The 56,795-nt window shown below is 65.7% G+C and carries 49 protein-coding genes, 1 tRNA gene and 2 pseudogenes (1 of these 52 running past the window's edge); 17 read left to right on the plus strand and 35 right to left on the minus strand.

Annotation, left to right across the window (positions count from 1 at the left end; genetic code table 11):
- The 6 genes and pseudogenes from AC56KW_RS20905 to AC56KW_RS20930 form a co-directional block, all read left to right on the plus strand.
- Window positions 1-1,039: pseudogene (locus AC56KW_RS20905) on the plus strand (hypothetical protein); the annotation flags it as partial.
- Window positions 1,040-1,133: 94 nt separating this feature from the next.
- Window positions 1,134-1,535: a hypothetical protein gene (locus AC56KW_RS20910; protein WP_497172600.1), complete on the plus strand. Its 402-nt coding sequence runs from the start codon at window positions 1,134-1,136 to the stop codon at window positions 1,533-1,535.
- A 13-nt stretch (window positions 1,536-1,548) separates the two neighbouring features.
- Entirely contained in the window at window positions 1,549-2,223 is a 675-nt protein-coding gene (locus AC56KW_RS20915) for a C39 family peptidase (RefSeq protein WP_497172601.1), read from the plus strand.
- Window positions 2,224-2,237: 14 nt separating this feature from the next.
- Window positions 2,238-2,753, plus strand: a complete 516-nt coding sequence (locus AC56KW_RS20920; RefSeq protein ID WP_497172602.1) for a hypothetical protein — start codon at window positions 2,238-2,240, stop codon at window positions 2,751-2,753.
- A gap of 34 nt (window positions 2,754-2,787) precedes the next feature.
- Window positions 2,788-4,332, plus strand: coding sequence for a hypothetical protein (locus AC56KW_RS20925; RefSeq protein ID WP_497172603.1), 1,545 nt, complete (start codon window positions 2,788-2,790; stop codon window positions 4,330-4,332).
- Between the two features lie 192 nt (window positions 4,333-4,524).
- Entirely contained in the window at window positions 4,525-4,731 is a 207-nt protein-coding gene (locus AC56KW_RS20930) for a cold-shock protein (protein ID WP_109345346.1), read from the plus strand.
- Window positions 4,732-4,821: 90 nt separating this feature from the next.
- Here AC56KW_RS20930 and AC56KW_RS20935 read toward each other — a convergent pair whose 3' ends face one another.
- The 6 genes and pseudogenes from AC56KW_RS20935 to AC56KW_RS20960 all read right to left on the minus strand — a co-directional run bounded on the left by AC56KW_RS20935 (window position 4,822) and on the right by AC56KW_RS20960 (window position 11,451).
- A complete protein-coding gene (locus tag AC56KW_RS20935; protein WP_497172604.1) occupies window positions 4,822-5,262 on the minus strand; it encodes a gamma-butyrobetaine hydroxylase family protein in 441 nt (146 codons plus the stop codon).
- A 3-nt stretch (window positions 5,263-5,265) separates the two neighbouring features.
- The gene (locus AC56KW_RS20940; protein WP_497172605.1) at window positions 5,266-5,721 is read right to left on the minus strand and encodes an HIT family protein; all 456 of its coding nucleotides are present in this window, start codon (window positions 5,719-5,721) and stop codon (window positions 5,266-5,268) included.
- The gene (locus AC56KW_RS20945) at window positions 5,718-9,740 is read right to left on the minus strand and encodes a DUF3683 domain-containing protein (protein WP_497172606.1); all 4,023 of its coding nucleotides are present in this window, start codon (window positions 9,738-9,740) and stop codon (window positions 5,718-5,720) included. Before AC56KW_RS20945 ends, AC56KW_RS20940 begins: the two co-directional genes overlap by 4 nt.
- 198 nt (window positions 9,741-9,938) lie before the next feature.
- A complete protein-coding gene (locus AC56KW_RS20950) occupies window positions 9,939-10,532 on the minus strand; it encodes a flavin reductase family protein (RefSeq protein WP_497172607.1) in 594 nt (197 codons plus the stop codon).
- 62 nt (window positions 10,533-10,594) lie between these two features.
- Window positions 10,595-10,902, minus strand: a pseudogene (locus AC56KW_RS20955) (DUF1272 domain-containing protein).
- Window positions 10,903-10,947: 45 nt separating this feature from the next.
- Window positions 10,948-11,451, minus strand: a complete 504-nt coding sequence (locus AC56KW_RS20960) for a YqaA family protein (RefSeq protein WP_497172608.1) — start codon at window positions 11,449-11,451, stop codon at window positions 10,948-10,950.
- Between the two features lie 192 nt (window positions 11,452-11,643).
- Here AC56KW_RS20960 and ilvA point away from each other — a divergent pair, with 192 nt between their 5' ends.
- The 5 genes from ilvA to rapZ all read left to right on the plus strand — a co-directional run bounded on the left by ilvA (window position 11,644) and on the right by rapZ (window position 16,924).
- Window positions 11,644-13,182, plus strand: coding sequence for a threonine ammonia-lyase, biosynthetic (gene ilvA / locus AC56KW_RS20965; protein WP_497172609.1), 1,539 nt, complete (start codon window positions 11,644-11,646; stop codon window positions 13,180-13,182).
- Window positions 13,183-13,289: 107 nt separating this feature from the next.
- A complete protein-coding gene (gene queF / locus AC56KW_RS20970; protein ID WP_497172610.1) occupies window positions 13,290-14,126 on the plus strand; it encodes an NADPH-dependent 7-cyano-7-deazaguanine reductase QueF in 837 nt (278 codons plus the stop codon).
- A 365-nt stretch (window positions 14,127-14,491) separates the two neighbouring features.
- A complete protein-coding gene (locus AC56KW_RS20975) occupies window positions 14,492-14,974 on the plus strand; it encodes a PTS sugar transporter subunit IIA (protein WP_497172611.1) in 483 nt (160 codons plus the stop codon).
- 65 nt (window positions 14,975-15,039) lie between these two features.
- Window positions 15,040-15,975, plus strand: a complete 936-nt coding sequence (gene hprK, locus AC56KW_RS20980) for an HPr(Ser) kinase/phosphatase (protein WP_497172612.1) — start codon at window positions 15,040-15,042, stop codon at window positions 15,973-15,975.
- A gap of 70 nt (window positions 15,976-16,045) precedes the next feature.
- On the plus strand, window positions 16,046-16,924 hold the full coding sequence (rapZ, locus tag AC56KW_RS20985) for an RNase adapter RapZ (protein WP_497172613.1): 879 nt from the start codon (window positions 16,046-16,048) through the stop codon (window positions 16,922-16,924).
- Between the two features lie 26 nt (window positions 16,925-16,950).
- Here the strand turns inward: rapZ and AC56KW_RS20990 are convergent, their stop codons facing one another.
- The 9 genes from AC56KW_RS20990 to AC56KW_RS21030 form a co-directional block, all read right to left on the minus strand.
- Window positions 16,951-18,021 carry a DUF5694 domain-containing protein gene (locus AC56KW_RS20990; protein WP_497172614.1) on the minus strand — a complete coding sequence of 357 codons (1,071 nt, stop codon included), beginning with the start codon at window positions 18,019-18,021 and terminating at the stop codon, window positions 16,951-16,953.
- A gap of 84 nt (window positions 18,022-18,105) precedes the next feature.
- Entirely contained in the window at window positions 18,106-19,191 is a 1,086-nt protein-coding gene (locus tag AC56KW_RS20995; RefSeq protein WP_497172615.1) for an enoyl-CoA hydratase/isomerase family protein, read from the minus strand.
- Between the two features lie 123 nt (window positions 19,192-19,314).
- Window positions 19,315-19,674, minus strand: coding sequence for a ribosome hibernation-promoting factor, HPF/YfiA family (gene hpf, locus AC56KW_RS21000; protein WP_292030754.1), 360 nt, complete (start codon window positions 19,672-19,674; stop codon window positions 19,315-19,317).
- Window positions 19,675-19,748: 74 nt separating this feature from the next.
- Window positions 19,749-21,233 carry an RNA polymerase factor sigma-54 gene (locus AC56KW_RS21005; RefSeq protein ID WP_497172616.1) on the minus strand — a complete coding sequence of 495 codons (1,485 nt, stop codon included), beginning with the start codon at window positions 21,231-21,233 and terminating at the stop codon, window positions 19,749-19,751.
- An 11-nt stretch (window positions 21,234-21,244) separates the two neighbouring features.
- The gene (gene lptB / locus AC56KW_RS21010; RefSeq protein WP_497172689.1) at window positions 21,245-21,997 is read right to left on the minus strand and encodes an LPS export ABC transporter ATP-binding protein; all 753 of its coding nucleotides are present in this window, start codon (window positions 21,995-21,997) and stop codon (window positions 21,245-21,247) included.
- 11 nt (window positions 21,998-22,008) lie between these two features.
- Entirely contained in the window at window positions 22,009-22,557 is a 549-nt protein-coding gene (gene lptA, locus AC56KW_RS21015; RefSeq protein ID WP_497172617.1) for a lipopolysaccharide transport periplasmic protein LptA, read from the minus strand.
- A gap of 44 nt (window positions 22,558-22,601) precedes the next feature.
- Entirely contained in the window at window positions 22,602-23,207 is a 606-nt protein-coding gene (lptC, locus tag AC56KW_RS21020; protein ID WP_497172618.1) for an LPS export ABC transporter periplasmic protein LptC, read from the minus strand.
- Window positions 23,208-23,217: 10 nt separating this feature from the next.
- Window positions 23,218-23,772 carry a KdsC family phosphatase gene (locus AC56KW_RS21025; protein ID WP_497172619.1) on the minus strand — a complete coding sequence of 185 codons (555 nt, stop codon included), beginning with the start codon at window positions 23,770-23,772 and terminating at the stop codon, window positions 23,218-23,220.
- Window positions 23,772-24,770 (minus strand): KpsF/GutQ family sugar-phosphate isomerase, encoded by a 999-nt coding sequence (locus tag AC56KW_RS21030; protein WP_497172620.1) that lies wholly within the window; start codon window positions 24,768-24,770, stop codon window positions 23,772-23,774. The genes AC56KW_RS21025 and AC56KW_RS21030 overlap by 1 nt, the downstream gene beginning before the upstream one ends.
- Before the next feature lie 156 nt (window positions 24,771-24,926).
- Between AC56KW_RS21030 and AC56KW_RS21035 the strand changes: the two genes are divergently transcribed.
- A complete protein-coding gene (locus AC56KW_RS21035; RefSeq protein WP_497172621.1) occupies window positions 24,927-26,906 on the plus strand; it encodes a monovalent cation:proton antiporter family protein in 1,980 nt (659 codons plus the stop codon).
- A 21-nt stretch (window positions 26,907-26,927) separates the two neighbouring features.
- Here the strand turns inward: AC56KW_RS21035 and AC56KW_RS21040 are convergent, their stop codons facing one another.
- From AC56KW_RS21040 to AC56KW_RS21060, 5 genes are all read right to left on the minus strand, one after another.
- Window positions 26,928-28,013 (minus strand): GGDEF domain-containing protein, encoded by a 1,086-nt coding sequence (locus AC56KW_RS21040; RefSeq protein WP_497172622.1) that lies wholly within the window; start codon window positions 28,011-28,013, stop codon window positions 26,928-26,930.
- A 175-nt stretch (window positions 28,014-28,188) separates the two neighbouring features.
- Window positions 28,189-29,034 (minus strand): MOSC domain-containing protein, encoded by an 846-nt coding sequence (locus AC56KW_RS21045; protein ID WP_497172623.1) that lies wholly within the window; start codon window positions 29,032-29,034, stop codon window positions 28,189-28,191.
- A gap of 97 nt (window positions 29,035-29,131) precedes the next feature.
- Entirely contained in the window at window positions 29,132-32,230 is a 3,099-nt protein-coding gene (locus AC56KW_RS21050) for a DEAD/DEAH box helicase (RefSeq protein ID WP_497172624.1), read from the minus strand.
- Window positions 32,231-32,329: 99 nt separating this feature from the next.
- Window positions 32,330-33,421 carry a redox-regulated ATPase YchF gene (gene ychF, locus AC56KW_RS21055; protein ID WP_497172625.1) on the minus strand — a complete coding sequence of 364 codons (1,092 nt, stop codon included), beginning with the start codon at window positions 33,419-33,421 and terminating at the stop codon, window positions 32,330-32,332.
- Window positions 33,422-33,561: 140 nt separating this feature from the next.
- Window positions 33,562-34,647, minus strand: coding sequence for a patatin-like phospholipase family protein (locus tag AC56KW_RS21060; protein WP_497172626.1), 1,086 nt, complete (start codon window positions 34,645-34,647; stop codon window positions 33,562-33,564).
- Window positions 34,648-34,753: 106 nt separating this feature from the next.
- Between AC56KW_RS21060 and AC56KW_RS21065 the strand changes: the two genes are divergently transcribed.
- Window positions 34,754-36,637, plus strand: a complete 1,884-nt coding sequence (locus AC56KW_RS21065; protein WP_497172627.1) for a DUF3857 domain-containing transglutaminase family protein — start codon at window positions 34,754-34,756, stop codon at window positions 36,635-36,637.
- A 49-nt stretch (window positions 36,638-36,686) separates the two neighbouring features.
- Here the strand turns inward: AC56KW_RS21065 and pth are convergent, their stop codons facing one another.
- The 7 genes from pth to AC56KW_RS21100 form a co-directional block, all read right to left on the minus strand.
- Entirely contained in the window at window positions 36,687-37,271 is a 585-nt protein-coding gene (pth, locus tag AC56KW_RS21070; RefSeq protein WP_497172628.1) for an aminoacyl-tRNA hydrolase, read from the minus strand.
- Between the two features lie 160 nt (window positions 37,272-37,431).
- Window positions 37,432-38,019 carry a 50S ribosomal protein L25/general stress protein Ctc gene (locus tag AC56KW_RS21075; protein WP_497172629.1) on the minus strand — a complete coding sequence of 196 codons (588 nt, stop codon included), beginning with the start codon at window positions 38,017-38,019 and terminating at the stop codon, window positions 37,432-37,434.
- A gap of 322 nt (window positions 38,020-38,341) precedes the next feature.
- Complete coding sequence (locus AC56KW_RS21080) at window positions 38,342-39,292, minus strand: ribose-phosphate pyrophosphokinase (RefSeq protein WP_497172630.1); 951 nt, start codon at window positions 39,290-39,292, stop codon at window positions 38,342-38,344.
- A gap of 145 nt (window positions 39,293-39,437) precedes the next feature.
- A tRNA-Gln gene (locus AC56KW_RS21085) sits at window positions 39,438-39,514 on the minus strand.
- Between the two features lie 61 nt (window positions 39,515-39,575).
- Window positions 39,576-40,469: a 4-(cytidine 5'-diphospho)-2-C-methyl-D-erythritol kinase gene (ispE, locus tag AC56KW_RS21090; protein ID WP_497172631.1), complete on the minus strand. Its 894-nt coding sequence runs from the start codon at window positions 40,467-40,469 to the stop codon at window positions 39,576-39,578.
- A complete protein-coding gene (gene lolB, locus AC56KW_RS21095) occupies window positions 40,469-41,065 on the minus strand; it encodes a lipoprotein insertase outer membrane protein LolB (RefSeq protein ID WP_497172632.1) in 597 nt (198 codons plus the stop codon). Before lolB ends, ispE begins: the two co-directional genes overlap by 1 nt.
- A gap of 79 nt (window positions 41,066-41,144) precedes the next feature.
- A complete protein-coding gene (locus tag AC56KW_RS21100) occupies window positions 41,145-42,971 on the minus strand; it encodes a tetratricopeptide repeat protein (protein WP_497172633.1) in 1,827 nt (608 codons plus the stop codon).
- 120 nt (window positions 42,972-43,091) lie between these two features.
- On the opposite strand from AC56KW_RS21100, the gene mutM reads away from it, so the two are divergent.
- The 3 genes from mutM to mutY are packed head-to-tail and all read left to right on the plus strand — an operon-like array spanning window position 43,092 to window position 46,987.
- The gene (gene mutM, locus AC56KW_RS21105) at window positions 43,092-43,925 is read left to right on the plus strand and encodes a bifunctional DNA-formamidopyrimidine glycosylase/DNA-(apurinic or apyrimidinic site) lyase (protein ID WP_497172634.1); all 834 of its coding nucleotides are present in this window, start codon (window positions 43,092-43,094) and stop codon (window positions 43,923-43,925) included.
- A gap of 21 nt (window positions 43,926-43,946) precedes the next feature.
- On the plus strand, window positions 43,947-45,866 hold the full coding sequence (locus AC56KW_RS21110) for a dynamin family protein (protein WP_497172635.1): 1,920 nt from the start codon (window positions 43,947-43,949) through the stop codon (window positions 45,864-45,866).
- Window positions 45,863-46,987, plus strand: coding sequence for an A/G-specific adenine glycosylase (gene mutY / locus AC56KW_RS21115; protein WP_497172636.1), 1,125 nt, complete (start codon window positions 45,863-45,865; stop codon window positions 46,985-46,987). The genes AC56KW_RS21110 and mutY overlap by 4 nt, the downstream gene beginning before the upstream one ends.
- Before the next feature lie 194 nt (window positions 46,988-47,181).
- On the opposite strand, the gene AC56KW_RS21120 is transcribed toward mutY, so the two are convergent.
- Entirely contained in the window at window positions 47,182-47,628 is a 447-nt protein-coding gene (locus tag AC56KW_RS21120) for a cupin domain-containing protein (protein ID WP_497172637.1), read from the minus strand.
- A 64-nt stretch (window positions 47,629-47,692) separates the two neighbouring features.
- Between AC56KW_RS21120 and AC56KW_RS21125 the strand changes: the two genes are divergently transcribed.
- Window positions 47,693-48,286, plus strand: coding sequence for a TetR/AcrR family transcriptional regulator (locus tag AC56KW_RS21125; protein WP_497172638.1), 594 nt, complete (start codon window positions 47,693-47,695; stop codon window positions 48,284-48,286).
- Window positions 48,287-48,298: 12 nt separating this feature from the next.
- Here AC56KW_RS21125 and AC56KW_RS21130 read toward each other — a convergent pair whose 3' ends face one another.
- The 7 genes from AC56KW_RS21130 to AC56KW_RS21160 all read right to left on the minus strand — a co-directional run.
- Window positions 48,299-49,444 (minus strand): deoxyguanosinetriphosphate triphosphohydrolase, encoded by a 1,146-nt coding sequence (locus tag AC56KW_RS21130; RefSeq protein ID WP_497172639.1) that lies wholly within the window; start codon window positions 49,442-49,444, stop codon window positions 48,299-48,301.
- Window positions 49,445-49,454: 10 nt separating this feature from the next.
- The gene (aroKB, locus tag AC56KW_RS21135) at window positions 49,455-51,065 is read right to left on the minus strand and encodes a bifunctional shikimate kinase/3-dehydroquinate synthase AroKB (RefSeq protein WP_497172690.1); all 1,611 of its coding nucleotides are present in this window, start codon (window positions 51,063-51,065) and stop codon (window positions 49,455-49,457) included.
- Between the two features lie 141 nt (window positions 51,066-51,206).
- The gene (locus AC56KW_RS21140) at window positions 51,207-53,282 is read right to left on the minus strand and encodes an Ig-like domain-containing protein (RefSeq protein ID WP_497172640.1); all 2,076 of its coding nucleotides are present in this window, start codon (window positions 53,280-53,282) and stop codon (window positions 51,207-51,209) included.
- A 28-nt stretch (window positions 53,283-53,310) separates the two neighbouring features.
- Window positions 53,311-55,512, minus strand: a complete 2,202-nt coding sequence (locus AC56KW_RS21145) for a type IV pilus secretin PilQ (RefSeq protein WP_497172641.1) — start codon at window positions 55,510-55,512, stop codon at window positions 53,311-53,313.
- A gap of 12 nt (window positions 55,513-55,524) precedes the next feature.
- Window positions 55,525-56,073, minus strand: a complete 549-nt coding sequence (locus tag AC56KW_RS21150; protein WP_497172642.1) for a pilus assembly protein PilP — start codon at window positions 56,071-56,073, stop codon at window positions 55,525-55,527.
- The gene (locus AC56KW_RS21155; protein ID WP_497172643.1) at window positions 56,070-56,768 is read right to left on the minus strand and encodes a type IV pilus inner membrane component PilO; all 699 of its coding nucleotides are present in this window, start codon (window positions 56,766-56,768) and stop codon (window positions 56,070-56,072) included. The genes AC56KW_RS21150 and AC56KW_RS21155 overlap by 4 nt, the downstream gene beginning before the upstream one ends.
- Window positions 56,765-56,795 carry the final stretch of a PilN domain-containing protein gene (locus AC56KW_RS21160; protein ID WP_497172644.1) on the minus strand. The gene runs 611 nt beyond the window's last position, so 31 of the gene's 642 nt are visible here — the last part of the coding sequence; its start codon lies beyond the right edge, outside the window; it ends in the stop codon at window positions 56,765-56,767. The genes AC56KW_RS21155 and AC56KW_RS21160 overlap by 4 nt, the downstream gene beginning before the upstream one ends.

The following is a 56,795-nucleotide window of genomic DNA, read 5'->3' on the forward strand; positions in this document are numbered from 1 at the left end:
CGGCGGCGGCACTGGCGCTGGCGGCGCGGGCGGCGCTGGCGGCATGGGCGGCGGCGCAAGCGGCTCGGGCCAGGGCGCAGGCGGCGACGCCAGCGGCGGCGGCACGACCGCAGGCAATTCCAATGCCACGGCAGGCGCAGGCGGCGTTCCAGGCAGCGATGCCGGCGGCACTGGCGGTGCTGGCGGCATGGCCACCGGCGGCGGGCAAACCCAGACCGCGGGTACGGCAACCACCGGTACCAGCACCAACACCGCGGGCGACTCGACCGCCGGCGCAGGTGGCGCAGCTGGCGCCGGGTCCTCGAGCGGCGCCGGTGGCGCAGGTTCGAGCGCCTCGAACACCTCGGGTAGCGGCGCCGCTGGCGGCACCGCAACCGGCGGCACGGCTGGCGCAGGCGCCGGCCTGGCAGCGAATGGCGGCGCCGGCGCAACCGGCACCGGCGGTGCCGGCGGTTCGGGCGCGGCAGGCACTGCCGGCGCGGGCGGCTCGGGTGCGGCAGGCACCGGTGGCGCAGGCGGCGCAGGCCAGGGCGGCTCGGCTGGCGCAGGCGGCGAAGGTGGCGCTGGCGCTTCGGGCACGGCAACTGCCGGCACCGGCGGCGCAGGCGGCGCGGGTGCGGCTGGCGGCACCAGCGGCATGGCCCAGAACTCGGGCGGCGCTGGTGCTGAAGGCGGCGCTGGCGGCACCGGCACCGCGACCGGCGGCACGTCAACCTCGGGCGATGCGACGGCAGGCACCGGTGGCGCAGGTGGCGCAGGTGGCGACGGTAACACTGGCGGCGCGGGCGGCAGCGGTGGCGAAATGACCGCGGGCGCGGGCACCGGCGGCATCGGCGGCGCAGGCACCGGTGGCGCAGGCGGTACCAACAACGTGTCGGCTGGTAACTTCGACATGTCGAACTCGATGAGCAACATTGCCCAGTCGGCAGCGGGTATCTCGATCATCAGCCAGAACAACGGCTTCTCCTCGCTGATCCAGCAAAGCGTCAACGTTCAGTCGAACATGACCGTCGGCGGCGCCGACGCCGGCACCCGGTAAGCGGCAAACAGGCGGTGCGAAGCGGCCATGGGCCGGCTCGCACCGCCCCGCCACGCGGCCTTGTCCGCGTGGCGGTTTTTTCGAGCGAGGCATCATGAAACGGATTACCCAGATTGGTTCTCTCCTGCTGGCAGCCTGCATGGCGCTGCCAATGGCGGCCCAGGCGACAGAGCCGGCGCAGTTGCCGGTGACGATAGCCTTCCTGTCGAAGGTCGATGTGGCGCCGAGCCGTGAAGACGATATCGCCAAGGGCTGGGGCAAGACCACCGGCGCAGAAGAGCTGGGTGGGCTGCGTGGCGGCGCCGACATCGTCACCACCGAAGCGACGCTTGGAGGCACGGTTGGCAACAACACGGCCAACAATGTCACCACCGGCTTCAACGTCATCGACAACGGCTCGTTCGCGAACTCGTCGGGCTTGCCTGTCGTGATCCAGAACTCCGGTGCGAACGTCCTGATCCAGAACGCGACTGTCATCAACCTGCAACTGCAATAAGCATGGAACGAGAATGAAACACGGCATTTTCGTCGCCGCCCTGTGCGGCTTCCTGCTGGCGCCGACACCGGCGCCAGCACTCGAACTGGCGGTCGTCGGGCGCGTCAATGTGCCTGTCACGAGCCTCAAGGACCTCAAATTCCAGCGCACCACGCGCCAGCAGTACGACTACAGTTGCGGTGCTGCCGCCGTGTCGACCCTGCTGTCACACCACTACAACACCCCGGTACCTGAACAGGACGTGTTCCAGCAGATGTACAACACCGGTGACAAGACCAAGATTCACAAGGAAGGCTTTTCGCTGCTCGACATGCAGCGCTTCCTGGCCACGCGTGGTTTTCGCGCCGACGGCTTCAAGCTGCCGATCGAAAAACTGATCCAAGAAAAACTGCCGGCAATCGTGCTGATCACCGACCGCGGCTTCAACCATTTCGTGGTCATCAAGGGCGCCGAGGATGGCCGCATCCTGATCGGCGATCCCTCGACCGGCAACCGGGTGGTGAGCATGGAGCGGTTCCAGGAAATCTGGCGCAGCAAGATCCTGTTCGTGATCCATAGCCACAAGCAGGGCATCGCTTTCAACAACCCGGTCGACTGGCGCGGCGCACCGCGCGCGCCGCTGGGCACCGGCATGCACCAGGATCAGCTCAGCGCCTCGCTGCCGAAATTCGGTCCTGGCGACTTTTGACAAAAGGATGTGATATGCGCTGGCCAACTTTCAACTTCCAACGGTCCGCCCTGCCGATCGCGGTATGCGCGGCGCTCGGCGTGATGCCTGCGGTGCAGGCAGCCGGCCCTACCAGCTTTGGCGCACCGGTCGGCCCCGAGGTACTCGACGGGCTGCGCGGCGGCTTCGAGATCGCGGGCGGCCTGTCGCTGTCGCTCGGCATCGAGCGCGTCGTCTCGGTCAACGGCGAGATCCTGGCGCGCACCAATATCGCCATTCCCGATGTGGCCGCGATGACCGCCGATCAAGCCCGCATGACCCAGGACGCCCTTGGCGCCGCCCAGCTGATCCAGCTTGGTGGCAACAACTATGCCGCAGCCGACCTGAATCTGCCGAACGGCGCAACGCTGTTGCAAAACACACTCAGTGGGCAGGACATCCGTACTGCCACGACCATCACATCGACGGTAAACAGCATGTCGTTGTTAAAAGACATGAATTTTCAGAGCACGATACGTGATGCCGTAGTGCGTTCGCCAGGAACCCTGTAGCATTGCATTATTATTAATACACCTGGAGAACTGGATGCATCCACACGTCGTGCGGCTCGGCGCCGCCGGCCTCGCGGCCGCCCTGTTGGCGCCGCCCGTGCTCGCCCAACAAACTGCCGCCGAGCCCGGTGCGCAGGACCACAAGACCGAACTTTCACAACTCAAGGATGAACTGGCCGAACAGCGGGCACTGGTGAATCGCCTGGTGCTCGAGCTCCAGCAGCAGCGCGAGCAGCTTCAAAAGATGCAGGCGCCAGCCACCGCCCCCGCCGCCCCGCCGGTGCTTGCCGGGCGCGAGCGCATCATCGAAGAAAGCACGCCGTTGTCCGGCGCGCCGTTCGCCATCCCCACTGCGCTGGCCGACGGCGTCCTGCTGTCGCAGCAGCGCGGCACCGGCATGTCGATGACCGGCCAGGCGCCGGTGGCCCAGCCGCCGGTGCTGCCGCCGGCCGAGAGCGGCGTGGCGGCCCCGCTGCCGCCGCAGCCGCGTCCGAACCAGCCGACCGTACCGGCGCCCGGACCGGCCCAGTCGGCGGCCCAGGCCCAGGCCCAGGCCCAGCGTCCAGCCCAGCAACAGCAACAGCAAACAGCCCAGAACACCCCGCGCCAGGAACCGAACCGCCCGCCCGAAGTCGCGCCGATCGGCGACACGCCCGGCGTGCTGACCCAGCGCGGCACGTATGTGCTCGAGCCGTCGCTGCAATACGGCTACTCGTCGAGCAACCGCGTGGCCCTGGTCGGCTATACCGTGATTCCCGCGATCCTGATCGGCCTGGTCGACGTGCGCGAGATCAAGCGCAACACCTTCACCACGGCCATCACCGGCCGCACCGGTATCAACAACCGGATGGAAGTCGAGGTCAAGGTGCCGTATGTGTACCGCTCGGACGCTACCGTCAGCCGCGAGCTGTTCACCGGCACCGCGGTCGAGCGCGTGTTCGACACCAGCGGCAAGGGCCTGGGCGACATCGAGGTCGCTGGCCGCTATCAGCTGAACAATGGCGGCGCCGACAAGGGTTACTACATCGCCGGCCTGCGCTACAAAAGCCGCACCGGCCGCGATCCATTCGAAGTCGTGACCGATTGCAACACCCGCTGCATCGGTGAGAACGTGACCGGCACCGGCCTGCCGCTGGACCTGCCGACCGGTTCCGGTTTCCATTCGCTGCAAGGCACGCTGACCTGGCTGTATCCGTCGGATCCGGCCGTCTTCTTCGGCAATCTGAGCTATGTGCACAACTTCAAGCGCGACAACGTGACGCGCCTGGTGCGCAATGGCGTGCGCGAACCGCTGGGCGAGCTGGAGCCGGGTTATGTGCTCGGCTTTAACTTCGGCATGGGCCTGGCGCTGAACGACAAGGCGTCAATGAGCCTGGGCTACGACCACAGCACCATCGCGCGCATGAAGCAGAATGGTTCGCCGGTGGCCGGCTCGGTGCGCACCCAGCTCGGCACCCTGCTTTTGGGCTATTCCTATCGCCTGAGCCCGAAGCGTACGCTGAACATTGCGGTGGGCGCCGGCGTGACCCGTGATACCCCGGACGTCACCCTGACACTGCGCGTTCCGATGACGTTCTGATCGAGATCAAGACCGTGTGGAAACATGCGGTCTGGATGACCTGTGGTAATACGAACACGATTGAAAAATCTTGCTTCCGTTTTAAGAATTTGTCCTTATAATCAGAATTGCAATGTAGAGCGTGGCCCTGGTTTTTGTCCGAGGTACGCAAACAGGGCATCAACGCAAAACAACTTATTTGAGGGAATTAACATGGCTACTGGCATTGTCAAATGGTTCAACGACGCTAAAGGTTTCGGCTTCATCACCCCTGATGGCGGTGGCGAAGACGTATTCGCGCACTTCTCGGCTATCAACGCCAACGGCTTCAAGTCGCTGCAGGAAAACCAGCGCGTGACCTTCGACATCACTGCCGGCCCAAAAGGCAAGCAGGCAGCAAACATCCAGCCACAGGCTTGATGCGGCATTAGCCCGCCAAGGCGGGCTTGCAAAAGACAAGAGCACATCCAAGGATGTGCTCTTTTGTTTTGGCGGCCGCCCTAGGACGGCTTATTTGCAGCCGCAACTACCCGAGCCGCAACCGCCGCCGCCCGACTTGGCCGGCGCCGTGCCCGCCAGTTGCGTGCCCGGCGCGCGGCCCGTTTCTTCGTCGAAGCCGGCCGCCTGCAGGCGCGCCAGGTACTGGCGCCACAGCGTGTCCTGGCTGCGGCCCAGCTCATACAGGTAGTCCCAGCTGAAGATGCCGGTATCGTGGCCGTCCGAGAAGGTTGGCTTGATCGCATAGTTGCCGACCTGCTCGACGTCGGCGATGCCGACCTCGCGCTTGCCGACCTGTAGCACTTCCTGGCCGGGGCCATGGCCCTTCACTTCGGCCGACGGCGAGTACACGCGCATCAGTTCAAACGGGATCGAATAAGCGCTGCCGTCGTCATAGGCGACGTCGAGCACGCGCGATTTCTGGTGGACGGTCAGTTCGGTTGGGTTGGGCATGAATCAGTTTCCTACTTGGTTGAAGCGGCGCGCGATGGCGGCGCCCAGTTGTTCGGCCAGTGCGCGGCGCGCGGCCAGGGTATCCGGTGCGGTCTCGCGCACCGCCTGCGCCCACACGGGGGCCGGGAAGTGCGCGTCGTCGGCGTAACGGGGAATGATATGCCAGTGCAGATGCGGCACGACATTGCCGAGACTGGCCACATTGACCTTCAGCGGCTGCATGACTTCGCGCAACGCCTGTTCGACCAGGAACACGGCCTCGTGCAAGAGCAGGCGGTCGGCGCGCGCCAGGTCGCTCATCTCGCGCACGTGGTCGTGCCAGATCACGCGGCAAAAGCCGGGGTAACCGGCGTCATCGACGACGATGACGCTGAACTTCTCGCCGCGCCAGGCCACGGGCATGGACAAGTCGCACAGCTCGCAGCCAGGGACATGGGCAAACGCGCGCAACGCCGTCATACCAGTACCCGCTCGATGCCGCCGTTATTGGCGCGCGCCACATAATCAGGCAACCAGTTCTCGCCCAGCAGGTGCTTTGCGATTTCAACCACGATGTAGTCGGCGGTGGTGCCCGAGTCGTCGTTGTAGCGCGTGAGACCCTGCAGGCAGGACGGGCAGCTGGTCAGGATCTTGACGTCGCCCTTGAAGCCGTCGGCGCGCAGTTTATCGGCGCCCTTGACCATCTCGACTTCCTTGCGCGAACGCACCTGGGTCGCGATGTCGGGACGGGTCACGGCAAAGGTGCCCGACTCGCCGCAGCAGCGGTCGTTCTTCTCGATCTTGACGTTATCGATCGTCGACACCAGTGCGTTCACCGTCTTCATCGAATCCTGCAGCTTCATCGGCGTGTGGCAGGGGTCGTGGTACATGTAGCGGGTGCCGTTCACGCCTTCGAGCTTGACGCCCTTCTCGAGCAGGTATTCATGGATGTCCATGATACGGCAGCCCGGGAAGATCTTCTCGAATTCATAGGTCGCCAGCTGGTCGTAGCAGGTGCCGCACGAGACCAGGACCGTCTTGATGTCGAGGTAGTTCAGCGTGTTGGCCATGCGGTGGAACAGCACGCGGTTATCCGTCATCATCTTGTCGGCCTTGTCGTACTGGCCGGCGCCGCGCTGCGGATAGCCGCAGCACAGGTAGCCCGGCGGCAGCACGGTCTGCACGCCCACTTCCCACAGCATCGCCTGGGTGGCCAGGCCCACTTGCGAGAACAGGCGCTCGGAGCCGCAGCCCGGGAAGTAGAACACGGCTTCGGTGTCGGCGTTGGTCTTCTTCGGGTTGCGGATGATCGGGACGATCTTGTCGTCCTCGATGTCGAGCAGCGCGCGCGCCGTCTTCTTGGGCAGGTTGCCCGGCATCTTCTTGTTGATGAAGTGGATCACCTGCTCGCGCACGGGCGGCTTGCCCGTGGTCGGCGGCGGCGCCGCCAGCTGCGGCTTGGCCAGGCCCTTGAGCATGCGGTTGCCCAGGCGCTGGGCCTTGAAGCCCAGGTCGACCATCGCCTTGCGCGTGGCGTTGATGGTGGTCGGGTCGGTCGCGTTCAGGAAGAACATGGCCGCGCGGTTGGCCGGCTTGAAGCTGCGCTTGTCCATCTTGCGCAGCAGGTTACGCATATTCATCGACACGTCGCCGAAGTCGATATTGACCGGACAAGGTGTCACGCATTTGTGGCACACGGTGCAGTGGTCGGAGATGTCCTCGAACTCTTCCCAATGGCGCAGCGAGACGCCGCGCCGGGTCTGCTCTTCGTACAGGAAGGCCTCGATCAGCGCCGACGTGGCGAGGATCTTGTCGCGCGGCGAATACAGCAGGTTCGCCCCCGGGACGTGGGTCGTGCACACGGGTTTGCATTTGCCGCAGCGCAGGCAGTCCTTGATGCTGTTGGCGATCTCGCCGATATCGCTCTGCTGCATGATCAGCGATTCGTGGCCCATCAGGCCGAACGACGGCGTATAGGCGTTGCGCAGGTCGGCGTGGGCGCCTTCGAGGTTGAGCAGCTTGCCCTTGTTGAAGCGGCCTTCCGGATCGACGCGCACCTTGTAGTCGCGGAAGTCCTGGATTTCGTCGTCGGTCAAAAATTCGAGCTTGGTGATGCCGATGCCATGTTCGCCCGAGATCACGCCGTCCAGCGAACGCGCCAGGCGCATGATGCGCTCGACCGCCTTGTGCGCATCTTGCAGCATGGCGTAGTCGTCCGAGTTCACCGGCAGGTTGGTGTGGACGTTGCCGTCGCCCGCGTGCATGTGCAGCGCGACGAACACGCGCGAGCGCAGCACGCGCTTGTGGATCTCGCTCGCCTCGTCGAGGATGCACTGATAGGCGGCGCCGTTGAAGATCTGGCGCAGCGGCGCGCGTACTTCGGCCTTCCACGAGATGCGCACCGTGTGGTCCTGCACCGCGTCGAACAGGCGCGCATCGGGCTGGATCGCCAGGCGCTGCGTGATCGCGTCATGCAAGTGGTCGAGGCCGAGGGTCTCGAGCTGGGGCTGGGCGTCGAGCAAGGGCGCATCGAGGTTGGCCAGGATGAAGGTCCAGCGCTTGTCGACCAGGTCGACCAGCGCGCGCGCCTGCAATGGGCGGTCGCCCATGATTTCGTCGCGGTCGACGCCGTCGCCGGTGGCGTCGTCGCTCTTGGCCAGCGGCAGGTGGTCGCTCGCCAGGTAGGCGCGCAACTGGTCCACCAGCTGCAGCTTGTTCTTGATCGACAGCTCGACGTTGATGCGCTCGATGCCGTCGGTGTACTCGCCCATCCGGTTCAGTGGAATGACCACGTCTTCATTGATCTTGAAGGCGTTGGTGTGGCGCGCGATGGCCGCGGTGCGGGCGCGATCGAGCCAGAACTTCTTGCGCGCCTCGGGGCTGACCGCGACGAAGCCCTCGCCCACGCGGGTATTCGCCAGGCGCACCACTTCGGAGGCGGCCAGCGCCACCGCGTTCTCGTCGTCGCCGACGATGTCGCCGAACAGCGCCATCTTGGGCAGCACACCGCGCTTCGACTTGGTGGCGTAGCCGACCGCGCGCAGGTAGCGTTCATCGAGGTGTTCCAGGCCCGCCAGGCGCAGCGTGGCAAAGGCCGGGTCGCCGTTCTTCGGCAGGCTGTCCAGGTAATCCTTGATCTCGACGATCGACGGGATCGCATCGCGCGCCTGGCCGAAGAATTCCAGCGCCACCGTGCGGGTGAACTTGGGCATCTTGTGCAGGATCCAGCGGCTCGACGTGATCAGGCCGTCGGTGCCCTCTTTCTGGATGCCCGGCAGGCCGGCCAGGAATTTGTCGGTGACGTCCTTGCCCAGGCCCTCCTTGCGGAAACGCTTGCCCTCGATGGTCAGCGTCTCGGTACGGAACGGCGCGCCTTTCGGCGCACCCTTGACCGAGGGATGCGTCCATTCGAGCAGGAATTCGGCGGTCGGCGCATCGTGGATCTTGCCCAGGTTGTGGTTGATGCGGGTGACGTCGAGCCAGTCGCCATTGGGGTCGACCATGCGCCACGAGGCCAGGTTGTCGAGCGCGGTGCCCCACAACACGGCCTTCTTGCCGCCCGCGTTCATCGCGATATTGCCGCCCACGCAGGACGCGTGGGCCGAGGTCGGGTCGACCGCGAACACGAAGCCGGCCTTCTCGGCCGCCTGCGACACGCGCTGGGTCACCACGCCGGCATAGGTGTGGATGGTCGCGTACTCGCGGTCCAGGCCCGGCATGGCGGTCATCTCGACTTCGCCGATGCCGATCAGTTTTTCGGTGTTGATCACGGCCGACATCGGCGTGAGCGGAATCGCGCCGCCAGTGTAGCCGGTGCCGCCGCCGCGCGGGATGATGGTCAATCCCAGCTCGATACAGCCCTTGACCAGGCCGGCCATCTCGTCTTCGCTGTCCGGCACCAGCACCAGGAAGGGATACTCGACGCGCCAGTCGGTGGCATCGGTGACGTGCGAAGTGCGGTGCATGCCGTCGAAACGGATATTGCGCTTGTCGGTGTAGGCGCCCAGCACCTTGGTGGCGCGCTTGCGCAGGTCGTAGGTCTCGGCGAATTCGCGGCCAAAGTCGTCGACGGCGCGGCGTGCGGCCGCGAGCAGCTGCTCGACGGCGGCGCTGCGCTTCGCTACCAGGTCCGGATCACTGTCCGTGGCAGATGCGTCCAGCGCATCGACCGTGGTACGGCGCTTGTCGATCTCGCCCAGGCGGTGGTGCAGCGCTTCGATCAGCTTGGCCCGGCGCTTCGGGTTGTCCAGCATGTCGTCCTGCAGGTAGGGATTGCGGCGCACGACCCAGATATCGCCCAGCACCTCGTACAGCATGCGCGCCGAGCGGCCGGTCTGGCGCGCGCCGCGCAGGCTGTCGAGCAGCTCCCACGATGACTCACCGAGCAGGCGGATCACGATTTCGCGATCCGAGAACGAAGTGTAGTTATAAGGGATCTCGCGCAGGCGCGCGGGTGCGTTATCGGCAAGCAGGGTATGGATGTGTGCGGGGGCGTTCATGAATTCTGGTCGACGATCGGACAGGCCCGAAGGACATTCATTCTAGCTTATTGCGTTGCACCACGCTCGCTTAATGCCCGGATCGCCATCCTGGGCCACACAATAAAATGTCTATACTAATTTGAAAGGCCAAACTTTATTTGCACATAAGCTCTACAGTGCATTATTCGTCATGCCTGGCGACCCGAACGGCATATGTCATCCGGCGTTGTTGTCCGTTCGCGGCATATCGGCACTGGCTTCGAAGGCGTCGCCGGTCTCATGGAAATGGCCGCCGGCGACGTAGTGGATGCTCTTCTTTCCGCCTTCTTCCATCTCCCAGTGGCCATCGCGAAACACGGCGGGATCGGCCCATGCGGCGACAACCTGGCCGAGGAACAGGTCATAGGTGTCCTGGAGATGCGGCTCGGGCAGCAGGCGGCATTCGAGCCAGGCCAGGCAACCGTCCAGCAGGGGCGCGCCGGTTTGCTCGCCATTCCAGTAGCCGGCGTCGAAGGCGGCGAACTTGTCGACCTCGCGGCCCGTGGTCGAGCCGACCTGCAGCGTCAGCTGGGCCAGTTCACGCGACGGCACCATCAGGGCGAATTCGCCGGAGGCCTCGACCATCCTGCGCGTGAGCGTGCTCTTGTCGAGCACCACCGCCACCTTGGGCGGCGCGAAATCGAGCGGCATCGACCAGGCGGCCGCCATCACGTTGATGGCTTCGCCGTGACGGCTCGATACCAGCACCGTGGGGCCATGGTTCATCAGGCGATAGGCTTTGTCGAGGGGGACGGGAAGGCGGTCGGTCACGCGTGGATCCTTGGGCTGCAACGAACCCCATTATGGACCGCCCGCCATGAACCTGCAGGACGCTAGCGTCGCGACGGCGCGATATCCTGGATGGCTCGGCAAAACGCGCATGCGCGGCCGGGTCCACCGGCCGCAGCGTCGGTTCCCTGCGCGCCGGGTCGTTGCCCAGATAGTTCCCATTCTTCCAGTCGCGCGCAGGCCTGACCGGCCTTGGCACGAAACCACCGCCACAGGTCGGGCAAACGTCCGACAGGACGCCATCGACACAGTCGGCGCAGAATGTGCATTCATACGAACCGATGCGCACCTCGATGGACGCGGGCACCAGCACTATATTGCAGTGTTCGCAACTGGGTCGCAGTTCGAGCATCGGGTGCTCCCCTGCAGCCCCGGCCAGTGACAGGAAAGGTAATGCTCAGCCGGTAATACGCGTCAGCATATCACCGAGATTGGTCCAGAAACTGTCCGGGATATACAGCAGCGCCAGCGTCATGGTCAGATAGCGCGCGAACTTGCCGATCGTCATATACAGCACGCTGGGCCAGAACGGCAGGTGCAGCCAGCCGGCCAGCGTGCACAAGGGATCGCCGATGCCCGGCAGCCAGGACAGCAGCATGGTCTTGGCGCCATAGCGCTTGAGCCAGCCGAACCAGCGGCTCTGGCGTTCCTTGGCGAACGCCACCTTGGCGCGGTAGCCGAGGAAGTAGTCGAAAGCGCCGCCCAGCGTATTACCCAGGGTGCCCACCAGGATCGCCGGCCAGAACATGTCCGGGTTCGCCTTGATGACCGCGAACACGGCCGGCTCGGAACCGAGGGGCAACAAAGTGGCGGAGACGAAACTGACGATGAAGATCGACGTCAGCCCGACGGTCGGCGCTGCCAGGAAATCAAGAAGCCATTGGACAGCGGATTCGATCATGCGAGCCTGATGGTGGTGGATAGGGGCGATAATGCTCCATTATAATGATCCGGTACTTTCGTCACGACACGATACGACCAGCCTGTCACCCAGCTTGCCGCATCGATCTTTGCGCCACGGTCACCCACCCTAGCGGAACAGTTCACGTCGTCCGTCCGCCGGCCTTGCCGGCAAGACTTTTGCAATCCGACCATGACTACCGACTATCTCAGAAAAATCCTGACCGCCCGCGTCTATGACGTCGCCGAACAAACGCCGCTCGAGCTGGCCCCGACGCTGTCCCAGCGCATGGGCAACCGCATCTACTTCAAGCGCGAGGACATGCAGAGCGTGTTCAGCTTCAAGCTGCGTGGTGCCTACAACAAGATGGCGAACCTGACGCCCGAGCAGCTCAAGCGCGGCGTGATCTGCGCCTCGGCCGGCAACCATGCCCAGGGCGTGGCGCTGTCGGCCTGCCGCCTCGGCTGCCGCGCGCTGATCGTCATGCCGACCACCACCCCGCAAGTGAAGATCGACGCGGTCAAGGCGCGCGGCGGCGCCAGCGTCGAAATCGTGCTGCACGGCGATTCGTACACCGACGCCTACAACCACGCCCTGGTGCTCGAAAAAGAACAACGCCTGACCTTCGTCCACCCGTTCGACGATCCGGACGTGATCGCCGGCCAGGGCACGATCGGCATGGAAATCCTGCGCCAGCTGTCCAGTCCAATCCACGCGATCTTCGTCGCCATCGGCGGCGGCGGACTCATTGCCGGCATCGGCGCCTACGTCAAGCAGATCCGCCCCGACATCAAGATCATCGGCGTGCAGACGCTGGATTCGGACGCCATGGCGCGCAGCCTGAAGGCCGGCCAGCGTGTCACGCTGACCGACGTCGGCCTGTTCTCGGACGGCACCGCGGTGCGCCTGGTGGGCGAGGAAACCTTCCGCGTGGCCCAGCAAGTGGTCGATGAGATCATCCTGGTCGATACCGACGCCATCTGCGCCGCGATCCAGGACGTGTTCCAGGATACGCGCAGCATCCTCGAGCCGGCCGGCGCACTGGCCGTGGCCGGCGCCAAGGCCTATGTCGAGCGCTCGCAGATGAACCGCGAGCCGATCAGGAATGAAACGCTGGTGGCGGTGGCTTGCGGCGCCAATATGAACTTCGATCGCCTGCGCTTCGTGGCCGAGCGCGCCGAGCTGGGCGAATCGCGCGAAGCAGTGTTCGCCGTGACCGTGCCCGAGCAGCGCGGCAGCTTCCGGCGCTTCTGCGCGCTGGTCGGCCCGCGCAACGTCACCGAATTCAACTACCGCATCAGCCATGAAAGCGAGGCCCACGTCTTCGTCGGCGTGCAGGTGGGCAGCCGCAGCGAATCGGGCCTCCTGGCGCGCACCTTCGAGGAACACGGCTACAAGACGCTCGACCTCACCTATGACGAGCTGGCCAAGCTGCACATCCGCCACCTGGTCGGCGGGAAAAGTTCACTTGCGCACGATGAATTGCTGTATCGTTTCGAGTTCCCTGAACGGCCCGGTGCGCTGATGCGCTTCCTGGACAGCATGGCGCCGAACTGGAATATCTCGCTATTCCACTACCGCAACCAGGGCGGCGATGTGGGGCGTATCCTGGTCGGGCTGCAAGTGCCGCAAGCCGAAATGGATGAGTTCCGGCAATTCCTGGCCTCGCTCGGTTATCGCTACTGGGACGAGAGCGGTAATCCCGTGTACAAGTTGTTTTTGGGGGCATGATCCCTACCTGTTGAATCGCGTCTGCGCCGCTCCTACCACCAGCCTCGAAGCCGACGTTCTGGCGCCAAGGGTCACGAGCCGACGGCGCAGATTGCTTATCCTTGCTTATGAATACTCCTGATCAATCGCCACTTGGCAAATCCTCCGCCTACCAGAGCCAATACGCACCGGAACTGCTGTTCCCCATCGCGCGCCAGCAAAAGCGCGACGAGCTCGGCCTGACTGCCGGCTCCGGCACCCTGCCCTTCTTCGGGGTCGATATCTGGAATGCCTACGAGCTGTCATGGCTGAACATGCGCGGCAAACCACAGGTCGCGATCGCGACCGTGACGGCGCCGGCCGATTCGCCGAACATCATCGAATCGAAATCGTTCAAGCTGTACCTGAATTCGTTCAACCAGACCCGCCTCGCGGGTCCGGACGCCTTGCTTGCCCTGCTGCGCGACGACCTGTCGAACGGTTTCGGCGCGCCGGTCCACGTCACCTTGCACCACCCGGAACAGTTCGGGTCGATCAAGATGGGCGAACTGGAAGGCACGCTGCTGGACCGCCTCGACATCGAGGTCGACGCGTATGCGCCGGCCCCCGAGCTGCTCAAGGCCAACCACGACGACGCGCCGGTCGAGGAAACGCTGGTGTCGCACCTGCTCAAGTCGAATTGCCTGGTCACGGGCCAGCCGGACTGGGGCACGGTGCAGATCCGCTACGTCGGCCCGCAGATCGACCAGGAAGGCCTGCTCAAATACCTGATCGGCTTTCGCGAGCACAACGAATTCCATGAGCAGTGCGTCGAGCGCATCTTCATGGACGTGCTGCGCCAGTGTCAGCCGAGCAAGCTGGCCGTGTATGCCCGCTATACACGACGTGGCGGCCTGGACATCAATCCATGGCGCGCCAACTTCAGCACCGGCAAACCGGGCAATCTGCGTGGCGCGCGCCAGTAAACACCCAGTTTCTGTCAGGATATAAGTAGTACGCTTGTACGTTTTAGACGACAGCCTGCACAAGGCATGGCATCACCTTTGGCTATACGATACCGAGCGCCCTGCCGTATTTTTTGGCGGACCTTCGAGCAATCGTCGGTGAATTGGCGCACTGGCATACGATAGCTGGCCGCAACGATTGATTTGTTGAAGAAATTGCGTAGCGCAGGTGATGCAAATCAACTAACTGGTTATCCCGTTTCGACGGGTCTCATACGGCGGTTTGGCCAGAAGCCCAAACTGTCGCGAATTCGAGTGTCTCAGGCCGCAAACAGGCCTATAATCCCGTGCTCGCAAGCACTCCACGCGTGCATCGCACCCACGTTATGACGAATCTAAGCAAAATCCTCTCGCTCGAGAACGTCCAGCTCGACATTGAAGTGTCGAGCAAGAAGCGGGCTTTCGAGCAAGCCGGCCTGATCTTCGAGAACAACTGCGGCATTGCCCGTTCGATCGTGTCGGACAACCTGTTCGCCCGCGAACGGCTCGGCTCGACGGGCCTGGGCCACGGCGTCGCCGTCCCGCACGGCCGCATCAAGGGCAGCAAGAGCCTCAAGTCCCCGCTGGCCGCCTTCGTGCGCCTGAAGGAACCGATTCCCTTCGAGTCGCCCGACGGCCAGCCGGTGAGCCTGCTGTTCTTCCTGCTGATCCCGGACCACGTCACCCAGCAGCATCTCGAAATCCTGTCCGAGATCGCCGAGCTGTTCTCCGACGAGTCGGTGCGCACCGCCCTGGCGAACGATTCCGATCCAAAATCAGTGCATGACCGCATTATCAACTGGCAACCCAGCCTGCAGGCTCTGGGTTAAACTGTACGTCTGATGAACGCGCGGCAATCACGCCGCGCGCCTTATTTGCGACGACGACAATGCCCATGCTGCAGTCTCCGCTGACCATCCAGCGGCTGTACGACGATAACCGCGACAGCCTGCAACTGGGCTGGTTCGCGGGCTTTCCCGGCGGCGAACGCCAGATCGCCGGCGATGCCGCCTCGGCCGCCGACCAGGTCGGCCACCTGAACCTGATCCACCCGGGCCGCATCCAGGTGTTCGGCCACCAGGAACTCGATTACTACCACCGCCTCAAGGCCAATTCGCGCAGCCACGTGGTGGGCGAACTGATTGGCGGCGGTCCGCCGGCGCTGATCATCGCCCAAGGCCTCGAAACTCCGCCCGACATCCTCGCCATCTGCGACGAGCAGAACATCCCGCTGTTCTCGACGCCGCTGCCGGCGGCGCAGGTGATCGACTTCTTGCGCGTGTACCTGTCCAAGAAGCTGGCGCAGCGCGTGATCATGCACGGCGTGTTCATGGACGTGCTGGGCGTGGGCGTGCTGATCACGGGCGAGTCGGGCCTTGGCAAGAGCGAGCTGGGCCTGGAGCTGATCTCGCGCTCCCACGGCCTGGTGGCCGATGACGCGGTGGAGTTCTCGCGCATCGCGCCGAACATGATCGAGGGCCGCTGTCCGCCGCTGCTGCAGAACCTGCTGGAAGTGCGCGGCCTGGGCCTGCTGGACATCAAGGCGATCTTCGGCGAGACGGCGGTGCGGCGCAAGATGCGGCTGAAACTGATCGTGCACCTGGTCAAGCGCGGCGCGCTGGACGAAGAGGTCGAGCGCCTGCCCTTCCACTTCCCGACCGAGGACGTGCTGGGCCTGCCGATCCGCAAGGTCGTCATTCCCGTGGCGGCCGGCCGCAACATCGCGGTGCTGCTCGAGGCCGCGGTGCGCAACACGATCCTGCAACTGCGCGGCATCGACACGCTGCAGGAATTCATGGAGCGCCAGCGCCAGGCGATGAGCGCGGATTGACCGCGGGCTGAACCGCTGCCGAAGAGACCGGCCGTGTGCCATCGCCCTGCGGTTGCGGTATCATCGCCGCATGCACATCGTCCTCATCACCGGCATCTCGGGCTCGGGCAAGTCCGTGGCCCTGAATGTTCTTGAAGACGCGGGTTACTACTGCGTCGACAACCTGCCGCCGGCCCTGCTGCCGGCCCTCGTCAATACAGTCAACGAGTCCGGCACCGCCAAGATGGCGGTCTCGGTCGACGCGCGCAGCGCCGAATCGCTGGTCGAACTGCCGGTGAGCGTATGTCGCCTGCGCGAGGACGGCCACGCGGTCAAGGTCATGTTCCTGACCTCGAGCACGCATTCGCTGGTCGCGCGTTTTTCCGAGACGCGGCGCAGCCACCCGCTGTCGCACGAACTGCGGCCGGGCGAGAACCCGGCTTCGCGCCGTACCCTCATCGAGTGCATCGCCGAAGAGCGCGAGCGCCTGTCGTCGATCGAGAACCTGGGCCATGTGATCGATACCTCGGAGCTGTCGGCCAACAAGCTGCGCGGCTGGATCAAGGAGCTGGCCGAGGTCGACCACGCGCCGCTGACGCTGTTCTTCGAATCGTTCGCGTTCAAGGTCGGCGTGCCGCTCGACGCCGACTTCGTGTTCGACGTGCGCGCGATCCCGAACCCGTATTACGACCTGGCCCTGCGGCCCCTCACCGGCAGGGATCAGCCGGTGATCGACTTCCTCGACACCCAGCCGAGCGCGATCGAGATGCTGGCCGATATCCGCAGCTTCGTGGCCAAGTGGCTGCCATCGTTCAAGACCGATAACCGCAGCTACCTGACGGTGGCGGTGGGCTGCACCGGCGGCCAGCACCGCTCGGTGTACATGGCCGAGCATCTCGGCGCGCACTTCGCCGAGACCGAGCGCGTGATCGTACGGCACCGGGAGCAGCCGAAGCATCCGGCTGCCTAGCACCTGCTCCGGTAGATTTCCAGTTTCTACCGCAGCACCTGCATTGCATCCACGATGCGCAGATCGTGCATCTGGTGCAGGTAGGCTTCCAGGTAGCCCTTGTGCGAAGCGCCCACGATGACCAGCATGCGCTCGCCCGGCCGTTCGGTCATCACGTCGCGGATATTGGCGGCCATGCGCAGGTTGCGCGTTTCCCAGTACCCCAGATACTTGCGGCCCAAGCGCTGCGGCGACGATTCGTTCATGGCGGCGCCGAAGTCGCTTTCGAAGACGAGCACTCCCTGGCCGGGCGCATTCTCGGCGCGGTACAGCGCCAGCACGCCTTCGGGGCTGCCCAACCCTTCGTTCAAGACCTTGTCCGCCTGCGCGCGCTTCTTGTTGGCCGGGTTATCCCAGATTGTATTGAAGGCCTCGATGATCGCCTGGCGGTCCTTGATCGGGCGGTCCGCCGTGTGGTCATCCATCGGATACACGCGCTCGTGGCCCAGGCGCGCGGCCAGGCGCGCGGCGATCATCAGGCTTTCGCTGACGCGCGTCTCGGACTTCTGCAGCTGGGCGACCAGCGCGGCATCGAGTCCGTCGCCCACGCGCTGCTCGGCGGCCGGCAGGCGCAGCCATTGGACGAAGGCCGACGCGGGTTCGCCGCCTGCAAGGAACAGGGCCGCCAGGCGACGCCGTTGCGCGGGGCTCGGCGCGTCCGGCCAGGAGGCCAGCAGCTTCTCGTACGCATCTGTGGCGGCGGCGACATCGAGCCCGGTGGCCGCCCGGGCTGGCGCAGGATCCCAGCAATAGCTGTCGATGGAGTCCTTGTAGCGCGCCTGGTAAGCGCGCATGAAGTCGCACTGTGGCCCGGACAGCGCTTCAATGGCGATCGCCTGCGGCTTCCAGGCGGCAAGCCGGTCGTTCACGAGGGTCAGGCTCGATTGCCTGAAGGTCTTCGGCAGTTGCGACAGATGGGACGAGCCGAGCACCAGCACTTCGGTCGCCCCTCCCGCCGCCGGGCCCTTGAGCCGGCTCGGATCGAAGTCGGGCCGGTGGTCCTGCGCGGCGACGCCGCCGCACAAGGTCATCGAGATCAGCAAGGCACGCAGGCGCATCGGTCTTCCTTTCACATCATGAAGGACTGATGGTCACACCTCATCGATACGGTGTCACGCAAAAATGGATATGCATGGGAGCGTTTATGCGAGATGCCTGAGCGGATGCGCGTGGTCCGGCCATACCGGCGCGAAGAAGCGCGCCACCATCTCGGGCGTGACCTGCTCGAGGGATGGGGGATTCCATTGCGGCGCATTGTCCTTGTCGATCACCAGCGCGCGTACCCCTTCCAGCACTTCGCCATGCTCGAAATTGCGGCGCACCAGCGAGCGCTCCATGCGCAGGCAGTCGGCCACGGACAGTTGGGCGCCGCGCGCCAGCAGCTCGTGGGTCACGCACATCATCAGGGGCGAGCGCTGGCGCATCGCCGCCAGGGCCTTTTGCGCGAACGGCGTCTCGTCGGGTTCGAGCGAAGCCATGATCGCGGCGACCGACGCCGCGCCGAAGTGCGTATCGATCAGTGCACGCCGGGCCTGCAGTTCGCTTTCGCCTGCCGCTTGCGCGAACGGCGCGGCGAAGGCGCGGATCGCGGCGGGCAGTTCGGCGCCGCCCGTCGCCTGGATCAGTGCGTTCAAGGCCGGCAGCTCGGCGCTTGGCACGAACACGTCGGCCAGGCCCACGTACAGCGCGTCGGCGGCGCCGATCGTCAGGCCGGTCAAGCCCAGGTAGTTGCCGAGCTGTCCCGGCGCATGCGACAGGAAATGGCTGCCGCCGACATCCGGGAACAGGCCGATGTTCACTTCGGGCATGGCCATCCTGGTGCGCTCGGTCACGATGCGCAGCCCGCAATCCGGGCCGCCCTGGGCGATGCCCATGCCGCCGCCCATCACGACGCCGTCCATGATGGCGATATAGGGCTTCGGATAGAAATGGATCAGGTGGTTCAGCGCGTATTCTTCGGTGAAGAAATCCTCGAGCAGCGCGCTGCCGCCCATCGGACCCGCATGGCCGACTTCATGGAAGAAGCGGATGTCGCCGCCTGCGCACAAGGCCTTTTCGCTGCTGCTGGTGAGCATGACCGCGTCGACTTGCGGGTTGGCCTGCCAGACAAGCAGGATGTCGGTCAGCGCGCGCACCATCGCGAGCGACAGCGAATTGAGCGCCTTCGGACGGTCGAGGGTGATGATGCCGGTGCGGTTGGCGATGCTGGTCAGGACGTGGTCGGTCATGGCGTGGTCGGTAATGGAGAGAGATGCATTTTACCGAACACGCGACGCGCGTCATACCGGGAAGCCGGATGCAAAAAGGGCGTCCCCTTAGACGCCCTTAGCTAGTGTGAGCCCTGCGCCTGATCAGGCGACAGCGGCGTCTTCGCCGCCGTTTTCCGGCAGGCGTTTGATCGAAGTACGGCTATGGTCCTTCAGTTGCTGCTTGTGTTTCAGGATTTGACGGTCCAGCTTATCCATCAGCGTGTCGATCGCGGCGTACAGGTCTTGCGCGACGCTTGCCACATGCAGGGTCTTGCCCGATACCTGCACGTTGATCTCTGCTTTCTGCCTTTTTTCTTTTTCAGTGAGGTTGTCGACGGCCAGGAAGACGTGGGTGTCGATCACCTGGTCGAAATGGCGAATGATGCGCTCGAGCTTATTCTGAACGTATTCACGGATGGCGGGGGTTACTTCGAGATGATGGCCACTGATTGTGAGGTTCATACACACTCCTTTGAAAATGTTGCACCGTGTGGGCCACAGGACGCGACAAGGCACGATGTCTGTGGACGGCGCAGTTACAAGGACTTGCGGAGGCTTACAGGGGGTATCTTGAGGGCTTCACGGTATTTTGCAACCGTGCGGCGCGCGATGACCATGCCTTGTTCCCCGAGCATCTCCGCGATCTTGCTGTCGGATAAAGGGTTCCTAGGGTCTTCTGCTCCTGTCAATTGTGCGATGAGCGCACGTATTGCCGTCGAGGATGCTTCGCCTCCCGCCTCGGTGGCAACGTGGCTGCCGAAGAAATACTTCAACTCAACCATGCCGTGCGGGGTCAGCATATATTTTTGAGTTGTGACACGAGAAATTGTGCTCTCGTGTAGGCCTAGTGTATCAGCAATCTCACGTAAAACAAGGGGCCGCATGGCAACCGCGCCGTGCGAGAAAAAGTTGCGCTGGCGCTCGACAATCGCCTCCGCCACACGGAGGATGGTGTCGAAACGCTGGCGCATATTCTTGATGAGCCACTTCGCTTCTTGCAGCTGCGCGCCCATCTGCGCCTCGCTCTTGCCCTGTTTGAGCAGGTTCGCGTACAGGCTGTTGACGCGCAGGCGCGGCATCACGTCCGGGTTCAACGTGACAGCCCAGCCGCTCTTGGAACGGCGCACGATCACGTCCGGCACCACGTAGTCGGACAGGTTCGATGCGAAGGCGGCGCCCGGATGCGGATTGCACTGGCGGACCACGGCCTGCACCTCGCGCAGGTCTTCGTCGTCGCAGTCGAGCGCTTTTTTGAGCTTGCTGTATTCGCGCTGGGCGAACCAGCTCAGGTAACCCTCGACGATGGTGAGCGCCATGCGCCGCGTGACCATCGGCACGCCGGGCATGCGCCGGATCTGCAGCGCCAGGCATTCGGCCGCGCTGCGCGCGCCGACGCCCACCGGGTCCATGCTCTGCACCAGCGCCAGCGCGCAGCGCAGCTCGTCGATCTCGATCTCGAGTTCTTCGGGCAGACGGGCGTGGATCTCGTCGAGTGGTTCCTCGAGGTAGCCGTTGTCGTCGAGCGCATCGATCACCAGCTCGGCCAGCGCCCGGTCGCGCGCCGACAAGGTGGCTTCGCGCACCTGTTCCATCAGGTGCTCGCGCAAGGTGATGGCGCAGGCCTCCAGCTGCGGGCGGCCGTCTTCATCCTCGCCGCCACTGCCCGACGATACCGAACCGCCATCGCTCCAGTCGGCGTCGCCACGGTCGCCATCGGCGGCGCCATCGAAGCCTTCGGCCTCGCCTGCCGGCGCTGGCGCCTCCTGTCCCTCGGCCTGCTGGCCGGGCGCGGACGGCGCTTCGCCATTGGCCGGCGCGTTGTTGATGGCGCCATCGGCCAGCAAGCGCACCGAGCGGTCGAGCGGATCGTCGAGCCGTTCCAGCAAGGGGTTATCGCCCAGTATCTGCTCGATCTCCTGGTGCAGTTCGAGTGTCGACAGCTGCAGCAGGCGGATCGATTGCTGCAATTGCGGCGTGAGCGCCAGGTGCTGCGATGTGCGAAGTTGCAGGGACTGTTTCATCTAGGTGTCGCTCACATGCGGAAGTGTTCACCCAGGTACACGCGGCGCACCGACTCGTCGGCGATGATGTCGTCAGGGCGGCCCGATGCCAGCACGGCGCCCTGGTTGATGATGTAGGCGCGGTCGCAGATGCCGAGCGTCTCGCGCACGTTGTGGTCGGTGATCAGGACGCCGATCTTGCGCTCCTTCAGGAAGCGCACGATGCGCTGGATCTCGATCACGGCGATCGGATCGACGCCGGCGAATGGCTCGTCGAGCAGCACGAAGCGCGGATTGGTCGCCAGCGCGCGCGCGATTTCCACGCGGCGGCGCTCGCCGCCCGACAGCGACAAGGCCGGATTTTCGCGCAGCTTCTCGATCTGCAGGTCGGCCAGCAGGGTGTCGAGGCGCGCGTTGATCTGGTCTTTCGACAGCGGCTTGCCGTTGTCCTTCTGCAGTTCGAGCACGGCGCGGATGTTCTCTTCGACCGTCAGCTTGCGAAACACCGACGCCTCTTGCGGCAGGTAGGACAGGCCCAGCACCGCGCGGCGGTGGATCGGCAGGCTCGTGATGTCGGTACCGTTGATGTCGATCGAACCGGCATCCGACGGCACCAGGCCGACGATCATGTAGAACGACGTCGTCTTGCCGGCGCCGTTCGGGCCCAGCAAGCCAACCACTTCACCGCATTCGACCTGCAGCGACACGTCGCGCACCACCAGGCGCTTGCCATAGCTCTTCTGCAGGCCTTTGACGACCAGGGTACTGCAATCGCCCAGCTCCATCGGGGCTGCCGTCATTGGGCGCCTCCGGCCGGGGCGCGCTTGGGCGCCAGGATCAGGGTGCCGCGGCCGCCGCCAACTTTACTTTGGCCGCTGACGTCGTTGCGCACCGTGGCCACTTCCTTGCGGTTGTCGTAGGAGATGTAAGGACCGGTGATCTGGTTGGTCATGCGCGAACCTTCCAGTTCGCGCACGATGGCGTTGGAGAACAGGCGCACCAGTTCCGAACGCTCGTCGTACTCGATGCGTTCGGCCTGGCCCTCGACCCACAGGTCGGGACCGCCGTCGCGCTTCTGGCGGAAGGTGGTGACCTTGCCGCCGGCGGCGGTGAGGGTCACGCTCATATAGCCTTCCGGGCTTTCCTTGACCAGGGCGCGGTCCGACTTGAGCTGCAGGGTGCCGCGGGTCAGGATCACGTTGCCGGTCAGGATACGGGTGCCGGTGACCTCGTCGACGTCGAGCGAATCGTAGTCGATCACTGCCGGCTTGAGCGAATCGGCGCGCTCGGCGGCGGCCGTCAGCGACAGCAGGGAGAGGCAAACGGCAGCTAGGAGTTTTTTCATGGTTGGATGCGGGTCTCGGGTTGGCACGCGGCGCTAAAGGCGGGTCAGCGCTGGCGTGGCGGATAGACGATCTGGCCGCGGCTGGACAGGTGCATCTGCATGGTCGCGTTGTTGGCGACCATGCCGGTGCCCTTGACGCTGGACGCGCCGAGCTGCATGTCGATCGGCAGATCGGTCTTCAGGATTTCTTCGTCGGGCAGCACGGTGAGCGCCTGGGTGCGCACCTGCAGCGACTCGCTCTGCGCCGTCCTGGGCCGCTGCAGGTCGACGTCGCCGACCAGCTCGACGCGGTGCTCCTCGTGGTGGATCTGCGCGTTCCTGGCGACCACCGTCATCGGTGGGCGGCCCGGCTCGACGCCGCGCAGCACCGGAGCCTCGACGTGCGACACGTCGCCATTCGGGATGTGCGCCAGGCGCTTGCCCGACACCAGGTAACTCGGCTGGCCGTTCTCGGTCATGCGCACGAACGAGAAGTTCTCGACGATGTAGTCCGGCTCGTCCGGCGGGCCGCCCAGCTGGGCGTCGATGTCGGACGCCTGCATCAGCTGCAGCAGCCAGAAGCTGCCGAAGGCGAAGAAGGTGCCGATGACGATCATCGCCAGCAGATTCCAGCGATGGGCGGTGCGCTTGTTGACGACGACGGTAGCCATGCTCACGGCCTCAGGCGAAATACGGCGCGAGCGCCTGGTCGTAGGTGCCCTGGGCGCGCATCACGAGGTCGCACACCTCGCGCACGGCGCCACGGCCGCCGCCGTTCTTCGTGACGTAATGCGCGCGATGCTGCACCTCGGGGTGGCCCGAAGGCACGGCGACCGCGAAGCCAACGCGGGCGAACAGCGGCAGGTCGATCACGTCGTCGCCGATATAGCCGCACTGCTCGGCCGTGAAGCCGGTGCTTTCCAACAGCTTGGCGAAGCCGATGCGCTTGTCGTGGATGCCCTGGTGGACATGCGAGATGCCGAGATCGGCCGCGCGCTTGACGACGATCGGCGACAGGCGCGCGCTGATGATCGCGGTCTGCACGCCGGTCTTGTTCAACAGCTGGATCCCCAGGCCGTCGAGCACATTGAAGGTCTTGGTGACCTCGCCGTCGGGACCATAGGTCAGGCTGCCGTCGGTCAGCACGCCGTCGACATCGAAGATCATGACCTTGACGCGCGCGGCCCGTTCCATGTGGGCCAGCGGGGTAATGGCAGGAATGAATGTGTCGCTCATCAGATCACCTTCGCGCGGGTCAGGTCGTGGATATGCAGCGCGCCGATCAGACGGTCGTCGTCGTCGACCACCAGCATCTGGTTGATGCGGAATTCTTCCATCACGGCGACGGCGTCGACCGCCAACTGGCCTGGACGCACGCGGCGCGGATCGGCGTGCATCACGTCGCGGATCTGGATGTTCGAGAAGTCGTGCATGCGTTCGATCACACGGCGCAAGTCGCCGTCGGTGAACACGCCGACCGGACGGCCTTCGGCGTCGACGATCGCGGTCATGCCGAGACCCTTGCGGGTCACTTCGAGCAGCGCCTCGACCAGCGACGTCTCGGGACTCACGCTCGGCACCGCGTCGCCGCTGCGCATCACATCGCGCACATGCGTCAGCAGGCGCCGGCCCAGGGCGCCGCCCGGATGCGACAGCGCGAAGTCCTGCTCGCGAAAGCCGCGCGCGTCGAGCAGCGCCACGGCCAGCGCGTCGCCCATGGCCAGGGTCACGGTGGTGCTGGTGGTCGGCGCCAGGTTGAGCGGGCAGGCTTCCTTGTCCACCGCGATGTTCAGGTGGACGTCGGACAGCTTGGCCAGGCGCGAGGCCGGCTTGCCGGTCATGGCGATCACGCGCGCGCCCAGGCGCTTCACGGCCGGCAGGATGTCGAGGATCTCGGACGACTCGCCCGAATTCGAGATGGCGATGACGACGTCGTTCCTGGTGACCATGCCCAGGTCGCCGTGCGCGGCTTCGCCCGGGTGCATGAAGAAGGCCGGCGTGCCGGTGGAGGCCAGGGTGGCGGCGATCTTGCGGCCGATGTGGCCCGACTTGCCCATGCCGGACACGACCACGCGGCCGTCGCAGGAAAGGATCAGCTGCGCCGCGCTCACGAAGCTGTCGTCGTCGCCCAGGCGCGCGTGCAGCGCGCGGATGGCCTCGGCTTCGATCGACAGCGTTTCGCGACCCAGGGCCAGCACACGCTGGGCCATGGCCTCGTCAAAACTTTTCAGCATTATTTTTTCATCGGTTACACTCATTTTGGCAGTATAAACGAATTGGGAAAGCAAAAAACTTGCCAGTCGTAACAAACGATAACAAGCGATGCCGCACCACACACTACCCGTGCAATAAGATTAACAAAATTCGCCGCTTATCTCCAGTCCCGCACCATGCATTCCGGTCTTGAACTTACCCTCCTCCTGCTGGGCTGCGCCGTCCTGGGCGTAGTCGTATTCCGTAGCCTGCAGTTGCCGCCGATGCTAGGCTACCTCGCCGTCGGCGTCCTGATCGGTCCCCACGCCCTGGCCCTGGCCGAGGACAGTCCCACCACCCATGCGCTGGGCGAGTTCGGGGTCGTGTTCCTGATGTTCTCGATCGGCCTCGAATTCTCGCTCGGACAACTGCGCTCGATGCGGCGCATCGTGTTCGGCCTTGGGCTGGCCCAGGTGGTGTCGACGATCGTGGCCGCGATGGCGATCGGGCTGCTGGCGGCCTGGCTCCTGCCCGGGATCCCGCTTGGCTGGCAGGCCGCGTTCGCGCTGGGCGGGGCGCTGGCCATGTCCTCGACCGCGATCGTGGTCAAGCTGCTCACCGAGCGGCTCGAACTCGAAAGCGAGCATGGGCGGCGCATCGTCGGCATCCTGCTGTTCCAGGACCTGGCGGTGGTGCCCCTGTTGATCATGATCCCGGCGCTGGCGCGCGATCCGGAAGACCTGGCGATCACACTCGGGGTAGAGGCGCTCAAGGCGGCGCTGGTGCTGGCCCTGCTGCTGTTCTTCGGCCAGAAGCTGATGGGGCGCTGGTTCACGATCGTCGCCAAGCGCCGCTCGCAAGAGCTGTTCATGCTCAACCTGCTGCTGGTGACGCTGGGCGCGGCCTGGATCACCGAGCAGGCCGGCCTGTCGCTGGCCCTGGGCGCTTTCGTGGCCGGCATGCTGATCTCCGAGACGCCCTATAAACACCAGGTGGAAGAAGACATCAAGCCCTTCCGCGACGTGCTGCTCGGGCTGTTCTTCATCACGATCGGCATGCTGCTCGACCTGCGGATGGTGCTCGAGCACTGGTGGCTGGTGCTGCTCCTGCTCGCGCTGCCGGTGCTGCTCAAGTTCGGCCTGATCGCCCTGCTCGCGCGCGCTTTCGGCGCCCCGCTCGGCACCGCGCTGCGTACCGGCCTGGCGCTGGCCCAGGCCGGCGAATTCAGCTTCGTGCTGCTCAACCACGCTACCGGCTCGAAGCTGGTCGACCCGTTCGTGATGCAGCTGGTGCTGGCCTCGATGGTGCTGTCGATGCTGCTGGCGCCCTTCATCATCGCCAATATGGACCGCATCACGATGAAGCTGGCGGCCAACGAGTGGATGATGCAGTCGCTGCAGCTGACCCAGCTGGCGACGCGCGCCATGAAGACCCAGGACCACGTGATCATCGCCGGCTTCGGGCGCAATGGCCAAAGCCTGGCCGCCCTGCTGAAGGAAGAGGCGCTGCCGTGGCATGCGCTGGACCTCGATCCGGAGCGGGTGCAAGAGGCGCAGTCGGCCGGCGCCACCGTCTCGTATGGCGACGCGGCGCGGCGCGAGAGCCTGGTCGCGGCCGGCATCGGCCGCGCCAGCGCGATGGTGATCACCTTCGCCGATACGCGCCACGCGCTGAAGGTGCTGCACCTGGTCCACGAGCTTGCGCCATCGCTGCCGGTGATCGTGCGCAGCTACGACGACTGCGATACCGAGGTGCTGAAGGCGGCCGGCGCCACCGAAGTGGTGCCGGAAGCGCTGGAGAGCAGCCTGATGCTCGCCTCGCACGCGCTGGTGACCCTGGGCGTGCCGCTAAGGCGCGTGGTGCACCGGGTGCAGGCGGCGCGCGACGACCGGTATGCAAGCTTGCGCGGCTACTTTCCCGGGACTGACGACGGCGGCGCCAGTCTCGAGCCAGGGCATGTGCGCCTGCATTCGGTGCGGCTGCATGCGCAGGCCGGTGCGGTTGGCAGGAAATTGGCCCAGCTGCGGCTGGAGGATGTCGCGGCGGAGGTGACGGCGTTGCGGCGTGGCGGGGAGGATGTCGAGCCGGGGCCGGAGGTGGTACTGGCCGCGGGCGACGTGGTGGTGGTGCGGGGGGATGGGGAAGCGCTCAGCCGGGCCGAGGACAGGTTGTTGTGATCCTGGCCGGGCCCGGTGTCGTTATGCGAACGTGACGACCTTGTTGCGGCCACCCGCCTTGGCCTGGTACAACGCCGCATCGGCCGACGCCACCAGCTCTTGCGCCACGCCTTCGATCGCATTGTCGCGCGCAAAATCAGCCAGGGCCGCCACGCCGATCGACACCGTCACATCCACCCGCTCGCCGCTGCCCAGGCTCACCGGGTCGGCGGCCACGCTGGCGCGGATGCGCTGCGCGACCATGCAGGCGCTTTCCAGGTCGGCATCGATCAGGAGCACGACGAATTCCTCGCCGCCGAAGCGGCCCAGCGCATCCGACATGCGCAGCTCGGCCTTGATGCGGCCGCACACCTCGCGCAGCACGTCGTCGCCGCCCTGGTGGCCGACGGTATCGTTGACGCGCTTGAAGTGGTCGATGTCGATGTACATGCAGGACAGGCGGTAGCCCTGGCGCCGCGCACGCGCGATCTCTTCGACCAGGCGCCGGTCCATGTAGCGGCGGTTGTAGACGCCGGTGAGCGAATCGGTGAGGCCGATGTACTTCAGCATCTCGTTGCTGATCACGTTTTCGAGGCAGATCGCGATGATCGAGCCCATGTGCTCGACGAAATCGGTGCCCAGGCTTGGCGTGAAGCGGGCCGGGTCGGCGCTGCCCAGGTTCAGGCTGCCGATCAGGCGCGTATTGCGCAGCAACGGCACCAGGGCCACGCTCTGCAGGCCGGTCGGCGGCTGCGGGAACATGGCGCAGTGCTGCGCCGGCGCATAGGCGCCCAGGAGCGGGCGCGGACGGCGCTCGGGCGCCACCTCGAAACCCAGTTCGACCGCGTGCTCGCAGAACATCAGGTTGGGAAACTGTTCAAAATCGACGCCCAGGCGGTGCATGACCGTGTAGATGTCGGCGTCGGGGTCGACCAGCGACAGCGTGACGATGTCCAGCTCCGAGATCACCGGCAGCGTGCGGAAGATCGTGCCGACCAGTTCGGGGAAGCTGCCGGCGCCAACGATCTGCAGGTCGAAGGCCTGGTGGCGGCACATGATTTCGTGGTTGCGTTCGGCCTGCTCGAGCAGATACGCCATGCGCGCGCGCAAGGTCTCGTTTTCTGCCATCAATTCTCGCGTCGACGCGCCCGGCTCATGCATGGAGCATTCCTTTTAGCAATAACCGTAACATTACGCCATCCATTCTTGCTTGGATATGAAAAATCGCCTGTCGGCACGAGGCATAGGCGATTTTGCGACACTGTCGTGGTGTCGCCCCTGCTTGGCCCTGCGTGGTAACAGCTTAGAAAGCAAGCTCGGCGTTTAGTTCCTGGCCGAGGCGCACGGTGCGGCCGACGCCGTGCTGGACGATGACGTTCATGCCCAGGGTGACGGCGCCGTCCATGCGGGCGTTGGCGCGGTAGGTTTGCAGGATGTCGAGGGGGTCAAGGCCGGGGATGCCGGTGGCCTGGTCGACCGAGGGGATCGGGCAGCGGGCGCAGGGTTTGACCGGGCGCAAGGAGATGCCTTGATCGGTAAATGCCGCCACGAAGTCTTCCTCGAAGGCGTCGATGCCTTCCACGACCATATTCGGACGGAAGCGGTTCATGGGCAGGGCGGCGCGGCCGGCATTCGTCAATTTCGCGTTTAAATCGTCGAGCGACGACTGGCCGATCAGCAGGATCGGGTAGCCATCCGAGAAACGGGCCGCCGCGGGCAGGCCGCCGGTCCATTGGCTGATTTTCGGCCGCACGACATCCAGACGGAAGCGCACCAGCCGGCATGGGGCGCCGACGGCGTCGGCGAACCAGGCGGCGGCGGCGTCGCCGCAATCGGCGGCGAGGACGTGCTCGTCCCAGATCAGGACTTCGATCGACGGCGCCCCGGCATCGTGCGCCAGCGGCAGGCGGATCGGCGCCAGCCCGGGCGCCTCGACCACCAGATCGTCACCTTCGACGCGCGGCGCGATGGTTGCCATGCGCGGGTATTCGCGCTGGGTCAGGAACACGCCTTCACGGGTCACCACCATCCATTCGCGGTCGTGCACGCCGTCCGCCGACAGGCCGTCGAGGGCGAGCCGGGCTTCAGGCACGGACAGGCCGGCGCAGGACTTGATCGGATAAAGGACGAGTTCGGAGACGGTGGCCATGCTGTGGTCGCAACGGAAAGAATCCATCAGTATGGCAGCAATCGGCGCCGCTGGCACGATCTCGACGGGCGGATTCGGGGAATCCGCTATCTTCACGCTAGCCGTCGACCGTCTCGTGCTTGCGTTCCACCAGATAGGTCGCCAGCAGGCCGGACGGCAGCGCCGTCCGGCCTGCGTCGAACACCTTCCGGTTGCCGATGACGATGAAGCTGTCCCTGGCGCGCGAGACCGCGACATTGAGCATGTTCGGCTTCTGGTCGAAGAAGGCGCCGCCGCTGAAGTCGTCGCCATAGGTTGGCGAGAACAGCACGATGGCGCGTTCGGCGCCCTGCAGCGCGTGCACGGTGCCGACGGTCAGGCGGCTATCCTTGCGCAGCAGGTCCGGCATCTCCCGCCGCAGGCGCCGCTCGATGGCGCCGGCCTGCGCGACGAACGGGGTCACGATGCCCACCAGTTGCCACAGCGGCGCCGGCCGGCCTTCAGCGTCGGCATAGTGCCGTTCGATGTCGGCGCGATTGGCTTTGAGCCAGTCGACGATCGCGGCCGCCTCGGACTCGTTCTGGCGGCTGCCGCCGCGCCGCGCATCCCTGCCGCCGACGTGGACCAGCGCGAATGGCGGCAGGATCCGCTCCGCCGGCGGCACCGGGGCGCGTTTCGGTTCGAGGCGGCCCGCGTAGATGAGCCGGTTGCAGTAATCGATCAGTTCGGGCACGCAGCGGCGGTGTTCGGTCAGCATCAGGCCGCGAATATCCTCGAACTGCTGGACCGTGCAGCTGCGGTTGGCGATGCGCATCAGGCTGCCGCTGGCCGACGTGAAGCCGGCCTGCTCCAGGCGCTCGTAGGCGGGATCGTGGAACGCCGGCGCCAGGCCGAACTTGACGGCATTGGCGCGGTCGGTCGCGTCGCCGCTGTTCCAGACCGGCTCGATCTGGAAGGTGTCGCCGACGACCATCGCGCGCCGCGCCAGTGCGAACATCGGCGCGCCGATATCGGGCGAGACCTGTCCTGCCTCATCCACCACCAGCAGGTCGATCGTATTCCAGAACGGCATGTCCTCGCCTTCCCAGGCGGTGAAGAACGACGGCGCCATGTGGAAATTGGATACCAGGCAGGGAGCGAGCTTGGCGAAGCGGCGGTACTTCGCTTCGAGTTTGCGGCGCCCCTTCGTATCCTTGATGCCGCTCCTGATCCGGAGCCTGACTTCCAGGATCCACTGGCCGGACCAGTACCAGTCGGCGAGCGCGAACATGCGCGCGCGAACGCCCCTGTCCAGGTGATCGTTGAGGTTGGCGAGACTGGCGTCGAGCAGTTCGGGATCGTCGCCGGCCACGTCGCGCCAGGCAGCGAAGGCGGCCGTGATGCGTGCGCGTTCCTGCTCCACCAGGGCCATCTCGTGCTTGACCTGTTCGGTTTGCTGGGCCAGCGTCTGTTTCAGCGCCTGCAGCGCGGCGACGGCCTCGGTTTTTTGCTGCAATGCCTCTTTCTTGAGCAGATGAAAATGCCCTGGAACGCCGTCGGCCCGGTGTTCGATATCCGCCGTCAGCGGATGCGCGAGCAAGGCCTGGCGGTCGCGCGCCATGCGGCGCCGGCGCACCGAGGGCACGAAGCTGAAGATATCGAGCCAGATCGAGGCGTCGGCCAGATAGGCGGCCCAGGATTTCTCGGCTTGCCGGATCGCGTCGCGGCGGGCCTCGTAGGCACGCTGCGCGGCATCGGCGGCCTGTTCTCCCTCGTCCTGCCGCGCGCGCAGGGCCGCCAGCAGTTCGCGGCAACGCGTCAGCTCTCCATTCGCCTTCGCCAGCAAGGCCTTGTACGAAGCCACGGCGCCCGCGCCCTCTTCCTGGCCGAGCGCGTGGAACAGCGCATGGCGCGCCGCCACCAGCACGTCCAGCCGCTGGGCAAGGCCGGCCAGCTCGGCATGCAGATCATGCACGACCGTGCCGACACCATCGCCGCGGCGCCTGAAATGCATCGCGGCGCAGTCGAGGTAATGCCGTTCCGCCGCCGCCAGCATCTCGGGCGTCTCGAACTCCTCGAACGGATGCGACTTGCCGGTGCAGACCGGATGCCGGGTCTGGCGCGATTCGGACGCCAGGAACAGCCCGAAGCCGCGCCCGTAGGGGTGCCAGCGCCGATGTCCGGTCTCGGCCGCGATCTTCGTGAAGCTGTCGAGTACGTTCTCGACAGCCTTCACATTGGTCGAGGCGACGACGATCAGCGGACACTCGCCGCCGGCCAGGGCGGCATCGATCCAGAGCTGGGCGACGACGCTGTGCAGCAAGGTGGTCTTGCCCGTGCCCGGCGGCCCATTCACCGCGAGCACCTGTCCTTCAGGCAAACGCTGCAGCTCGAGCATCGCGCTGCGCTGGGATGGCGACAGCGGGTAGCCGGGATGCATGTGGCCGACCGTCTTGCCATGATGCGGCGCCGCATCAAGCAAGCCCAGCGGCGCCCTTGCCGGTTGCTCGGCAAGCTTGCGCAGCGTGTCGAGCAAGGGCGTGGGCGGACGTTCGGCGATGATGCTGTCATACAGTTTCAGCAGATGCCGCGCCACCAGCGGCGGCTCGTAGGCGATGCCGTGCCAGCCGGACACGAGCACATGCTCGTCGAGTGAGAAATCGGGCAGGCGCAGATCGAGCGACGCCGGCGCCAGCAGGGGCAATCCCGCGCCCGTCACCGCTTCGAACAGGCGCGCCGCGAGATGCAGCGTATCGCCCATGCTGGCGGGCTTCTCGGGCAGTGACCCGATGAATTCATCGTGGCGCGCCAGCGCGCCGAGCGACGCGCGCTGCAGGGTCGGCTCGAGCAGCTCGCGCGGTATCCATGGCAGGCGTTCGGGGTCGGGCGACAGCACGCCGTCGCGGTCGAGCATGCAGGGAACGCACAGCAGCGATGCCCCCTTGTGCAGCTCGGCGCCATCGTGCTTGACGCCATGGCTCGCCGCCGGCGATACGCGTGCAGGCACCAGCACATAGGGAATCCGGCCATCCCGTTCCTGCCGGCTGGCGTCGAACTGCGCCGCGACCCAGGTGGCCACGTCCGGCGTAGCCGCGGTGACCCGCCAATCGCTGCCGGCCTGGCCGATGGCAATGGGCTTGCTGTCGGGCGCCACCTCGGGATGGAGCAGGCTCGCCTGCGCCAGCGCGGCGCGCCAGTACGGCAAGGGCAGCAAGGAATTCGGGACCGGTTCGCTCATATTCTCTGGTATCTGCGCTTTTGGTTCAGCCAGAAAGCAACAAGCCCTTCCGGGTGGAAGGGCTTGCCAAGGTGCGGGCGCGCGAGGCGCCCGGATGAATCAGACGTTGAACAGGAAGTTCAGCACGTCGCCATCCTTGACCACGTATTCCTTGCCTTCGGCGCGCATCTTGCCCGCTTCCTTGGCGCCTGTCTCACCCTTGTAGGTCAGGAAGTCGTCATACGAAATGGTTTGCGCGCGAATGAAGCCGCGCTCGAAGTCGGTATGGATCACGCCGGCCGCCTGCGGCGCGGTGGCGCCGATCGCCACGGTCCAGGCGCGCACTTCCTTCACGCCGGCGGTGAAATAGGTTTGCAGGCCCAGCAGCTTGAACGCCGCGCGGATCAGGCGATCCAGGCCCGGCTCGTCCATGCCCATATCGTTCAGGAAGTCGACCTTGTCGGCGTCATCCATCTCGGCGATCTCGGACTCGATCGCGGCGCAGATGGCGACGATCGGGGCGTTCTGCTTGTTGGCGAACTCGGTCAGCTGGTCCAGCAGCGGGTTGTTGGTGAAACCGGTATCCGACACGTTGGCCACGAACATCGCCGGCTTGGCGGTGATGAGGTGCAGCGGATAGATGATCGCCATCTCTTCCTTGTCCAGGCCCATGGTGCGCACCGGCTGGCCTTCGTTCAGGTGCGGCATCAGGCGTTCGAGCAGGGCGACCAGCTTGGCCGCGTCCTTGTCGCCCGAGCGCGCTTTTTTCTGCTCGCGGTGGATCGCTTTCTCGACGGTGCCCATGTCGGCCAGCGCCAGTTCGGTCTGGATGACTTCGATGTCGTCGATCGGGCTGACCTTGCCGGCCACGTGGATCACGTTCGGGTCTTCGAAGCAGCGCACCACGTTGACGATGGCGTCGGTTTCGCGGATGTGCGACAGGAACTGGTTGCCCAGGCCCTCGCCCTTCGACGCGCCTGCCACCAGGCCTGCGATGTCGACGAATTCGACGATCGCCTTGACCACGCGTTCCGGCTTGACGATCGCCGACAGTGCGTCGATGCGCGGATCGGGCACCTCGACCACGCCCACGTTCGGCTCGATGGTGCAGAACGGGTAGTTCTCAGCCGGGATGCCGGCCTTGGTCAGTGCGTTGAACAGGGTGGATTTGCCAACGTTGGGCAGGCCGACGATGCCGCATTTGAGGGTCATGGATACTATTCCTAATTCGGTAAGCGCGAGCGATCGATCAACCGCCCTAAACCCTGCATTGTAACCCGGACAGGGCCGGCTGCCGCAAAAACCGGCGCTTTCCGTGCCCGCTGCAACGGTCGGGTTTTCAGTCTGACAAGCTAGATCGGCTTGACGCCGCCCAGGTCCGGTCGCAGGGCGAATTCGGCCAGCGCGTCGCGCAGCCGCTCCCCTTCCCCGATCGCCCGCTTCCAGGTGCGCATCCGCACGTCGTGGTCCAGGCCAAAGAACCTGAAGTCCGCGCGGTCCGGCAGCTTTCCGCGCGGTAGCGTGCGCAGGAATTCCTCGGACGGCGCCACCAGCAGCACGTTGTCGAGCCAGCCACGATTGGCGCCGCGCGCCACCCGACGCCACGGGAAACCCTTGTCGAGCCATCCCGGCACGATGTGCTCGGTGAAGTGCGGGTACAGGACCAATTCGCCCTGCGCCCGGGAATACGGCAGCGCCAGGTGATAGTCGATGATGCCGCCATCCCAGTAGCTGCCGGCGGGCGCCTCGGCGATGCCGGTGACCGCCTTCATGATCAAGGGCAGCGTGCCCGAGGCCAGCAACCCCGTCGCCAGGTTCTCGCGCGTGAGCGTCGAGAAATGCGTATTGAAACTGTCGAAGCGCTCGCGCAGCCATGAGGCCTGGCTGCGCGCATCCCCGATCACGACCCGCTCCATCAGGCGTGCCAGCCAGGCGCGCGAGCCGGCGTTGTGCAGCGCCGCCGACAGGAAGCCGCGCATCTCGGCATGGCGGTGCGCCGGCGCCGCCAGCGAACGCAAGCCGCGCACGGTCAACAGGTGCAGCCGGTAATGCGCGTGCCCGATGATGTCGTCTTCATGCCCGCGCACCAGTTCGCCCAGCAAGGCTTGCACGACCTCGTCGATGTCCTGCGGCGTGGGCTTGAGGCTCGTGTAGCGCTGCCCCGCGTACAGCTCGCCCAGCAGGGCGAACGCCTTCACCGGGTCCTTCTGGCAGGCCGCGGCCATGCGCCAGGCGCCGATCGAGGCGCCGATCAGCGTGCGCTCGCGCGGCTTCGCGGGAAACCATTCACCGAACATCCATTGGTCGAGCGACTGGAAGATCAAGCCCTTCGGGCCGCCCGCCGCGGCCGGCACGATGGCGATGTCTTCGGCCCGCAAGCCATGTTCTGCAATCTGCGCCATGGCCAGCGGCCCGGCATGGAAAGTAAGCGCCTTCATGCTGAAATTATCGCAGGAATAGCGCAAAAAGCGCGTGCTTGTGCCCGATCAATCCTGTCACCGCACTGCTGCGTAACATGGGTCGGTCGCGTGTCCGGAGAGTGCCATGCCCCTGCGCTTCGTCGTCATGCTGTGCCTGCTTCTATTTCCATTGCTGTGCTTGCAGCCGGCAATGGCGCGCGCGTTCGAAGCCGATGGCGGAACCGACCGCTCGGTGGTGGTGGACCGCTACCTCCAGCACTTCGTGGTCGAGACGGGCGGCGGCTACACGCTCACCGTCGAGCAGGCCAAGACCATCGTCGACCGCGCAGCGCTGCACGAACACGGCCAGTTCTACATCGGCTACAACCAGTCGCTCGACGAGGTCGTCTCGGTCGAGGCGCATACCGAGAAAGCCGACGGCCGGCGCCTGGCGGTGCAGCCGCACCAGATCCGCGACCAGCAAGAACCTGCCTCGATCGACGCCCCGATGTTCCAGGACACGCGCCTCAAGATCGTCGTCTTCCCCGACGTGGACACCGGCGACAGGGTCGCGGTGCGCTATGTCGTGCGGCGCCACACGCCGCTGTTTCCCGGCCACTTCGAAGACCTGACCGCGGCGCGCTTCCAGCGCCACCGCGATTTTCGCCTCATCTACGACATGCCGTCCTCGATGCCCCTGCATGCCGACGCGGTGGGCTTCGAGGCGGCGGCAGCCGCCGGGACGCCCGCGCTCGCGGCCGGCAAGCGCCGTCATGCCTGGCGCTACATCGACGGCGACAACGCACGGCTGGAGGCCGATGCCGTCAGCTATCTCGACTACGGCAAGCGGCTTGCGGTATCCACCTTCGCCGACTACGCCGCCTTCGCCCGCGCCTACCAGGAGCGCGCCGCCGGCAAGGCGCTGCCCGACGACTCGGTCGCGGCGCTGGCGGCCAGCATCACGGGCGACACCCTCGACCGCCGCACCCGCGCGATCGCCCTTTCCGACTGGGTGCGCAAGAACGTGCGTTACGTCGGCGTCTATCTTGGCCCCGGCGGCGTGGTGCCGCATGCGGCGTCGAGCGTGCTGGCCAACCGCTACGGCGACTGCAAGGACCACGCGACCCTCCTCGAAGCCTTGCTGGCCAGCTCCGGCATCGACAGCACCGTGGCGCTGGTCAACAACGGCGACGCCTATCGGCTGCCCGATGTGCCCACGCTCGGCGTGCTCAATCACGCGATCGTCTACATCCCTTCGCTGCAGCTGTATCTCGACCCGACCGCCGAATCGGTGGCGGGCGGCTTCCTCCCGGCTTCCCTGCTCGGCAAGCCGGCGGTGCTGGCGCGTTCGGGCGAGTTTGCGATGCTGCCTTCCTTCCAGCAGGCGCGCAGCCGCACCTTTACCCAGTTCGACATCCAGCCCGACGGCAGCAGCCGCTTCAAGGTCACGCGCACCAGCAGTGGCGCCCAGGCCGAGCCCTACCGGCGCGTGGTGCGCGCCACGCCACCGGCCGAGCGCGACCGCTTCGTCGAACGCATGCTGCAAGGACTCGGCCAACAGGGCGGCGGCGTGCTGGAACCGGGCGATACCGAAAGCGCGGCCGACGACTACACCCTGTCGTTCCGCGGCGCCAGCAGCGGCTTCGCGCAACTGCCGGGCCCGGCGGGGCTGGCAACCACCTACCATGTCTGGGGAGGCCTGGGCGACGCCGTATTCGCGTTCACGCAAGAGCCGGAGCGGCGCCAGGAATTCGTCTGTCCGGCGATCGATGCCGAGGACGAACTGCGCTTCCACCTGCCGAAGCGCGCGCAAGTGCTGGCGCTGCCGCGCGCGATCAAGGTCGACGATATCAACTTCGCCTATCGCTCGCACTACCAGCGGCGCGGGGCGCTGGTGACGGTCAAGCGCCAGCTGACATTCCGGCACACGGCGGCGACCTGCTCGCCCGACGACTACCGGCGCATGCGGCCGGCGCTCGAGCGCATGCTGCGCGACCTGCGCTCGCAGGTCGTGGTGCGGGGAGGATGACCGAGGGAACGGGAACGCGGCCGTGCCTGCATGGCACGTCCGCCAGCTGTCAGGCCGTGTGCAACTGCATCGTCGCCACGTCGAGCTTGCCTTCGCAAACGAGCGGGATGATGCGCAGGCTCTTGTCGATCGATTCCTCGATCAGGCTCTGCTCTTCGCGGCGCGGGCGGTGCAGCACGAAATCGGCGACCGCCTGCTGCAGGCTCAGGCTGCGCGGATGGCCGATGCCGAGGCGCAGGCGCCAGTATTCCTGGGTGCCAAGGGCAGAAGTAATGTCTTTCAAGCCATTGTGGCCGCCCGAAGAACCGCCCTTCTTGAGCTTGGCGACGCCGGGCATCAGGTCGAGCTCGTCGTGCACGACCAGCACTTCGTCGGGACTGATTTTATAGAAGCGCGCCAGCGCGCCGACCGACTGGCCAGAACGATTCATGAAGGTCTGCGGCTCGAGCAGCCAGACATCGTTGCCCGAAATCGAGGTCTTGGCCACCAGGGCATTGAAGCGCGATTCGCGCTGCAGGCGGCAGCCCGGCAGGCTGTTGGCCAGGTTGTCGACCAGCCAGAAGCCGGCATTGTGGCGGGTTTGTTCGTATTCCGGGCCCGGGTTGCCGAGGCCGACGATCAGACGGATGGACATGCGTGATGTTCTTTGGAGAAAACGCGATTATCGCTTAAACGCGGTATTTGGCCTACACAACGACATTCAACACCGCGTGAAACGCCATAAGCAAAAACCCGCCGGGCAAGCCACGACGGGTTTTATCGACGCGCCACCGAAGTGGCGCGATCAGCCGATCTTACTCAGCAGCGGTTTCAGCAGTAGCTGCGCCGCGTGGAATCGAGGTGGTGACGATGGTCAGGTTCTGGCCGTGGGTCAGCGCGGTCACGCCTTCTGGCAGAACCAGGTCGCCGGTGTGCAGCGATTGGCCGGCTTCCAGCTTCGACAGGTCGACTTCGATGAACTCTGGCAGCTTGCCTGGCAGGCACGACACTTCGACTTCGTTCAGCACGTGCGACACGATCGCGCCGCTCAGCTTGACTGCTGGCGAGATCTCGGCGTTCACGAAGTGCAGGGTGACCTTGGTGTGGATTGGCTTCGAGGTGTCGACGCGCTGGAAGTCAGCGTGCAGGACCAGTTGCTTGTATGCGTGCATCTGGAAGTCACGCAGCAGCACTTGCTGGGTCTTGCCTTCGATTTCCAGGTCCAGCACGGAACCGTGGAATGCTTCTTTCTTGAGCGCGTGGTACAACGCGTTGCCGTCCAGGGCGATCAGTGCCGGGGCTTCGGTGCCACCGTAGATGATGCCTGGGGTCTGGCCAGCGTTGCGCAGGCGGCGGCTCGCTCCGGTCCCCTGCTGAGTGCGGTTGAATGCGACTACTTTCATGTGAAACTCCAAAAATGATTCGGGCCCGAATGCCGGGGAAAACACTCCCCGGCCCGGTTGCCCAAGTGGCGACCATCCCCGCGACCAGGGATAGTCAAGAACGAGCGCCATAGTGCGCGCTCAAGAATTCGATTCTTGCGCTACTGCGAAAACGTCGCCCGCGCGCAGGCGGGGCCCAGGTACTGCAAGCGTCGTCGCGACGCTTGCCAGCCTGGGTTCCCGCCTGCGCGGGAACGACGTGCACATTGCAACTTACTTTGATACGTCAACGGCGCGCCGGCTGTTCAGCCAGGCGCGCCGCGAAAACCAGCGACTGTAATGCTTAGTCGACGAACAGCGAAATCACCGAATCACCCTTGACGATCCGCTTGAAGGTCTCTGCCAGCAGCGGTGCGCAGGACACTTGGCGAATCTTGTCGCAGGCAGCACCGGCCGCGCTCAGCGGGATGGTGTCGGTCACCACCAGCTCATCCAGCGGCGAGTTCGCGATGCGATCGATCGCCGGGCCGGACAGGACCGGATGCGTGCAATAGGCAACGACTTTCTTGGCGCCGCGCTCTTTCAGCACTTCGGCAGCCTTGCACAGCGTGCCTGCGGTGTCGACCATGTCATCCATGATCACGCAGTTGCGGCCTTCGACTTCGCCGATGATGTTCATCACTTCCGACACGTTCGCCTTGGGGCGACGCTTGTCGATGATCGCCAGGTCGCAACCCAGGCGCTTGGCCAGGGCACGGGCGCGCACCACGCCGCCGACGTCAGGCGACACGACCAGCAGGTCGTCGTAGTTGCGCTTCTGCAGGTCGCCCAGCAGGATTGGCGATGCGTAGATATTGTCGACCGGGATGTCGAAGAAACCTTGAATCTGGTCGGCGTGCAGGTCCATGATCAGGACGCGCTCGACGCCGGCTTCTTCCAGCATGTTCGCGACGACCTTGGCCGAGATCGCGACACGCGCCGAACGCGGGCGGCGGTCTTGACGGGCATAGCCGAAGTAAGGAATGGCGGCGGTAATGCGGCCAGCCGAGGCGCGCTTGAGGGCGTCGACCATCAGCATGATTTCCATCAGGCTGTCGTTGGTGGGAGCGCAGGTCGATTGCAGGACGAAGACGTCCTTGCCGCGAACGTTCTCATTGATCTCGACCATGACTTCGCCGTCGGAGAACTTCGAGACGACTGCTTTACCGAGAGGAATGCCGAGGCTTTTTGCGACCCCCTCTGCTAGTGCCGGATTGGCATTGCCGGTAAAAACCATCAGGTTTTCGTAAGCCATGGGAGTCCCAAAAGGTAAGAAGCGTTAAGACGGTAGAAAAACAATCAGCCGGATTAACCGGCTGATTAGCTTGCTGATGTGGCGCTCGGCACCGCATCGCGATCTTCTTGCTGGACACTGAAGCATCGACAGAACAAGAAAACTTTGGCAGGGGAACAAGGATTCGAACCTTGGTATGCCGGAATCAAAATCCGGTGCCTTAACCAGCTTGGCGATTCCCCTACACGACCTTCACTACTTGCCGCTGCATGCTGCTCTTCGCTGCGACAGGCAATATTTTATTTTATAACCCACTGATTTGCAAGAGCGATTTCATCAGCGGGTGTGTCTTCAACGATTTCGCTTTCCATGCCGTCCACTTGCCCGGCACTTGCGCCAACACGTGGTCGGCAGCGTCTTCGCTGGAGAACGCGCAAAACACGCACGCCCCTGAGCCAGTCATCCTGGCATCGCCGTAGCTACTCAACCATTCAACCGCCTCTGCTACCGGCGGGAACAGGCGCATCGCCACGTCCTGCAAATCATTTTTCCCAAAACCAACCGTACTGCATGAATCGGTGTGGCTGGAAAAGTCCGCTATTCTGACCGGCTTTGAATCTCTTGTCAAATCCGGCGCAGAAAAAATTGCGGGCGTCGGCACGGCGACACCTGGCTCGATCACGACATACCAGCACTCCGGCCCCGGCACCGCCTGCAGGGCCTCCCCCACGCCCTCCGCGAAAGCAGTCTCGCCGAACAGGAAAAACGGGATATCGGCGCCCAGCGGCAAGCCCAGCGCCATCAGCTCTTCGCGGCTCAAGCCGGCTTCCCATAATACGTTGGCCGCCATCAGCGCCGTCGCCGCATCCGACGACCCTCCGCCCAGCCCGCCACCCATGGGCAAGACTTTTTCGACGGCCACCGAGATCCCCGGCGGCAGTTGGCCATGGCGGCGCGCGTACTCGGCCTGCAGCAGGCGCAGCGCACGGATGACCAGGTCCTGGTCTGCGGGCACGCCCGGCACGTCATTCGTGCGCACGATCGATTCATCGTCGCGCAAGTCGAAATGCAGCCGGTCGGCGCGGTCGATCAGTTGAAACACACTTTGCAGCAAGTGATAGCCATCGGCGCGGCGACCGGTGACGTGCAAGAACAGGTTGAGCTTGGCCGGGGCCGGGCAATCGTGCAGCGAACGCATCAGGCCGCCGGCAGGATGACGATGCGGATCGACAGGTCCGTGATATCGCCCGAGGCGGCGCGCTCGGCCTGGATCAGGCGCGGCACCGGTCGCGGCGCGGCCGTATCTTGCCATTCGACGAAGCGCAAGCGCCAGCCATCCTTGGTCGTGACGCTATTATTGGCTGGCGAGGCGCGGAAGCGCTGCCCCTGCCCGTCGAGCGCATACCCCTGCAGCCAGTCGCGCAAGCCGGACACCGGCAGCGGCCAGCCCAGCGTCTGCTGGGTCAGGCTGTCGATATCGTCCGCGGTGCGCGGCTCCTGGCCACCCTGCACCAACGTCGCCGCGGTAGGGGTGACATTGATCGTGGCCACGGTCTGGCCCAGCGGCGACATCAGCGCAACGTCGATCGCACCGGGGCGCTGTTCCCAATTGAAATTGCCGGTGATCGACTCCTGCCTGCCATCCTTCTGATAATTGACCGACAGCTTGCCCGCCAGGTCGATGGTGTCGCGGTAGTCGCCAACCGTGGCGGTGGACAGCCTGGCGGTGCTGGTGGCGCAGCCGGCAAGCGCGGCGGCGAAGGCAAGCAAGGTGAGACGTCGGGTCAGGAGCATAAACAAATTCAGGAGTGCATGAGAAAAAGCGCCATGGCGGCGGACAGTACAGGACCACCCGCCCCAAGACTGGATTATTTCACAAGGAAAGCCGCAAGCGCGCCAGCGTCGTGCGCAGCGTATCGTTCTGCGGATCCTTGGCGCGCGCCTCGCGCCACAGCTGCTGGGCGGCCGATTTCTCGCCCTTCTGCCACAGCACCTCGCCCAGGTGGACGGCGATCTCGGGATCCTTGCGCAGGCCATAGGCGCGGCGCAGGAATTTTTCGGCCTCGGCCAGGTTACCCATCCGATAATGGATCCAGCCCATGCTGTCCATGATGAAGGGATCGTCCGGCGCCATGTCGAGCGCCTTGGCGATCAGGCCGTATGCCTCTTGCAGGCGCACGTTGCGCTCCGCCAGCGAGTAACCCAGGGCGTTGTAGGCATGGTGGTTGTCGGGCGCCTGCGTCATTACTTCACGCAATTGTGCTTCCATCACATCGACCTTGCCCAGCTTTTCGGCCAGCAGCGCGAAGTCGTACAGCAGGTCGGGGTTCTTGGGGAAGCGCTGGGCCGCCGCTTCCATCACCGCATACGCTTCCGGCAACTGGTTGGCTTCGCGCAGCAATTGCGCCTCGGCCGCCATCAACTGGGCCTGGCGTGCCGGATCGTCGGTCTTGATCTCGGTCAGCAGGCGCCGGGCGCTGGCCATGTCGCCGCCCTTGCCGACCACGTGCGCGCGGCGCAACTGGGTATTGAACCGGGTTTGCGGGTCGGTGCCTTCGGGCACCTTGTCCAGCCATTGCAGGGCGCCGACCAGGTCGCCGCGCTCTTCGGCCAGTTGCGACAGGATCAACAGCGCGCGCGACGGATCGCGCTCGTCTTGCGGATTGCGCCCCAGCACTTCCACGAAGCGGGTGAAATAGAGTTCGGCGCCCGGCGCATCGTTCATCTGCGTGGCCAGGATGCCCAGCGCATACAGGTGGGCGGCATTGTCGGGCTGGGCCTTGACCAGCAGCTCGAACTCGCGCCGCGCCCCGACGTAATCCTTGCGGTTCACCAGCACCCGGGCATACGCGGCGCGCACATCGCCGGCGTTCGGATAGCTCTTGAGGAATTTCTGCATCAAGGCCACCACCTGCGCCTCGTCCTCGGTGGTCTGCGCCAGCATCAGGAGCGCGATCTCGGCATCCGGCTTGGCAGCCAGCGCCGCCTGGGCTTGGCTGCGGGCCAGCGCCTTGTCGCCGCGCACCAGCGCGATCTGGGCGCGCACGATGCGCGCTTCCATCGTGCTCTCATAGGGGGCGATCAGGCGCTCGAGCATGGCCAGCGCCGCTTCCTTGTCCTTGGCGCGGCCCAGCAGTTGCTGGACCTGGAACAGCAGTACGCTGCGGCGGGCGGGCGTCGCTTCGCGCAGGCGCTGCTCGAAGATCGGCTCCAGTTCGGCGATCTTGTCGGACGTGACGACCATGCCGACGAAGTATTGGGTCGCTTCGTCGGATTCCGGGTCGAGCTGGTACCACAGGCGCACCGCGGCCAGGGTGTCGTCAGCCTGCTTGGCAGCCACCGCCATCTCGGCGGCGCGGCGCGCCAGGCGCGGATCGCGGGTGCGCTGGGCCAGGTTGTACACGGTCAGATAAGGTCCCTGCCAGTCGCCGTTGCGGAAGGCAAACTCGGCCTTCATCATCTGTTCGAGCATGGTGGGCGTGAGCTCGACCTTGGGCAGGCGCGCTTCTTCTTCGGCCTTGTGCCTGGCCGCCAGTTCCTCGTCGTCCAGCGCGGGCTCGGCGTCCTGCTGGGCAGTTTGCTGCTGGCCGAACCCGGCCTGGTCGCCTGCGGCGAGGGACTGTTGCGGTGTGGCAGCACATCCCGAGAGAAGGCCTGCAAGCAGCCCGGAGAGGGTTACAATGGCGAAAGCGTTTTTCAAAGCAAGTCCACTAATCCGAATTGATTTTTTGATTCTACGCGCATGCGCAGGCGCCCGCCGCGCATGAGCTGGCACGGCGCGCAGCAGCGGCTACCCGACTTTACACGATTCACCTTCCCCATGCCTGAACTACCAGAAGTAGAAGTCACCCGGCGCGGTGTCGCGCCCCATATCGAAGACCGCGTCGTCGCGCGGGTCGTGTGCCGCCGTGACGGCCTGCGCTGGCCCTTCCCGCCCGGCTTGGATCAACTGCTGGTCGGGCGCCGCATCCTGTCCACCGGCCGGCGCGGCAAATACCTGCTGATCCACTTCGCGCACGGCACCCTGATCATCCACCTGGGCATGTCCGGCCACCTGCGCGTGCTGCCGCCGGGCATCGAGCCGCGCAAGCACGACCACTTCGACCTGGTCGTCAATGGCCCCGAAGGCGTGCAGGTGCTGCGCCTGCACGATCCGCGCCGCTTCGGCGCCGTGCTGTGGCATGCCAACGAGGATGGCGACCTGAAAGAGCATATCCTGCTGCGCGGCCTGGGCGTGGAACCGCTCGACGAGCATTTCAATGGCGCCTTGCTCTACCTGCAAACGCGGCGCCGCAGCGCACCGATCAAGCAGGTGCTGCTGGCCGGTGACATCGTGGTCGGCGTCGGCAATATCTACGCCTGCGAAAGCCTGTTCCGGGCCGGCATCAGTCCCAAGACGCCGGCGGCGCGCATCAGCCGCGCGCGCTACGACAGGCTGGCCGAAGCGATCCGCGACATCCTGGCCGCCGCCATCGTCCAGGGCGGCAGTACGCTGCGTGACTTTATTGCTGTAAACGGGCAGTCTGGATATTTCCAGCAGACATATTTCGTCTATGATCGTGCTGGCGTACCCTGCCGCCAGTGCGAGGCGCCGGTGCGCCAGATCAAGCAGGGCCAGCGCTCGACCTTCTACTGCGCGCAGTGCCAGCGCTAAAGCACCCAACAGGCTGAAACGATGCAGGATCTACAACAGTATGGAGCGTGGCGGGCCAGCGTGGCCGCCAGCCTCGACGGCTATGGCCGCGCCCTGCGCGACGCCGGCCTGATCGACGCCGCCGGCGAACAGGTGCTGGCGCGCGCCCTCGGGCGCCTGCGCGGCGACCGGCTGTCGGTCGCCTTCGTGGCCGAGTTCTCGCGCGGCAAAACCGAGCTGATCAACGCCCTGTTCTTCGCCGACTATGGCCAGCGCATCCTGCCGTCCAGCGCCGGCCGCACCACCATGTGCCCGACCGAGCTGCTGTGGGATGCCCAGCTGCCGCCCTGCATCCGCCTGCTGCCGATCGAGACCCGCGCCGGCCAGTTGTCCACCGGTGACTACCGCGACGATCCCGGCGCCTGGACCGTGCTGCCGCTGGACCTCGACGACCCGGGCAGCATGCACGAGACGCTGCGCCAGGTCAGCCAGACCCGCCATGTACCGACGGGCGAGGCCGAGCGCTACGGCCTGTTCGACCCGGAAGATCCCGACCTCGCCGCCAGTGTTGGCGCGGACGGCAGCATCGGGATCCCGCGCTGGCGCCACGCCATCATCAACCTGCCGCACCCCCTGCTCAAGCAGGGCCTGGTGATCCTCGACACGCCGGGCCTGAACGCGATCGGCACCGAGCCGGAACTGACGCTGAACCTGATCCCGAACGCGCACGCGGTGCTGTTCGTGCTGGCGGCCGACACCGGCGTGACGCGCAGCGACATCGATGTCTGGCGCACCCATATCGGCGCCGGACCGGGACGGCTGGCGGTGCTCAACAAGATCGACGCCATGTGGGACGAGCTCAAAAGCGGCGCCGCCATCGACGCCGAGATCGCGCGCCAGCAACACGACGTCGCACGCCTGCTCGGGCTGGACGCCGGCCAGGTGTATCCGGTGTCGGCCCATAAAGCCCTGGTCGGACGCATCGGCGGCGATATGGACTTGTTCGAGCGCAGCCGCCTCGGAGCGCTCGAATCGGCCCTGTTCCACCAGTTGATCCCGGCGCGGCGCGAGATCAATGTTCGCCAGCTGCGCGCCGACCTCGAGATCCTGGCGGCCGGCCAGCACATGCTGGTGGCGGCGCGCCTGCGCGAGCTGGTCGAGCAGTTGCAGGAGCTGCGCAGCCTGCGCGGCAAGAACCAGGGCATGATCGCCCACATGGTGCGCCGGGTAGAGGCCGAGAAGAAGGAATTCGACGCCGGCCTGTTCAAGCTGCAGGGCACGCGCGCGGTGTTCACGCGCCTGTCGACCGAGCTGTACACCTTGATCGGCATGGACGGTTTGCAGGACCGGACCGAGACGGTACGCGCCGCGATGACGGCAAGCCGCTTCGCCACCGGCATGCGTGCGCCGGTGCGCAACTACTTCGCAGGCGCGCGCGCTGGTTTGCACGACGCGTGCGCCAAGGTCGACGAGATCAAGTCCATGATGGACGCCATGCACCGCCGCTTCGCGGCCGAACACGGGCTCTCGCTGGCGCTGCCGCAAACCCTGTCATTGACGCGCCACATCGACGAGATCGACGCCATCGAGGCGCTGTTCGTGCGCCAGTTCGGCACCGCGACCCTGTTGATGACCAGCCGCGCAACGCTGCTCGAACGTTTCTTCGATTCGATCGCCTCGCGCGTGCGGCGCGTCTACCGCGCGGCCAATGCGGATGTCGAAGCCTGGCTGAAGGTCGCCAATGCGCCGCTCGAAGCGCAGATCCGCCAGCACCGCGACAGCCTGCGCCAGCGCCAGGCCACGGTCCAGCGCATCCACGACGCCCGCGACAGCCTGGAGCAGAAAATCGGCGCCTTCGAGCACGGCCAGGCCGAACTCGACACCACGCGCATCCGCCTGGCCGCCATCGCGGCGGGCGTCACCACCCTACTTGAGGCTAGCGCCCCGACACGACACGCATGAAACGCCTCACCGAGTTCGACCAGCTGGCCGATCCGACCTTCTCGAAGGCCGTGATCGACTGGCAGCGCAGCCATGGCCGCCATACCCTGCCCTGGCAAAACACCACCGACGCCTACCGCGTCTGGCTGTCCGAGATCATGCTGCAGCAGACGCAAGTGGCCGCGGTGCTGGGTTATTACGCGCGCTTCCTGGAGCGTTTCCCGACCGTCCATGCGCTGGCCGAAGCGCCATCGGAGGACGTCATGGCGCACTGGAGCGGCCTCGGTTACTACACCCGCGCGCGCAACCTGCACGCTTGCGCCCGGCGCGTGGTGCAGGACTACGACGGCGTGTTCCCGAGCGACCCGGCGCTGCTGGCCGACCTGCCCGGCATCGGCCGCTCGACGGCAGCGGCGATCGCCGCCTTTTCCAGCGGCGTGCGCGCCGCCATCCTGGACGGCAACGTCAAGCGCGTGTTCGCGCGCGTGTTCGGGATCGACGCCTATCCGGGCCTGAAACCGGTCGAGGATGCGCTGTGGCGGCGCGCCGACGCCCTGCTGCCCGAGGTGACCGGCAACCCGGGCGCGATCGAGGCCTACACCCAGGGCCTGATGGACCTGGGCGCCACCCTGTGCACCCGTTCGCGTCCCGACTGCGGCCGCTGCCCGCTGCAGGCGCGTTGCGTGGCCTTCGCCACCGGCCGCACGGCCGACCTGCCGGTGCGCAAGCCAAAGAAGGCCACGCCCGAGAAACGCACCGCGCTGCTGGTCGTGATCGACCGCGGCCACGTGCTGCTGGAACAGCGTCCGCAAACCGGCATCTGGGGCGGCTTGCTGTCGCTGCCGGAAGTGGGCGGACACGTGCCGATGGATGAGGATGAAGCGCCGGTCTGTACGGTGGATGTCGCCGTGGCGGCGGGCAAGTTTGGAACGCTGGACGAAGTGCGGCCACTGAGCCCGCTGGTGCATGTCTTCACCCACTACAAGCTGCACATCGCGCCCTTCTCGGTGACGCTGGCGGCGCGCGCCGAACTGGCGCCCGGTCACGTCTGGTGGAAACTGGACACCATCGCCGAAGCGCCGTTGCCGGCGCCGGTCAAGAAGCTGCTGCTGGATCTGGCAAGGCCGGATTTGTTCAGCTAGGCGCGATTTTCACACTCCCTGGATTTTCACGTTCCGTGAAAATGGAAGCCTAGTGAAAATAATGCGTCTTGCCCGGCATGCGGCGCCGCATGGCGACCAGCCCGGGCAGTCCGGGGCCGGGATGGCGACGCCCATGAGTCGCCGGCCACTGTGGCTGCCGAATACGGCGTCGCTCTCTTCAGGGGACAAGAGGATCAGCGGGGTTGGACGAAGCGGACCTGGTGGCGACCGCCGATGTCGAGCATCTTGCCGAGGTCGTCGGGCATGGTCTTCACCTGTGCATCGACTTCGCGGAAGAAGCCTGCCGCATGCGCCGGCGCGTCGAAGATGATGACGCGCGCCGCTTCGTCGGAATACCCCTCGAAGGCGTGCAGCATGTCGGCCGGCGCATACAGGAATTCCCCCGCACCGACCAGGTGCTCCTCGCCGTCGACCATGAATTTCACGTCGCCGGCAACGACGTAGTACGCCTCGTCCCACGGGTGGGCATGGGGAGGCGCCCCGGCATGCTTCGGCAAGACCACTTCCATGAGCGACCATGCCTTGCCGGTCTGCTCGGCCGTGCACAGGAAGCGGGCGCGGGTACCCAGGATACTCAGGGATTCGCCGTCACCGCGGCGGGTAATGACTGGCTGTTTCATGGCTTCTCCTTGTGGCCCGGATTAAAATGTCATACACTATGACATTGAGTCGCAAAGGCTGTCAATGCACAAAAAAACCACAACGCTGAACGAGAAGCGCCAGGACCTGACGCGGGGGCTGATCCTCGATGGAGCGTTCGCCCTGCTGAAGGATGGCGCGATCCGCGAGCTGACGGTGCGCGCGGTGGCGCAGCATGCAGGCATGTCGGAGCGGACGGTGTTCCGGTATTTCCCGGCGCGCGACGCCCTGCTCGATGCGGTCGCCGAGTACCTGCGCGAGCACATGGCGACGCCGGCCTTGCTGGGCACGCTGGAAGGATTGCTGGCCGCGCCAGGGGTGCTGTACCGGACGTTCGAGGAGCGTGCCGACCATACGCGGGCCGCGCTGCATCCCGACCTGGTGGGACGGGTACGCTCGCTACAGGCGGGCGCCCGCTGGGAGGCGGTCCACGGCTTGCTGGAATCGATCGCGCCGCAGGCGGGAGAGGCACAGCGCCGCATCGCGGCGGCCAATATCTGCTACCACCTGACGGCGAGCTCCTGGCACTACTACCGGACGGCTTTCGGTTTCGGCCTGGACGAAAGCATCGCCTGCGCCGAGACGGCGCTCAGGCAGTCCTTGCAGGAGATCGGCGAAGCCCCAGGCAGGACTGCCTGACCGGCTCCGCGCTCAGAAGTGGTCGAGCGAGAAGATACGGCGATGCTCGCGGATCGCATAGCGGTCGGTCATGCCGGCGATGTAGTCGGCGATCTTGCGCGCCTGCCTCGATGGGTCGCCCTCGACCTGGTAGTCGTTCGGCAGCAGCACCGGGTCTTCCAGGAAGGCCTGGAACAGCTCGCGCACGATGCGGCTCGCCTTGACCCGCATGCGGTTGACCTGGAAGTGGCGGTACAGGTTGGCGTACAGGAAGCGCTTGAGGGCCGTGGTCTCGGCCCGCATCCGGTCCGAGAAGCGGATCAGCGGCGGGGCGGCGCGCACGTCGTCGATGCTCTGCGGCCTGGCTTCCAGGATCCGCTGGGCCGAGGTCTCGACCAGGTCGGCGGTCATCGCCGTGATCATCAGGCGGATCGTCTCGTACAGCGCGCGCCGTCCCTGCAGGCCGGGGTATTGCTGTTCGACCTGGCGGCGCAGGCGGGCGAACAGCTCCACCTCTTCCATCTGCTTCATGGTCAAGAGGCCGGAACGCAGCCCGTCGTCGATATCGTGGTTGTTGTAGGCGATCTCGTCGGCCAGGTTGGTCAGCTGCGCTTCCAGGCTGGGCTGGCTGCGATCAATGAAACGCTGGCCCAGCTCGCCCAGCTGGCGCGCGTTGTTCAGCGAGCAGTGCTTGAGGATGCCTTCGCGCGTTTCGAAGGTGAGGTTCAGGCCGTCGAAGGCGCCGTAGTGCTCTTCGAGGTGATCGACCACGCGCAGGCTTTGCAGGTTGTGCTCGAAGCCGCCGAAGTCCTTCATGCATTCGTTGAGCACGTCCTGGCCCACGTGGCCGAAAGGCGTGTGGCCCAGGTCGTGCGCCAGCGCGGTGGCTTCGACCAGGTCTTCGTTCAGGCGCAAGCTGCGCGCCAGGGTGCGGCCGATCTGCGCCACCTCGATGCTGTGGGTCAGGCGGGTGCGGAACAGGTCGCCCTCGTGGTTGAGGAAGACCTGGGTCTTGTATTCGAGCCGCCGGAAGGCGGTCGAATGGATGATGCGGTCGCGGTCGCGCTGGTATTCGCTGCGCGAACCCGGGCCCGGCTCGGGATGGCGCCGTCCGCGCGACTGCGACGAGTGCGCCGCATAAGGGGCCAGGCAGGCGTCGACGCTGCGCATCGCGTCCATGGTCATCCTCTCAGCCGCTGCACGCCGCCAGGGTCGAGCGCAGGATGTCCAGCGGCGCGGTCGTGATCGACGGGCTGCCGAGCGGCTTGAGCAGGATGAAGCGGATCTCGCCGCCCTCGTTCTTCTTGTCGACTTCCATCAGCTCGATCCAGCGCGCCTCGCCCAGGTCGGGCGCCACGGCCGGCAGGCCGGCGGCGCGCACCAGCGCACGCACGCGCTCCACCGCGGTGGGCTCGATCAGGCCCAGGCGCGCCGACATGTCGGCCGCCATCACCATGCCGCAGCCGACCGCTTCGCCGTGCAGCCATTCGCCGTAGCCCAGGCCATTCTCGATCGCGTGGCCGAAGGTGTGGCCGAAGTTCAGCACCGCGCGCAGGCCGCCTTCGCGTTCGTCCTTGCGCACCACGTCGGACTTGATCTCGCACGAGCGCGCGATCGCGTGCGCGATGACCTGCGGCTCGCGCCCGACCAGTGCGCCGATATTCGCTTCGATCCAGTCGAAAAAGGCGGCGTCGAGGATGGCGCCATGCTTGATCACCTCGGCCAGGCCGGCCGACAGCTCGCGCGCCGGCAAGGTGTCGAGCGTCGCGGTGTCGGCGATGACGGCGCGCGGCTGGTAGAAGGCGCCGATCATGTTCTTGCCCAGCGGGTGGTTGATGCCGGTCTTGCCGCCCACCGAGGAATCGACCTGGGCCAGCAGGGTGGTCGGGATCTGCACGAAGGGCACGCCCCGCATGTAGCTCGAGGCCGCGAAACCCGTCAGGTCGCCGATCACGCCGCCGCCCAGCGCCACCAGCGTGGTCTTGCGGTCGCATTTGTGTTGCAGCAGCGCGTCGTAGACCAGGTTCAGCGACTGCCAGTTCTTGTGCTCTTCGCCGTCCGGCAGCACGATCTCGACCACGTCGCGCCCGGCGGCGCGCAGGTGGCCGGCCACCTTGTCCAGGTACAGCGGCGCCACCGTGGTGTTGGTGACGATGGCGACCTTGCTGCCGCCGATATGGCGCTCGAGCAGCGCGGCGTCGTCCAGCAGGCCGGGGCCGATCGCGATCGGGTAGCTGCGTTCGCCGAGGTCGACGTTGAGGGTGATGCGGTCCTGTTCGTTCATCGATGTCCTTGCATGCCGGCGCGCGCGTGCGTTCTCTTGCGCCGCCAGCTGGTCCAATATGGTTTGTACCATCGATTGTACGTTAGGACGGCCGGTGTCGATGACGAGGTCCGCAATCTCGCGGTACAGCGGATCGCGCTGGGCCCACAGCTCCTCGAGCTTGGCGCGCGGGTCGGCCGTCTGCAGCAGCGGACGGTTCTTGTCGTGCGCGGTGCGTTGCAGGATGCTGCCGATCGAGGCGCGCAGGTAGATCACGGTGCCGCGCTCGGCCAGGTAGGCGCGGTTCTGAGGATTCAGCACGGCGCCGCCGCCGGTGGCCAGCACCAGGCCCTGCTGGCCGGTGAGGTCGCGGATCACGTCCGCTTCGCGGCGCCGGAAGCAGGCTTCGCCCTCGATCTCGAAGATCCAGGGGATGATGGCGCCGGTGCGCGCCTCGATCTCGTGGTCGGAATCGACGAAGCGGCGATTGAGCTTGCGTGCAAGCAATCGACCGATCGTGGTCTTCCCTGCCCCCATCAGGCCAACAAGGAAGATATTGTCGTTCTTGGGATGTGGCACTACCAGACCCGCTCAAATGAAAAGACGGCCAGTATAGACTGGCCGTCCCGGATTGCGGTCAAAAAGCGCATGCCCTGAAGCGTGGCGCGCGCCCGATCATCAGCCCGATTTGAAGGTGAAAGGGCTCACGTAGCCGCGCGGGGTGGTCACGCGCAGCACGAAGCCGCCCGCCTCGCACTGGTCGCTCGGACGCACCGTCACGTCGTGATACGTGCCGCCGACATCCAGGGTCGACCCCACCGATGCCGGCAGGAACGACGTGGCCGACAGCTTGCTGGCATCGGTCGCGCTCAGCGTCGTACCGGACGGCAGCGGATTGTCGATGCCGTCATGCAGGCGGAACTTGAGCTGCTGCGCCGAGCAGCTGACGCCGGCCACGCCCTTGATCACCAAGGGGTCGCCGTCACTGGCAGTCCAGTCGCGGCAGTTGGCGCCCGCTGCGTCGCACATCTGGCGCACCAGCGTGGCTTGCGAATTGCTGAAGACGATCTCGGTGGACTCGCGGATGTAGTTCAGGCCCCACTTGCCGTTGCCGTCCTTCTTGTAGCTGGCGCTGTTGTACGGGAATGGCAGGTCGCCTTTCGCCGGTTCGTACACGCCGTTCAGGTCGGTATCGAGGAAGGGGTCGCCCATATCGCCGAGCAGGTCGACGTTGCCGCTGCCGTCATTCTTCGGGAACGGCTCGCCGTTGCCGATCGGGCAATCGTCCACCAGTGGACGATAATTGGCGCCGGCGCCGCTGCAGCTGTACTGGCCGTCGCCATTCATGTCGACGAAGTTCTCGACGCCCTGCACGTAGGCCAGCACAGTCACGCGGCCGTCCTTCGGACGCGGATTCTGGCTGCGCAGCGTCACGCTGCAGCCGCCGTTTGCGCTCTGGCAGGCGCCTTGGGCCGAACTACCCACCGCGCCACCCTCGGTCACGAAGTTGATGGTGGTGCCATCCGAGATCGGATTGCCGTACTGGTCGGCCAGCAGCACCTGGATCTCGGTGGTGTCGTTATCGTATTTCATGCCCTCGATATTGTGGCGTGACGCGCTCATTGACATCGACTTCTGGATCGGCAGGCCGGTCGAGATGGTCAGCGCATCGGACAGGCCGCTGATCTTGACGCCGTTGCGGCTGGCTTCGGCCGTCACGCGCACCGGGGTCGGGATGGTGCCGGAGGACACCATCGTCATCACATTGCCGGACGCATCGGTCGTGGCATGGCTCGGTGTGACGGTCAGGCCGCCGGTATAGGTGGTGGCGCTGAAATTGACGTCCACGCCGGCCAGGCCATTGTTCTGCTGGTCGACCACGCGGAAAGTCAGCTGGGCGGCTTCGGCGCGGCCCAGGCCGCCCGAGCCCTTGAGCACGATCGAACTGCCCGTCACGCTGCTGCTCAGGAAGCGGATGCTGCCGATATTGGCCGGCGCGACGTCGACCGGGATCGATTGGCTTGAATTACCAAGCGAAACGGTGATGGTGTCGCGTCCGAGCAGGCAACCGTTATTTGTATACGTCACGCTTTGCGCGCCATTGGCGAAGGTGCCCATCACCAGCGTGGCGCTGCCGGCGCCGGCGCACAGCGAGGTCGCGGTCAAGCCCGGGGCCGAGCTGGCGGGCTGGCCGCCGCTGGTGACCGGGACGTTCAGGGACAAGGTGCTGAAGGCCGGCAGGACACCGGTCGGCGGCGTGGTGAAGCTCAGCGCGCCGATCGTCAGCGGCGCGGCGCCGATGGAAATATTGCTGGTCGCGGTCGCTGTCTTGCCGGCCACCACCGAGGTGGCGGTGATCGGTACCGCGCCGGCCGAGCTCGGGCTGGCAGGCCTGACGCTCACCGTCGCCACGCCGTTGGCGTCGGTCAGGGCCGAGCCGGTATCGGGGGTGAAGGCCACCAGGTCGCCACCGGTGAACTGCACGATGGCGCCCACGGCCGGCTTGCCGGCCGCATCCAGCACGGTGGCCTTGACCGATGCGCTCTGGCCGCCGGCCAGCGAGGTGACGTTGGCGCCGTTGCCATCGGTCAGCGCCAGGGTCAGCCTGGGGTCGGCGCTGACCGGCGTGGTGCCGGTGCCGCCGGAACCGCCGCCGCCGGTATTGCCCGGGCTGCCGCCGCCGCCGCCGCAGGCGGACAAAGTCGCGGCCAGGAGCAGCGCCAGGCTGCCGTACTTGATGTGCTGGTTGTTCATCTGTTGTTATCGGTTGTTGTTAATCTTGTCAGCGGGCGCCCGCCACGTTGTCGTTCACGATCTTGGGAGTAATGAACACCAGCAGTTCGGTCTTGCTGTGTTCGCGACCAGTGGTCTTGAACAGATAGCCCAGGAGCGGGACGTCGCCCAGCAGCGGCACCTTGGTCACGTTGTTGCGTTCGCTCTGCTGGTAGATCCCGCCCAGCACCACCGTGCCGCCGTTCTCGACCATTACCTTGGTCTTGACGTGCTGGGTGTTGATCGCGAAGCCGGCGCGGGTCTCTTCTCCCTTGGAATCCTTGTTGACGTCCACTTCCAGCACCACGTTGCCGTCCGGGGTGATCTGCGGCGTCACTTCCAGGCGCAGGTTGGCCTTCTTGAACGAGATCGAGGTGGCGCCGCTGCTGGTCGCCTGCTCGTAGGGCAGCTCGACGCCCTGCTCGATCACGGCAATCTGCTTGTCTTCGGTGACGACGCGCGGGCTCGAGATGATCTTGCCCTTGCCGTCGGCTTCGAGCGCCGACAGTTCCAGGTTCAGGAAGCGGTTCGCGGCCGACGAGAACAGCGAGAACGCCAGCGTCGACGGGGCGATGCCGCCGATGCCGGCCGCCGGCAGGTTGACCATGGTGGTGTTGTCGATGCTGGTGCTGGCCGGCGACTGGCCCGTGACCTGGCCGACGCCGGCCAGGTTGCCGCCGATCGCGACGCGCTCGTTGCCGTTGACCTGCCAGCCGGAGTCGCCACCGCGCTGGGTGCGCAGGTCGTTGAAGCCGAGCTTGGCGCCGAGGTTGCGCGAGAAGCCGTCGTTGGCTTCGACCAGGCGCGCCTCGATCAGCACCTGCTTCGAGGCGATGTCTGTCTTCTGGATCAGCTTGCGGATGTCCTCGATCCGCGACGCGATATCGGTCACGAACAGCTGGTTGGTGCGCGGATCGATGATCGCGCTGCCGCGCCGCGACAGCACGCGGTTGCGCCCGCCCGCATCGCTGCCGGCGGTGGCGCCGGCGGCGTCCAGGCCGAACACGTTGCGGAACGATTCCGCCTTCTGGTAATTGAGCTGGAAGATCTCGGAGCGCAGCGGTTCGAGTTCGGCGATCTGGGCGCGCTGCTCGAGTTCGAGCTTTTCCTTGGTCAGCAGTTCTTCCTTCGGCGCGATCCAGACCACGGTGCCGTTCTTGCGCATGTCGAGGCCCTTGGCGGTCAGGATGACGTCCAGCGCCTGGTCCCACGGCACGTCCTTCAGGCGCAGGGTCAGCGAGCCGCTCACGGAATCGCTGGCGATGATGTTCAGGCCCGAGATATCGGCCACCGCCTGCAGCGCGGCGCGCACCTCGACGTCCTGGAAGTCGAACGACAGCTTCTCGCCGCGGTAGCCCTGCGGGTTGTCGCGCGAGCCGGTGCTGTTGCGGTTCGCGTCCGGCTCGACCTTGCGCACCTCGACCACCAGCTGGGTATCGCTCTGGAACACCGATTGCTCCCAGTCGCCCTGCGCGTCGACCGTCATGCGCACATTGTCGCCCTGAGCCAGCGTCGAGACGCGGGTCACCGGCGTGCCGAAGTCGGTCACGTCCAGGCGGCGGCGCAGCGCTTCCGGCAGGCGCGCATTGAGGAAATCGACGGTCACGCCGCTCGCCGTCTGGCGCACGTCGACCGCCACCTGGCTGGCGGGCAGGTCGACGACGACCCGGCCGGCGCCGTTGGCGCCGCGGCGGAAGTCGAGGTCGCGCAGCTGCGGCCGCGCGGATGCGGCGACGGGCGCCGGCGCGGCCTTCGCGGCCGGCAGGCCGGCGGCGTCGAGCGCGCGCGCCACGCCGCCCGAACCTTCCACGGTCACGATCACCGACCTGCCGTCGATCGTGGTGGCGTAGTTGAGGGCGCGCGCCAGGTTCAGCACCAGGCGGGTACGCTCGCCGGCCTGCACCACGTTCAGGCTGCGCACGTCGCCCAGGTTCAGCTCGTGCAGCGCCTTGCCGGTGGCGTTCGCGGTGGCGCCGAAATCGAGGGCGATGCGGGCCGGATTGGTGATCGCGAAGCCGATCGGCGCGCGCGCCGGGATCTCGCGCATGGTCACGTTGATGATCACGTTGCCGCCCTGCTGGTTGGCAGTGATCGACTCGATCGCATTGCCCTGGGCCAGGACGGCGCCGGCGCACATCATCATCATGAGTGCGGCCGCGGCGCGCGCCAGCCATGCCGGCAGTGCGAAGCGAATCTTGACGTATTGGGTCATTTACTGCTCTCCTTATTTTGCCGCAGCCCGGTGCTGCAGCTCGATGTGGGCCATGCGTTCCACCCAGTCGCCAGTGGCGTCCTGCACCGATTCCCTGATCTCGACGGCGCCCTCGCCCACTCGCGTGATGCGCCCGTAGTTTTGCCCTATCCTTTGTCCGGCCCGCACCCGGTGCAGCGTGCGCTCGATCTGCAGCAGCGCATACTTGACGCCGCCCTTCTCGATCGTGCCGACCATCCGCATCATGTCGAGCGGGTAATGCTCGAGCGGCTCCTTCGGCCGCTCCAGGTCGGGCTGGTTGGCGTTGCCGGCCTGGGCCAGGCGCGCCGTCTCGCCCAGCAGCTTGCCCTGGTCGAAAGGATCCGGCGCCTCGCGCGCATCGTAGCCATAGGGCTCGAAGGTCTTCGGCTCCGGCAGCGGCTTCACCTTGGGCACGGTCTGCTGTTCGACCTGTTTCATCCAGGCCCGGGTCTCGCCCACGCCGCCGTCGCCGCAAGCGGCCAGCAGGCTGCTGGCCATCAACGCCGCGCCAAGGCGGGCAATTCGTCGCGTATGCATCATTTCTTGCCTCCGCCCTTGGCCTTGGCGGACTTGCCCTTCTTGCCCTTTTTCTTCTCGGCCGCGCGCGCGGCGCGCTGGGCCGCCAGCTCTTCCTGGTCGAGGTAGCGGAACGTCTTGGCCACGGCCTGCATCCCCAGGCCGCCGTCCTTGGCCAGTACCAGGTTCAAATTGTTGAGCGTGACGATGCGCGGCAGGTTGGCCATGTCGGCGGCGAACGCGCCCATGTCGTGGTAACGGCCGTTGACCTTGATGTCGATCGGCAGTTCCGCGTAGTAGTCGCGCACCACTTCCTGGCCCGGCTTGAACAGCTCGAACTGCAGGCCGCGGCCGACGCCCGACTGGTTGATGTCGGACAGCAGCGAATACATCTCGGACTTGTTCGGCAACTGCTTTTCCAGGCGCACCACATACTGGTCGACCTGCGCCTTCTGCGCCTTCAGGGCTTCCAGGTTGATCGCCTGCGCCATCTTGGCCTTGTACTCGTCGCGCAGTTTGATTTCCTCTTGCGCGCCGGCGTCCTGGGCCGCGAACTGGTCGCTCCAGTAGAAGTAGTAGCCGAGGCCGACGACCGCCGCCAGCACGCCGGCGGCGCACAGCAGACGCGGCGCCAGCGGCCACTGGCCGGGCTGGCGGCCCTGCAAATCCTGGAACTGCGCCGCCAGCCGGGCGCCGAGTTCTTTGATATCGATGTTCATGACTTCTCCGCCGCGCCTTTTGCGCCG

This window comes from Telluria sp. RT2P19 (assembly GCF_059685725.1).

Bases quoted from the DNA above. Each gene is read 5' to 3' on its own strand.
- AC56KW_RS20910 (WP_497172600.1), top strand. From the start codon at position 1,134: ATGAAACGGATTACCCAGATTGGTTCTCTCCTGCTGGCAGCCTGCATG.
- AC56KW_RS20915 (WP_497172601.1), top strand. From the start codon at position 1,549: ATGAAACACGGCATTTTCGTCGCCGCCCTGTGCGGCTTCCTGCTGGCG.
- AC56KW_RS20920 (WP_497172602.1), top strand. From the start codon at position 2,238: ATGCGCTGGCCAACTTTCAACTTCCAACGGTCCGCCCTGCCGATCGCG.
- AC56KW_RS20925 (WP_497172603.1), top strand. From the start codon at position 2,788: ATGCATCCACACGTCGTGCGGCTCGGCGCCGCCGGCCTCGCGGCCGCC.
- AC56KW_RS20930 (WP_109345346.1), top strand. From the start codon at position 4,525: ATGGCTACTGGCATTGTCAAATGGTTCAACGACGCTAAAGGTTTCGGC.
- AC56KW_RS20935 (WP_497172604.1), bottom strand. From the start codon at position 5,262: ATGCCCAACCCAACCGAACTGACCGTCCACCAGAAATCGCGCGTGCTC.
- AC56KW_RS20940 (WP_497172605.1), bottom strand. From the start codon at position 5,721: ATGACGGCGTTGCGCGCGTTTGCCCATGTCCCTGGCTGCGAGCTGTGC.
- AC56KW_RS20945 (WP_497172606.1), bottom strand. From the start codon at position 9,740: ATGAACGCCCCCGCACACATCCATACCCTGCTTGCCGATAACGCACCC.
- AC56KW_RS20960 (WP_497172608.1), bottom strand. From the start codon at position 11,451: ATGATCGAATCCGCTGTCCAATGGCTTCTTGATTTCCTGGCAGCGCCG.
- ilvA (WP_497172609.1), top strand. From the start codon at position 11,644: ATGACTACCGACTATCTCAGAAAAATCCTGACCGCCCGCGTCTATGAC.
- queF (WP_497172610.1), top strand. From the start codon at position 13,290: ATGAATACTCCTGATCAATCGCCACTTGGCAAATCCTCCGCCTACCAG.
- AC56KW_RS20975 (WP_497172611.1), top strand. From the start codon at position 14,492: ATGACGAATCTAAGCAAAATCCTCTCGCTCGAGAACGTCCAGCTCGAC.
- hprK (WP_497172612.1), top strand. From the start codon at position 15,040: ATGCTGCAGTCTCCGCTGACCATCCAGCGGCTGTACGACGATAACCGC.
- rapZ (WP_497172613.1), top strand. From the start codon at position 16,046: ATGCACATCGTCCTCATCACCGGCATCTCGGGCTCGGGCAAGTCCGTG.
- AC56KW_RS20990 (WP_497172614.1), bottom strand. From the start codon at position 18,021: ATGCGCCTGCGTGCCTTGCTGATCTCGATGACCTTGTGCGGCGGCGTC.
- AC56KW_RS20995 (WP_497172615.1), bottom strand. From the start codon at position 19,191: ATGACCGACCACGTCCTGACCAGCATCGCCAACCGCACCGGCATCATC.
- hpf (WP_292030754.1), bottom strand. From the start codon at position 19,674: ATGAACCTCACAATCAGTGGCCATCATCTCGAAGTAACCCCCGCCATC.
- AC56KW_RS21005 (WP_497172616.1), bottom strand. From the start codon at position 21,233: ATGAAACAGTCCCTGCAACTTCGCACATCGCAGCACCTGGCGCTCACG.
- lptB (WP_497172689.1), bottom strand. From the start codon at position 21,997: ATGGAGCTGGGCGATTGCAGTACCCTGGTCGTCAAAGGCCTGCAGAAG.
- lptA (WP_497172617.1), bottom strand. From the start codon at position 22,557: ATGAAAAAACTCCTAGCTGCCGTTTGCCTCTCCCTGCTGTCGCTGACG.
- lptC (WP_497172618.1), bottom strand. From the start codon at position 23,207: ATGGCTACCGTCGTCGTCAACAAGCGCACCGCCCATCGCTGGAATCTG.
- AC56KW_RS21025 (WP_497172619.1), bottom strand. From the start codon at position 23,772: ATGAGCGACACATTCATTCCTGCCATTACCCCGCTGGCCCACATGGAA.
- AC56KW_RS21030 (WP_497172620.1), bottom strand. From the start codon at position 24,770: ATGCTGAAAAGTTTTGACGAGGCCATGGCCCAGCGTGTGCTGGCCCTG.
- AC56KW_RS21035 (WP_497172621.1), top strand. From the start codon at position 24,927: ATGCATTCCGGTCTTGAACTTACCCTCCTCCTGCTGGGCTGCGCCGTC.
- AC56KW_RS21040 (WP_497172622.1), bottom strand. From the start codon at position 28,013: ATGGCAGAAAACGAGACCTTGCGCGCGCGCATGGCGTATCTGCTCGAG.
- AC56KW_RS21045 (WP_497172623.1), bottom strand. From the start codon at position 29,034: ATGGCCACCGTCTCCGAACTCGTCCTTTATCCGATCAAGTCCTGCGCC.
- AC56KW_RS21050 (WP_497172624.1), bottom strand. From the start codon at position 32,230: ATGAGCGAACCGGTCCCGAATTCCTTGCTGCCCTTGCCGTACTGGCGC.
- ychF (WP_497172625.1), bottom strand. From the start codon at position 33,421: ATGACCCTCAAATGCGGCATCGTCGGCCTGCCCAACGTTGGCAAATCC.
- AC56KW_RS21060 (WP_497172626.1), bottom strand. From the start codon at position 34,647: ATGAAGGCGCTTACTTTCCATGCCGGGCCGCTGGCCATGGCGCAGATT.
- AC56KW_RS21065 (WP_497172627.1), top strand. From the start codon at position 34,754: ATGCCCCTGCGCTTCGTCGTCATGCTGTGCCTGCTTCTATTTCCATTG.
- pth (WP_497172628.1), bottom strand. From the start codon at position 37,271: ATGTCCATCCGTCTGATCGTCGGCCTCGGCAACCCGGGCCCGGAATAC.
- AC56KW_RS21075 (WP_497172629.1), bottom strand. From the start codon at position 38,019: ATGAAAGTAGTCGCATTCAACCGCACTCAGCAGGGGACCGGAGCGAGC.
- AC56KW_RS21080 (WP_497172630.1), bottom strand. From the start codon at position 39,292: ATGGCTTACGAAAACCTGATGGTTTTTACCGGCAATGCCAATCCGGCA.
- ispE (WP_497172631.1), bottom strand. From the start codon at position 40,469: ATGCGTTCGCTGCACGATTGCCCGGCCCCGGCCAAGCTCAACCTGTTC.
- lolB (WP_497172632.1), bottom strand. From the start codon at position 41,065: ATGCTCCTGACCCGACGTCTCACCTTGCTTGCCTTCGCCGCCGCGCTT.
- mutM (WP_497172634.1), top strand. From the start codon at position 43,092: ATGCCTGAACTACCAGAAGTAGAAGTCACCCGGCGCGGTGTCGCGCCC.
- AC56KW_RS21110 (WP_497172635.1), top strand. From the start codon at position 43,947: ATGCAGGATCTACAACAGTATGGAGCGTGGCGGGCCAGCGTGGCCGCC.
- mutY (WP_497172636.1), top strand. From the start codon at position 45,863: ATGAAACGCCTCACCGAGTTCGACCAGCTGGCCGATCCGACCTTCTCG.
- AC56KW_RS21120 (WP_497172637.1), bottom strand. From the start codon at position 47,628: ATGAAACAGCCAGTCATTACCCGCCGCGGTGACGGCGAATCCCTGAGT.
- AC56KW_RS21125 (WP_497172638.1), top strand. From the start codon at position 47,693: ATGCACAAAAAAACCACAACGCTGAACGAGAAGCGCCAGGACCTGACG.
- AC56KW_RS21130 (WP_497172639.1), bottom strand. From the start codon at position 49,444: ATGGACGCGATGCGCAGCGTCGACGCCTGCCTGGCCCCTTATGCGGCG.
- aroKB (WP_497172690.1), bottom strand. From the start codon at position 51,065: ATGGGGGCAGGGAAGACCACGATCGGTCGATTGCTTGCACGCAAGCTC.
- AC56KW_RS21140 (WP_497172640.1), bottom strand. From the start codon at position 53,282: ATGAACAACCAGCACATCAAGTACGGCAGCCTGGCGCTGCTCCTGGCC.
- AC56KW_RS21145 (WP_497172641.1), bottom strand. From the start codon at position 55,512: ATGACCCAATACGTCAAGATTCGCTTCGCACTGCCGGCATGGCTGGCG.
- AC56KW_RS21150 (WP_497172642.1), bottom strand. From the start codon at position 56,073: ATGATGCATACGCGACGAATTGCCCGCCTTGGCGCGGCGTTGATGGCC.
- AC56KW_RS21155 (WP_497172643.1), bottom strand. From the start codon at position 56,768: ATGAACATCGATATCAAAGAACTCGGCGCCCGGCTGGCGGCGCAGTTC.